Below are 57,671 nucleotides of genomic sequence, written 5' to 3' on the forward strand. Positions count from 1 at the left end.
CGGAGCTGTCGGACCATCCCCGCATGCGCGGGGAGCACGTCGTCGATGGCGGTCGTCATGGGGCATCTCCCGGACCATCCCCGCATGCGCGGGGAGCACGGCCGACATCAAGGCCCGGTTGGCGGAGCTGTCGGACCATCCCCGCATGCGCGGGGAGCACGTCGTCGATGGCGGTCGTCATGGGGCATCTCCCGGACCATCCCCGCATGCGCGGGGAGCACACTTTTTGACCTGCGCCGATGAAGATCGACTTCACCGATTTCATTCACTGACAAGTTGCGGCAGATCGTTCGAGGACCGGTCAGGCGCAGAGACGAGCTTCAGCTTCGGACGATACTAGGGCCTGGCCGGCACGAAGAGCGACGGCCTGGCCGAATCGGTCACACGAACGACCGTTCTCGCCAAGTGCGCATGCACGCGTTTGCCGACGGCTGGAGACGCACTCTCGAGACTCGGGCCGCCGTGACGATCACTGCCCGGTTGAACACCACGGCTAGCAAATCGACGCGAAGGCCATCACCGCGCCGCATGCGATGCCTGTCGATCCGGCGCCGTCAAGGCCGCGGCTCGCGGAACGGGCGGACCATCGCGTCCAGCAGTGAGTGCTGGTCGTCGTCGCCGCCGAGGTGCCACGTGAAGGCGCCGCGCAGGCCGTGCTCGGCGGCGAAGGCCGCGCGCTCCCCGATGGACTCGGCGTCCTCGTAGGAGACGAACGTGCGGGTCTGCGGGTGGTACAGCCACGGCGAGCGGGCCTCCGGGTGCCGGTGGCGTTCCCAGGCCGGATCGGGCAGCAGGTCCCGCGCGATGTCCCGATAGTCGCCGACGTGCACGGCACCGGCCTGCGGCTGGAACAGGCCCGGCGGCTCCGCGCGGAAGCCCCGGCCGTAGAACGGCACGCCCAGCACGAGTTTCTCCCGCGGCACGCCCTGGCTCTCGTAGTGGTCGACGGCGTCGGCCACCTCGGGCAGCGCGGCGTTGAAGGTCGCGATCGGCGAAAAGACGGTGCCGAAGTCGTACGTCATGAGGCACACGAAATCGAGCAGCCCGGCGAACGCCTCGAGCTCGTAGCTCTCCGCCGGGTCGTAGGGGCCCGCGGACTGCAGGCGCCCCGCGGGCAGGGCGGCGGTCAGCAGCCGGTCGGGGCCGAGGCGGTCGCGCAGCTCCCGGGCGAGCAGGGTGGCATTGCGCCGGTCCTCGGGGCGGTGGACGACCTCGGCCGGGCCGCCGGAGACCGGGAACTCCCAGTCCAGGTCCACGCCGTCGAAGCCGGCCGCCAGGGTCAGGCACTCGTCGGCGAACGCCGCCCGCGACGAGGCCGTGAGCGCCGCGTCCGAGAAGCCGTCCGCGGCCCAGCCGCCGACCGAGAGGATGACCTTCAGGTGCGGGTGGGCGCGGCGCAGGTACGCCAGGGTCGCGGGCGCGGCGGGCGGCAGGGTCAGGTGGCCGCGCTCGATGGTGGCGAAGGCGTAGAAGAGGTGCGTCAGGCGGCCGGCGGGGATCGCCTCGATCGGGCCCGAGTAGTAGTAGCCGCCCAGGACGGTACTCGTCGGCATGTGGTGCTCTCCCTGGTAGCGCGGGGTTTCCGTACGCCGACAGCGTACGGAAACCCGCGCCAGCTCAGTTGACGGCGAAGACGGTCAGGACGGCGGCGTGGTCGGACGGCCAGGCGTTGCCCGCCGGGTTCGACTGGGACGGGGTGCCCTCCCACAGCGCGTCCGAGGACAGCACGGTCAGCGGCCCGCGGTAGTGGACGAAGTCGATGCGGTCCTGCGGCTCGGGCTCGCCGGTGTGGGAGTCGTAGCCGTAGCCGCCGGCGAACGTCTTGTCCACCGGCGACCAGGTGTTGCCGGGGCTCTGGGCGGGGTTCGGGTGCGCCTGGCGGTACGAGTCGGTCATCCCGGCGCCGGCCGGGGCGGTCGACGTGGGCCACGGCACGTTGCCGTAGCCGCAGCGGGAGTTCCCGGCCGTCCAGTCCAGGTGGGACGGTGCGTTGAAGTCGCCGGTGAGCAGCACCGGGGTGGTCGCGGACGCGGCCAGGTCGGAGGCCATCGCGGAGATGACGCCGTTGATCTGGCCGGTGCGGCCGGAGGATGCCTCGCGGTCGAGGAGCTGTTGCACCGTGAGGTGGCCGAAGCAGGCGTCGTAGGGGCCGTACGGGGTGTAGCCGAGGTGCGCGTTCCACAGCCGCAGCGAGCGGGCACCGAGGTCGACGCGGGCCGCGACCGCCACGCCGGCGGTGGTGGGGGTCGTGGCGGTGATCGGGTAGCGGCTCAGCACCGCGACGTCGGCGTTCTGGTACGCCGACCAGCCGAGCGCGTTGGCGATCGACTGGGCCACGCCGTCCTGGTTCTCCTGGATGCCGACGACGTCGACGTCGCGTTCGAGCAGGAACTTCATGACCTTCTCGGGCCCGTTGTCCACGACGGTGGCGCCGTGCCACAGGTTCCAGCTCAGCACGCGCACCTGCGGGACGAGGGCGCCGGACTGCACCCGGATGGTGACGGTCGCGTTCGCGGTGCCGCCGCTGGTCGTGGCGCGGATGCCGACGGTCGCGGTGCCGGCCGCGGTCGGGGTGCCGGTGACCGCGCCCGTGCCGGAGACGTTCACCCAGGCCGGCCCGGAGGTCTTGGCGAAGGTCAGGCCCGCGGTGTTGCCCAGCACCAGCCCGCCGACGGTGGCCGAGTACGCGGTGCCGACCTTGGCGTTGCGCAGCGTGAACGCCGCGGTCGGGAAGTGCGGGGTGCCCGTGCCGGAGATGCGCAGCGGGACCGGTTGGGCGAGCCAGGTGTACCCGTCGTTGTAGAGGTAGTACACGATGTAGTCACCGGGCAGGAGTCCGGTCGTGGGCAGCGATGCGGTGCCGCTCGCGCCGGCCGTGTAGGTCCACTGCTCACTCTGGCCGACGAAGACCTGGTTGACCGGGCCGTTGCCGGGGTTGTGATAGAGGCCGATCCAGTTCTTCGCGTTCGGTTTCGTGGTGGCGTACGACACCTGGATCGGACTTCCCGCGGGCACTGTCGTCGAGGCGAGTGTGAGGGATCCGGTGAGCTGGAGTTTGACGGGCTGGGCGAGCCAGGTGTACCCGTCGTTGTAGAGGAAGTACAGGACGTACGCGCCGGGGGCGAGTCCCGCGGTGGGCAGGGTGCCCGAGCCGCTGGCCGACGGGGCGTAGGCCCACTTCGTCGACTGCCCGACGTAGACCTGGTTGACCGGCCCGTTGCCGGGGTCGGAGTAGAGGCCGACCCAGTTCTTCGCGTTCGGGGTGGGCGTCGAGTACGTGAACCGGATGTCCTGGCCGGCCGGGACGGAGGCGGCGGCGAGGGTCCCGTCGGCCGCGGCGAACGCGGCGGACGGGACGGGCACGACGGCGGCGAGCACCGCGAGCACGACGAGGAGGAGTCTTCGCACAGGATCTCCCGGGGATAGACGTTCGGCGATCACTTTGATCCTCGATGCCGTCTCGCCGCGGGCGCAATGCATGGCCAGCCAGACTGTCGATGAACTCTTCATGGGCGCGGCCGGTTGCCTACTGTCGGTTGATCGACTTCGAGCGGATCGCCGGGGCTTCGACCGACATCATGGTCGGCCATGTGGTTGTTGATTTCCCTCGGGGCGGTCGTGATCGGCACGATCGTCACCGTCAGTGGCATAAAGCGCATCAAGAGTTCCCGGAAGTTCCGCGCCCGGGCGGTCCGCGTCAACGGCATGGTGGTCGACAACATGTGGCGGCAGGTCGACGGCAGCGACGTCGCGATGCCGGTGTACGACTACCACACCCGCGAGGGGCACCCGATGCGCGCGACCGAGCAGGTCGGCACCAACCCGCCCCGCTACCGGCCCGGCACCCCGGTCGTCGTGCTCTACGACCCGGCCGAGCCGTACCGGGCCCAGCTGGAGGGCATGGCCGGCGCCACGAATGTGCTGCACGGCGTGTTCGTCGTGATCGGCCCGCTGGTCGCCATCGTCGGCGTGGCCTCCCTGGCCATCAACCTGATGCTGTAGCCCCTCCGGCTCCGGCAGTCCCGGCGGGCGACCCGCCGGGACTGCCGACCGGCCGCACCTCGGGACCGTAGCGCCGCACGCAGAAGTCCGAGATGCGGGTCGCGAACCTCCCCAGTTCCCGCGCGGCGTGGTGCACGGGATTCCATGCCGCGAACAGGTGTATCCGCAGCAGCCCGGCACCGGAGCGCACCCGCAACGGGACCAGGTCGAACCGCGGGTCGTCCGAGACGATCGCGACGCCGCGGCCCGCGGCGGCCAGGGCCTGCGCCACCTGCGCGTTCGTGCACTCCAGCACGGCGCCGTAGGTCAGGCCAGCCTCGTCGACGGCGCGGTCGAGGATGATGCGCGGGCGGTACTGCTCGGTCATCAGGACGAGCTGCCGGTCGACGAGCCGGTGCAGCGGGACCTCGGCCTGAGCCGTCCACGGGTCGTCGCCGCGCACGTACGCCCAGATCGGCAGCACCGCGAGCGGGATGCTCGCCAGCCCCCGCGGCGGCCGGTTGGTCACGATCGCGAGGTCCGCACCGGACTGCAGCGCGGCCAGGGCGCCGCGCGGGTCCAGCTCACGCACGATCGGTACGGGATCGTGGTGCTCCAACGTCGCCAGAAACGGGGCGAGCACGTCGGTCAGCGTCGTCGTCGGCACGGCCAGGCGCAGCACGTCGAGCCCTCCGGCCGCCAGGTGCGCGGCGGCGCGCTCGACCTCGTCCGCCTGCACGAGCAGGCCGCGCGCCCTGGCCAGGAACTCCTCACCGGCCGGGGTCAGCCGAAGTCGCCGGCCGGCGCGTTCGAACAGCGACAGCCCGATCCGCCGCTCCAGCTCGCGCAGCTGCCGGGAGAGCACGGGCTGGGTGAGGTGGAGCGCCTGGGCCGCCTTCGTGACCGACCCCTGGTCGACGGTGGCGACCAGGTAGGTCAGCAGGCGCAGATCTATGCTCACCAGACATGATTCTAGTGCCGAACAGGTGTTGGACGGCATGGTTGGTGGCAGCCCATTATCAAGACCATGGGCGATCTTGAGCGAACCGGCGTGACCACCGCCTCCACCGACGATGTCACCGCCTACATCGAGATGCTGAACCCGGCCGCCGCCGGCGGTGGCGTTTTCGCCGTGGAGAACCCCGCGACCACGAAGACCATCGCCCATGTCGCGGACGGCACCGCCGTCGAGGCCGCCGCCGCCGCGCACACCGCCGCGGCCCGCTTCCCGGCCTGGGCAGCGCTTCCGCCTCGCACCCGCGGTGAGCTGCTGAGCCGGACCCGTGAGCTGATGCTCCGCGACGCCGAGCAGCTGACCGCGCTGATCTGCGCCGAGAACGGCAAATCACACGCCGACGCGCGAGCAGAGGTCGAATACGCGGCGGAGTTCTTCCGCTGGTACGCCGAGGAGGCGGTCCGCTCCGGTGGGGACTACGGGCCGTCGCCGGCCGGTGGCACCCGCACGATCGTCACCCACAAGCCGGTCGGCGTCGCCGCGCTGGTCACGCCCTGGAACTTCCCGGCCGCCATGGCCGCGCGCAAGATCGCCCCCGCACTCGCCGCGGGCTGCACGGTGGTGCTGAAGCCTGCCGCCGAGACACCGCTCACCGCCCTGGCGATCGCACGGCTGCTCGAGGAGGCCGGCGTGCCCGCCGGTGTCGTCAACGTCGTCGCGGGCCTGGACGCCGCCGGGATCGTGACCACCTGGCTCCGGCATCCCGACGTCCGCAAGCTCTCCTTCACCGGGTCGACCGGCGTCGGGCGGACCCTGCTGCGGCAGGCGGCGGACCGGGTGCTGAACACATCGATGGAGCTCGGCGGCAACGCACCGTTCATCGTCACCGCGACCGCCGATGTCGCGGCCGCGGTCGACGGAGCGATGATCGCCAAGTTCCGCAACGGCGGTCAAGCGTGCACGGCGGCGAACCGGTTCTACGTGCACGAGAGCGTCGCGGAGCAGTTCACCGCCGACCTCGGGGCGCGGGTGGAGGCGCTCACCGTCGGCCCCGCACAGTCAGGCGCCGACGTCGGGCCGCTGATCTCGAAGCGAGCCCTTGCCGGGGTCACCGACCTGGTGGAGCAGGCTCTCGCCGCCGGGGCACGGCTGGCGTACCGGTCGCGGCCGGCGACCGCCGAGGGATACTTCTACAGCCCGGCCGTCGTCACCGATGTCCCGGCCGACTCCCCGCTCGTGCGCGAAGAGATCTTCGGGCCGGTCGCCGCGATCGTGACCTGGAGCGATCCCGAGCAGCTCCTGGCGATGGTCAACGACACCGAGTACGGGCTCGCCGCCTACGTGTACGGCGAACTCGGCGATGCGCTGCGGCTCGCGGAGCGTATCGACGCCGGAATGGTCGGCATCAACCGTGGCCTCGTCTCCGATCCCGCGGCGCCGTTCGGCGGTGTCAAGCAGAGTGGCATCGGACGCGAAGGGGCCCGGGCCGGCATCGAGGAGTACCTGGAAACCCGGTACTTCACCATCGCCTGGTAAAGCCCGAGGACCTCGCGCTCTTCCCGGCGCCGGGTCACGGGCTGGGCTCGACGCCGGCGATCGCGATGCGCAGCAGCCGGGCGGCCAGTTCCGGGTCGCCCTCGGCCTGGATGGCGATGCCGTTGGCCAGGGCGAGCAGGTCGTCGACGGCGATCCCGGGGCGCAGCCGTCCGGCCCCGGCCGCGACCGTCGCGAGCTCGGCGGCCACGTCCGCGAGGACGCCGTGGCAGCCGCTGGTCGCGGCCCCGGCCGGCCGCAGCGACACGGCGAGCCCGCGAGTGGTGGCGGTGTAGCGGGTCAGCTCCTCCAGCCAGGCGGTCAGCCCGTCGCCGCCCGCGGTCGCGCCGAGTTCCCGGCCGCGGGCCGCCAGCCGCTCGACGCCCTCGATGAAGACCTCGGTCAGCAGGGCCTCGCGGGATCGGAAGTGCCGGTGCAGGGTGGCCGAGCCGACGCCGGCCCGGCGGGCGAGCGGTGGGGCGCCTTCCCGGCCCACTACTGGCGCAGCAAGATCGAGGCCGAACGGGTGGTTCGCGAGGCCAGCTTCGATGCTTGGACCATCCTGCGGCCGGCCGGCTTCATGGAGAACCTGCGGCCGCCGTCGCTGTGGTTCGCGGGCTTCACGTCGAACCGGCTGACGGTCGTCAACGACCTCGACGCGATCCGCCCGTGGGTCGCGGTCCGGGACATCGGCGCGGCCGCGCTCGCGGCGCTCGCGGACCCGGGGCGCTTCCACGAGGTCGTGCTGGAGCTCGCGGGCGACGAGGTGTCCCTGCGCCGCGCGGTCGAGATCCTCAACGCCGTCCGGGCGGAGCCGATCGAGCTGCCGGACAGTCCGGAGCAGGCGATCGCCTGGGGTGTCCCGCCGGAGCTGGCGAAGTCGCAGCGGCGGATGGACACCTACCCGGCCCCGGCCCGCCCGGCGATGGCCGCGGCGTTCGGCATCGCGACGACGACCTTCGAGCGGTGGGCTCGCTCGCACTAGAGATCCCAGCGAACACCCAGCTCGTGGTCGTACCGTCAGGTCGCATACATCCGGCGTTCATGTGAATGGAGCGGAGCATGGCAGGTACGGCAACGGAGCAGACCTGGATCACCGACGACGACACCTCGCCCGTGGCACGACTGCGCCGGGCCGAGCTCCGCGTCGCCCACCTGGAGGGCCAGGTCGAGGCGCTGCAGGCCCAGATCGCCGCGCTGGAGGCGGCCGACGAGCACCACCGGGCCGAGCTGACCACCGCGCACACCGAGGCCGCCGAGGCGACGGCCACGGCCCGCGAGGCCCAGGCCCGCGCCGAGGAGCGCCGCCTGCTCATCGACGAGCTCCGGCGGCAGCTCGCCGCCGCTCAGGCGAGCGAGGCGCCCGTCGCCCCGGACGCCAAGGGGAGCTGGCTGAGCCGCCGACGCTGAGATCCGCCGCGCAGGCAACGCGGACGCGCCCGGGACACGTCAATCGTCGTGAGAGGAATGGAGGGCCGATGCGGAGCGATGCCGAGCCTGATCCGCCGGACGACGATGGCGGCCCGGGCGCGACGGAGGAGCTGGAGCAGTGGGCGCGGCGCCTGCTCGCCACCTGCGATGCGGTGACGCTGCTGCGGTGCCTCGCCGAGGTCGACCCCGATCCGTTCGCCCGGGGTCCGCTCGTCAAGGTCCGCACCGTCCGGCGGGTGATCACCATGCCGGGCGGCCGCCTCGTGGCACTGGAGTTCCCGGCGATCCGCCGCCGGCGCGGGTAGGCGGCCCCTACTCGCGTCCGGGGCAGCCGAATCGGCCGTCCCGGGCGCGAGTGGCTGCCCAACCCGCGACGGCCGGCGCTGTACCGTCGGCGGCGTTGATCACCAGTCGCGCCATTCACCGGCCGCCTCGTCGACGCCGCGGCGTTCCAGCAGCGCCTCGACGTCGATGCCGGCCCCGGCGAGGACGTCTTCGATGTACTCGCTCAACTCCTCCCGGGTCATGGTCTCGATGTGTTCACCGAACGCCAGGTCGACGTCGTTGAGCGCTACCACGACCCGTTCGACCGCGGCCCACACCGCCTCGTCCGTCGGCGGATTCAGGCTCGCGACCTCCTGCTCGTACGCCTCCAGGGCCGCGTCCACCGCAGCGACGAACGGCGGCGGGAAGAACGTCAGCGCGTATGCCTCTTCTCGCGGCATCGTCCCGGCGGCGACCGCCGCTTCCTGCTCCGCCGTCTCCCGCCGCCACCGATGGGTCAAACGCTCGATCATGGCGACAGCGTAGGCGGCGACGACGATCCCACGGCCGCCGACCGTGGCTACTACGAACGGCCGCGGAACCAGCGCCGCAAGCTCAGCGTGACGAGCAGGCCCGCGGTGAGCCAGCCGAGGGGGCGTTCGGGTTGGGCGATGGCGAGCACGGCCGACACGAGAGCGAGCAGCGTCAGCGCAATGGTGGCCAGGGTGCTCGCCGTGCGGCCGCGGTACATGGTCAATCGATCCAGGCGTGCGCGGGCCGGCACGGCGAGCCGGCGGCCCCGGGCGCGTAGGCCGGCGGCACGGTTCGGGCGGGGAACCGCGTCCGGGGCGCGGGCCGGGAGGTCGATCAGCACTTCCGGCGGCAGGGCCGCGTCGATGCGGGCCGCCGCATCGCTCGGCAGACGGAACAGGGTGGGCTCGATCTGCACGGCGATGGCGTCCGGGCCGATCAGGTGGCGTGCCCCGTCGGGAAAGCGCAGGGCGGCAACGCATTCGGTGAACAGCACGGTGCTCGGGGCGTGCGGGCGGACGACGCTCACGCCGTCGGCGCCGAGGACGAGGACGGTGTTCGGGTCGGTGCGTGAGCGGTGCCGGGTGCCGGTGACGGCGAAGCGCGAGTACGACGGTGCGGCCTCGAATCCGGCGGGCGGTCGTCGCACCCCCGTTCTCGGCACCATGAGCAGCGCCGAGCGCTCGGCGTCGGCGGCCACCTCACGCACGTCTGCGGCGGTGAGTGAGCGGAAGCCCTCGACCAGCTCGGCGGTGGTGGCGGCGTCGAATCCGCACAACAGGTCGGCGGCACGACGTGGCAGCAGGTTCGCGTCGGCATCGGCGCTGTCCAGCACAGCGAGCTCGCGGGCGCGGACCGTCTCGAGCTCCGCCGGGTCGACCTCGGTGGTGGCCAGCCGGTGGACCTCGGCGAGGAAGCCGTCGAGGACCTCGCCGAGCTGGGCGGGGCGACCGTCGGCAACGGCGGTGACGTAGGCGTGTGGCCGGCCGTCGGTGGTGTACGCGGCGGCGGCCGTGTACGACAGGCCGCCTTCCTGCCGCAGCTGCCGGAACAGGGCCCGATCCAGCAGCCGGGCGTAGGCGGCCGCGGCGCGGGTTCGCGGTACCGGCGCGTTCATGACCACCGCGGGCGCGGCGCCGGTGAACCAGGCGGGCGTCACCGGCAGCGCCGACGACTCGGGCGGCGGCGGCCACCGGTCGCCGTCGGGCAGGTCGAGCCGCAAGCCCGGCGGGATGTCGTCGCCTGCGATCCACAGCGCGGCGTTGGCGCGGTTGAACCTCGTCCGCGCCCATTCGGCCACCTGCTCGGCGGTAAGGGAGTGGATGCCCCACTCGGGCAGACCGGCGAGGCCGTAGTCGCGCGCGCCGTAGCGGTACACCGCCAGCGGCAGGCCGACAGGGTCGGCGCGGTTGTCCGCCTCGGTACCCAGGATCCGCTGCTCCACCCCGAGACGCTCCAGCGGCAGCTCGCGCAGGCCGGCGCACACCTCGTGCAGGAAGGCGGCCACCGACTCCGGGGTACCCTGCGTGACGAACTGGGTGGTCGTCATGCCGGTCATGCCGTTGGCGTCGTGCCCCAGGCCGCCCTGGCGATGCAGGGCGAGGTGCTCGACGAGGTGCGTGATGCCACCGGTGGCCGCGGTCTCGTCGGCGCGGCCGACGCGGAACACCAGCCCGGCCCGCGTCGGGCCACCGCCCCCGGGCGCGAGCAGCACCGGCACGCCGTCGATCTCGGTGTGTTGGGTCGCGTGCATGGCTACCGCCCCGACCGGGGCATCGCGCGCCGGGCGGCGCGCACGATCGGCTTCCACTGCGGCGCGACGAGCTCCCAGCCGTACGGCGAGATCCGGTCGCCCAGCGCGGCGAAGTGATCCGACGCCGATCCGAGGTGACCGCCGTAGTACAGCGCGAAGGCGAACGTGGAGTGTGCGGTGACCCAGCCGTGCACCGGGCGGAAGTCCGGGTGCAGGACGGTGTGCTCGGCGGCGCTCTCCACGGCCCGGCGCGGACCGCTCTGGCCGAGGTACCGGTGCATCGCGGACAGCGTTTCGCCGTCGAGCGCGTGCTCGATGTGGGCGTCGGCCACGACCGCGCCGCTGAGCGAGCCGGGGGCGCCGTCCCGCCGGCACTGCTCGGCGAACGCGTCGACCTGCGCGAACGTGCCGCCCCACTTCGGGCAGAGGTTCTGCACCAGCTGCGCCTGGGCGCGGTACGGCGCATCGCAGTGCTCGGCGGCCCGCTCGTACCGCCGGCGCGCCTCGTCCAGGCCCAGGCTCATGGCCCGGGCGGTGGTGATCCGCTCCGTCCAGGCCGCCGCGTCGGTGGGGTCGATCGCGGTGGCGTCGGCGAGCAGCCGCTCGGCGCGGCCGATGTAGTCGTGGAACACCCGCCACTGCGCCTGGGTGACGTACTTGGCGCGGGCGCTGGTGCGCGCCGCCCACCCGATGACGATGCACCGGGCGCCGAGCAGCGTACGGGGCAGCGCCGCGTCCCGCTCGGCGTCCACCGCCGCCTGCAGGAACCGCTCGGCGCCGGACGAGGTCGCGACCAGCCGGAGGGCCACCGAGTGGTCGGAGCGGGGCGCGAGGGCCGCGAAGTACGCCGAGACACCGCCCCAGTCGCCCGCGCGTACCGCCCGGCGCAGCGGCGCCAGGTCCGGATAGTGCGCGACGGGGTCGGTGCGCACGGGGCCGAGGCCCAAAGCTCGCAAGATCACGCGCGCGATCGTACGGCCCGGCGCCGATTTGTGTGGCCCGCCGAACGGGCCCTTTCCAATGCGGGCCCTCGGTCGCCGAGCACGAGCAGGTCCGCGCGTTCGGTGTCCCATCGGGCGATCGTCGCGGTGCTGTACGGGCTCTCGCCGGGCCGCAGGCCGTGGGTGTCGCGGACGTGCGCGATCGCGTCGGCGAGGATGTCGGCGAGCGGTGTGCCGTGGCCGGGCAGGCGTCCGGTGAGGGCCTGGCCGAGGGTGCGGGCGTACCAGCCGCCGTCCCGGGGATCCGGCCCGTCGTACGTGTGCAGCCAGGAGGTCGCGCCGTCGAGGACCGCGGCGGCGCCGTCGACCACGATGAGCTGGTCCTGGTTGGTGGCGCGGTCTCCGCGCAGGGTCGCCGCGGATGCGATCCAGGTCATGCGCGGGCGGCGAAGTCGTCGAGGATGGTCTCGGTGGCGGTCGCGCCGAAGCGGGTGGCGCCGGCCTCGTGCAGGGTCAGCAGCGTGTCGAGGGTGCGGACGCCGCCGGCGGCCTTGACCTCGATGGACGGGGACACCGCGGCCCGCATGAGCCGGATGTCGGCCAGGGTCGCGCCGCCGGGGGCGAAGCCGGTGCTGGTCTTCACGAAGTGGGCGCCGGCACGCTCGGCGAGGCGGCAGCCGGTGACCTTCTCCGCGTCGGTGAGGTACGCGTTCTCGAGGATGACCTTCACGATCCGGCCCTGGGCGGCGGCGACGACCGCGGCGATGTCGTCGTGGACGTAGCCGGTGTCGCCGTCGCGGAGCCGGCCGATGTGCAGGACCATGTCGATCTCGTCGGCGCCGGCCTCGACGAGCGCCCGGGTCTCGGCCGCCTTGACGGCGGTCGTGGTGTCGCCGTGCGGGAAGCCGGCCACGGTGCCGACGAGCACGCCGGTGCCGGCGAGGGCGGTCACGGCGAGCGGGACGTCCGACGGGCGGACGCAGACCGAGGCGACCTCGCGGCGGGCCGCGATCTCGCAGCCGTGCCGGACGTCGGCGGTGGTCAGCTCGGGGCGCAGCAGCGAGTGGTCGATCATCTTGGCGACGTTCATGCGGGTGCCTGCACGTCGAACGTGACCCGCAGGGCATAGCGGGAGCCGACATAACGGCTGATCGTGTACTCCAGCGGCGCCGCCTCCTGGTCGACGATGAGCCTGGTCTCGACGAGCAGTGGCTCGTCCTCGGGCACCTGGAGCCGGCCGCCGTCGGGGCCGGCCGGCTGGGCCGTCAGGGTCGAGGAGCCCAGCGTCGGGCGCAGCCCGAGACCGTGCAGCGTGCGGTGCAGGGACCCGCCCTCGAGGTCGGCGTCGAGCAGCGCGGTCAGGTGGGCGGGGAAGCAGGCGTACTCCACCGCGAGCGGCGTCCCGTCGGCCATCCGCACGCGGACGATCGAGACCACGCGGGGCGCGGACGCGGTGAGCCCCAGCGCCGCCGCCTCCTCGCCGGACGCGGCCCGGACCTCGGCCTCGACCAGCCGCGACGAGGGTGTGCGGCCCCAGCTGCGGACCTGGTCCTGGAAGCTCATGAGGGTGCCGGCGGCGCGGGGTGCGGGCCGCTGCCGCACGAACGTCCCCCGGCCCTGGATTCGCTCGATCAGCCCGTCGGCCTCGAGCGCGTTGAGCGCGGCCCGCATGGTCATGCGCGCGACGCCGAACTCCGCCGCGAGCACTGCTTCGGCCGGCAGCGCGTCACCGGGCCGGGCTCCGGCGAGGCGCATGCGCAGTTCCCGCTCGATCCGCACGTACAGTGGCGCTTTCACCACACGTCCTCCAAGTCATCTAGACAACCTAGATGTTGGCACGGTCGTGCGGGGGATGTCCAGGGTTCCGGTGCCGCCGCGGGGTCAGGAGGCCGCCGGCGAGCGGTACGAGACGCCGTGCGAGTCCTCGCAGTGGGGGCCGTCGAGGCTCGCCTCGCGGCCGGTGAACACGGTGGGACCGGTGCCGGCATGGTCGACCTGGAGCGTGCTGTGCGTGATGCGGTACTCCTGCCGCAGCATGGTCTCGATGGCGGCGCGCACGGCGTGGCAGTCGCGGCCCGCCGTGACGAGCACGTGGGCGGACAGGGCCGGCTCGCCGGAGGTGATCTCCCAGACGTGCAGGTCGTGGACCTCGACCACGCCGCTGACCGCTGCCAGCCGCGCCCCCAGCGCGGGCGGGTCGATGCCGGTCGGGGCCGCCTCGAGGAAGATACGCCCGGACGCGCGGATGAGCCCGATCCCGGCCTTGAACATCAGCACCACGACGACGAGGGTGGCGATTGGGTCGGCCCGGGTGAAGCCGGTCAGCACCATGACGAGGCCGGCGGCCGCGGTGGCGATGAACGCGAACAGGTCGTTGAGGATGTGCTGGAACGCGCCCTCGACGTTGAGGCTGGACCGGTTCGCCCGCGACATCGCCCACGCCGCGGCGAGGTTGACCACGATCCCGGCGAGCGCCGTGACCAGCACGAGCCCGCCGGCGACCTCGGGCGGGTGCATGAGCCGGCGGATCGCCTCGAAGCCGAGCCAGCCGCCAAGGATGATCATGGTGAGCCCGTTGGCCTGCGCCGAGAGGATCTCGGCCCGTTTCAAGCCGAAGGTGTACCCCCCTTTCGGCGGCCGCGCCGCCAGCCGCATGGCCACGAGCGCGAGCACGATGGCGCCCGCGTCGGTCAGCATGTGCGCGGCATCGGAGAGCAGCGCAAGGGAGCGGGCGAGGAGCCCGACGACGACCTCGCCGGCCATGAAGACGCCGATCAGGCCGAGCGCGAGGGTGAGCCAGCGCCGGTCGGCATCCGCGGCCACTCCGTGAGCGTGACCACCGTGCCCATGGTCATCGTGCTCATGACCATCGTGCTGCTGACCACCATGCTCGTGGTCACCGACGTGCTCGTGGTCATGACGCTCGGTGTCGCTGCTGCTCATGACAAGCGGCCTCTCGTGACCCGGAACCTCGACGTATGCGGGATGCCGCATATGTCACCACCGTACTCTCCCATCGCAACGCACGCTGGAGGGAATGGCGACACCCCCGGGAGGCGGCTGACCGAAAGGCGTCTCCGGCTCGAACTTCGAGTGACGGTAGTAGTACGGTACCGGGGCTCGATTCTGAATCTTGAGGAGTTGCCGTCATGGCGAACGGTGGCCCGCGGCGCCTGGCCGCGTACAGCGCGGCGATCGCGGCCGGCCTGATGGCCACCCTGCTGCCGGCCGCCCCCGCGTCCGCGCACGTGAAGGTCAGCGCGGACAAGCCGCACGCGAGCGCCCGGAACGTGACGATCACGTTCACCAGCGAGGGTGAATCCTCGCGGGCCGGCATCAGCGCCGAACGGGTCGCGCTGCCGGAGGGCATCGAGATGGGCGACGTGGAGCTGGTCGACGCCCCGCAGGGGTGGTCGTTCAGCGCCGGGACGGAGGGCTACACGATCTCCGGCCCCGCGCTGAAGCCGCGGGCCGACGCGGTGCACAAGATCCGCATCGCACAGTTGCCGGCGACGGCCCGCATGCTGGCCTTCAAGACGCTGGAGACGTACAGCGACGGCAGTGTCACCCGCTGGATCGACCTGCCGGAGGCGGGCAACCCGGAGCCCGAGCATCCGGCCCCGGTGCTCATGCTGCAACCGGCGGCCTCCACTCCCGGCACCGCCCACAGCGCCGCCCCGAGCGTCGCGGCCACCGAGCCCGCGGCCGCGAGCCCGACGCCGGTCGCCGCGAACCAGGACACGAGCCAGAACACCGCGGGCACGGTGACGGCGATCGCGCTCATGACCGTGGCCCTGCTGGTCGTCGCCGGCGTCCTGCTCCTCGTCGTCCGCACCCGCCGGCGCCGCACCACCCCGTAGCGGCGCTACGGCACGTCGGAGGCGCAGCGGAAGCCGCAGTGTCCGGTCGAGCTGTCCGGGGTGCTCCCCGTGCGGGCGGCGACCCGGTAGCGGTTGCAGTAGCTGACGTGGCACAGGTATGAGCCGCCGCGCATCGCACGGGCCGCGCCCGACGGCGGGCCCTTCGGGTCGATGCGGGTCTGGCGGGTCGCTTCCCGGTGCCAGTCGGCGCTGAACCAGTCGGCGCACCACTCCCAGACGTTGCCGGAGGTGTTGTACAGGCCGAATCCGTTGGCCTCGAACGCGCCGACCGGTGCGGTGCCGGCGTAGCCGTCCTCGGCGGTGTCCAACCGGGGGAACGTGCCCTGCCAGGTGTTGCACCGGTGCACCCCGCCGGGTGCCAGCTCGTCGCCCCAGGGGAAGCGGGCTCGTTCGCGCCCGCCGCGGGCGGCCATCTCCCACTCGGCCTCGGTCGGCAGCCGTTTGCCCGCCCAGGCGGCGAAGGCGACGGCGTCGTGCCACGACACGTGTACCACCGGGTGGTCGGAGCGGTCGGTGATGTCCGAGCCGGGCCCGTCGGGGCGGCGCCAGTCAGCGCCCTCGACCGCGAGCCACCACGGCGCCCCGGGCACGGTCGCGTCCATGACGTGCGGCCGTGCCGCCGGGTGCAGCAGCCGATGGAATACGAAGGACCAGCCGAACTGCTCGGCCTCGGTACGGTGTCCGGTCGCCGCGACGAAGGCCGCGAACCGTGCGTTGCTCACGGCCGTCGTATCGATCCGGAACGCCGAAAGCGTCACCTCGCGGATCGGGCCCTCCCCGTCGGCGGGGAACGCGTCGGGGTCGTCGCCACCCATGAGGAAGGTCCCGGCGGGCACCGTCACCATCGCGGCGTCGTCGGTGCCGCGGCCGGCGGACGGGGCGGCGGGTCGGCCGGTGGACGGTTCGGCGGCGCCGGGTGGCGGTACCCGCCCGGGAGAGCAGCAGCTGTTGGTCATCCTTGCCCTTTCGGCACGGTGTCGGTCACGGCTGGTGCGCCAGGAGGTCCAGCAGGAACAGCACACCGAAGAGGGCGTTGCCGGCGGCCACGGTGACCAGGGGCCGCGCCGACACCGGCCCGGGCCGCTCGGGCCGGGTCAGGGTGCGCCGGCGCCGGCGGGCGGTCACGAACGTCACGGCGGCGAGCGCGAACGCCATCGCGACGAGCAACAGGACCGCCAGGTCGGTCCGGTCGCGCAGGTAGCGCGGGATGAACAGCACCCCGTTCGCCAGGCAGCACGCGGCGGTGCGGGTCCACGCGATCGCGGTACGTTCGGCCTGCAGGCCGGGGTCGAGGCGCGCCATTCACGGCCCGGCCAGCATCATGACGCACACGCCGAGCCCGGCGGCGGCCAGCCCGGCCGCCACCACCCAGACGGCCGCCGAGCCGGGCAGCGGCCGGCCGCGGCGCATCGCACGCTGCACGGTACGCCAGCGCAGCACAGCGGCGATCGCGACGACGACGCTGAGGACGGTGAAGCCCAGTCCGGTCGCCTCCCGCACGGCCGGGCGGCCGAGCAGCGGCACGAACTGCACGACGGCGACGCCCGCGGCCATGAGCGCGAGTGAGGTGCGCAGCCAGGCCAGCACCGTTCGCTCGTTGGCGAGCGTGAAGCGGTAGTCGGGCTCGCGCTCGACCTCCGGCGCGGCGGTGGTCTCGACGGCCTCCGCGTCCTCGCCCCGCCTGCCCGGGGCGGCCCTGAAGACCGATTCGGCCGGCACGGCGCTCAGTCCATCGCCAGCGGCCGGTCGGCGGCCGGGTGCGGTTCGGTCACCGTCGGGCCGAGGTCGATGAGCACCTCGTGCAGGGTGCCGGCGAAGGTGAACGGCGGTTCGTAGTGCGGGCTCACCGGCGACGGCGAGTTGTGCCCGCACTGCAGCGACAGGCAGCCGAGGCCGGCCGGCAGTACGGCGGGAACGGGAGCCCGGTGCACTTCCACGCCGTCGACGGTGAACGCGGCCTCGGCCCCGCTGTGGTCGCCCGCGAGCGTCAGGGCGACGGCCGCCGGTCCCAGGGCCAGCGGCTCGGGTGCGGTCACGACGGTGTGCCGACCGGCGAGGTTGAGGTCGAGGCTCAGCCGGCCGTCGGCGACGAAGAAGCTGAACCCCGCGGCCCGCCGCCCGTAGGCGAGCAGGACGCCGTCGTCGCCGGGCCGGTGCCGTTCGAGGCGTGCGGTGACGGTGAAGTGGCGCCCCGCGAAGTCCGGGCCGGCCGGTCCGTTGGCCAGCCGCGCGCCCGGCAGCAGCCGGTACCGGGTCCTCGCCCATGCCGGGTCCTTGACCGCGACCCGGCTCTGCATCCGGTCGTCGAGCGGCAGGACGCCGTAGGCCCGTGCGTCGTCCCACCAGGCTGTCACGAGGTCCGCGACGATCGCCGGATGTTCGGCGGCGAGGTCGTGCAGTTCGGCGAAGTCCTCGTCGAGGCGGTACAGCTCGAACCGGTCGGTGTCGAACGGGGTGCCGGGCAGGTGGGTGGTGACGGCCTTCCAGCCGTCGCGGTAGATGCCGCGGTGCCCGGCCGTCTCGAAGTACTGCTGCCTGCGCCGACCGGTGGTGCCGGGCTCGTCCAGCGTGTAGAGCATCGACGTGCCGTGCACGGGAAGCTGCGGCACGCCCCGGTAGGAGGCGGGGGCCTGCACTCCGGCCGCCTGCAGCACCGTCGGCAGGACGTCGATGACGTGGTGGAACTGGGTGCGCACCGTGCCGGGCGCGGCGATCCTGCCGGGCCAGTGCACGATGAGCGGCGCGCGCACGCCGCCGCCGAACGTGTGCTTCTTGTACAGCTTCAGCGGGGTGTTGCCGGCCTGGGCCCATCCGGACGGGTAGTGGTTGTGGGTTGCCGGGCCGCCGAGTTCGTCGATCTGCTCCAGCGCGTCCTCGAACCGGTCGGCGAGGCCGAGGAAGTAGCGGTACTCGTTGGCCGAGCCGTCGGCGCCGCCCTCGCCGCTGGCGCCGTTGTCGGACAGCACGACGAGCAGGGTGTTGTCGAGCTCGCCGATGCCGCGCAGGTATTCGACGAGCCGGCCGATCTGCGCGTCGGTGTGCTCCATGAACCCGGCGAACACCTCCTGCATCCGGGCGTAGAGACGGTGCTGGTCGCCGTCCAGGTCGGCCCAGTTCGCCACGCCCTCGTTCGGCGGTGGCAGGGTCGTGCCCGGCGGTACGACGCCGAGCGCGATCTGGCGCTGCAGGGTGTGCTCGCGCTCGACGTCCCAGCCGTGGTCGAAGCGGCCGCGGTAGCGCTCGAGGTATTCACGGGGCGCCTGGTGCGGCGCGTGGCAGGCGCCGAACGCCAGGTAGAGGAAGAAGGGCCGGTCGGGGGCGGCGCTGACGTGGTCGGCGACGTAGCGCTGGGCCCGGTCGACGAGGTCCTCGCTGAGGTGGTAGCCGTCGCGGCGGGGCGGCTCGACGTGGTGCTGGTCCTGCCACAGGTCGGGCGCCCACTGGTCGTCCTCGCCCCAGAGGAAACCGTAGTAGCGGTCGAAGCCGCGGCCGGTCGGCCACTGGTGGAACGGCCCGGCCGGGGTCATGTGCGCGGGCGGGGTCAGGTGCCACTTGCCGACGGCGTAGGTGCCGTAGCCGCCGTCGCGCAGCATCTCGGCGAGGGTCGCCGCGCGCGGGGTGACCGCGCCGCGGTAGCCGGGGAAACCGGTGTCGAAGTCGGCCAGGAACCCGACCCCGACCGCGTGGTGGTTGCGCCCGGTCAGCAGGCTCGACCGGGTGGTCGAGCACAGGCCGGTCACGTGGAAGTTGGCGAACCGGGCACCGTCCGCGGCGAGGGCGTTCATGGCCGGCGTGTGGGTCGCCGCGCCGTAGCAGCCGATCTGGCCGTATCCGACATCGTCGAGGACGATCATCACGATGTTCGGCGCGCCGTCGCCGGGCCGGACGGCCGGGGCCCACCAGGGGGTCGATTCGGCGACGGTGTCGGCGACGACACCGCCGAAGGGCGCCGGCTCCAGCCGCGGGTCGGGGTGCTGCATGTCGGATCCGTTCAGCTCGGTGGGCATGTCAGTCGTTCACCTCGTGGCCGCGGCCGGGGCCGCCGTCGAGCAGCTCGATCACGACCTGCCGGAGCGTGCCGGTGAACGGGAACGGCCCGTCGCCGCCCGCGCGTACCGGGGACAGCCGGTCGCCGCCGACGTCGAGCCCCTGGAAGGCCACGAAATGCTCGAAGGTTTCGGCCAGGTGGGAGGAGGCTGCCGGCTCCGCGTCGACGAGCAGGGTCACGTCGCAGGCCGTCCCCCGCCCGGTCGGTTCGACCCGGACCGCCACCGCGCTATCTCCGGCCGGCAGCGGCTGAGGCGTGCGGGTGATGTGATGCGTGCCGTAGTGGTTGAAGTCGAATTCCAGGTGCCCGTCGCGCACCAGCAGGGCGAAGCCGCTGTTGACGCTGCCGAAGGCGAGCAGGACGCCGTCGCCGACGCCGGCGGGACGCTCGATCGCGGCGCTGATCTCGAACGGGTGACCGGCCACGACGGGGGCGGCGCCCGTGCCGATGTGATGCATGCCGTTGTGGAAGACGAACCGGCTGCGGTTGCGTGGCGAGTCGGGCCGGATGTTGACCGTCGCCCGCTCGGCGAAGCCGCGGTCGTCCAGCGGCAGCACCTTGTTGCGTCCGGCCTCGGCCCACCACGCGTCGACGAGTTCGGCAAGCTTGTCCGGCATCTGGGCGGCCAGGTCGGTGCTCTCGGAGAAGTCCTGCTCCAGGTGGTAGAGCTCCCAGCGGTCCTCGTCGTAGTCCGCGCCGCGTTGGTGGAACGCGACGGCCTTCCATCCGTTCTTCCAGATGGCCCGGTGACCGAGGGTCTCGAAGTACTGCGCGCGAGGGTCGATCGCGGCCGTGGGGTCGGTGAGGGTACGGCGCATGCTCACCCCGTCGATCGGCAGCTGCGGCAGGCCGCCGAGCGCGGCGGGCGGCTCGATGCCGATCAGGTCCAGCACGGTGGGGACGATGTCGGTGACGTGGTGGAACTGGTCGCGGATGCCCCCGCGAGGCAGGTCGGCCAGGGCGCGGGGCGGCCGCACGATCATCGCGGTGCGGATGCCCCCGGCGTGGGTGTTCTGCTTGTACCGCTTGAGCGGCGTGTTGCCCGCCTGCGCCCAGCCGAGCGGGTAGTTGACATGCGCGGTGCGTCCGTCGATCTCGTCGAGGCGGGCCAGGTTCTCGGCCAGGGACGGGAAGCGGCCGTTCTCGTAGGACGTGGTGTCGAGCACGCCGTGCGGGCCGCCCTCCTGGCTGGCGCCGTTGTCCGACACCACCACGACGATGGTGTCCTCGAGCCGGCCGATCTCCTCGAGGTAGGCCACCAGCCGGCCGAGTTCGTGATCGGTGTGGTCCAGGAACCCGGCGTACACCTCCTGGAAGCGGGCGTAGAGCCGCTGCGCCTGCGGGTCGAGGTCCGCCCAGGCGGGCACCCCTTCGTTGGCCGGCGGCAGCTCGGTGCCGGCCGGGATGACGCCGGTCTCGAGCTGCCGCTCGTAGCGGCGGCGGCGGATGACGTCCCAGCCTTCGTCGTAGCGCCCGTGGTACTTGGCCACGAAGTCGGCGGGTGCCTGGAACGGGGTGTGGGTGGCGCCGAAGGCGAGGTACAGGAAGAAGGGCTTCTCGGGTGTCATCGAGGTCTGGTCGCGGATGAGCCCGATGGATCGGTCGATGAGGTCGGTGGTGAGGTGGTAGTCCTCGTCGCGGGTGTCCGGCGGGGGTACCGGCGAGTTGTCGCTGTACAGCTCGGGGAAGTAGTGGTCGGTCAGGCCTTCCAGAAACCCGTAGTAGCGTTCGAAGCCGCGGCCGAGCGGCCACTGGTCGTAGGGTCCGGCGGCGGTCGTCTCGTCCATCGGGGTGAGGTGCCACTTGCCGACGGCGAAGGTGTTGTAGCCGTGTTCGCGCACCATCTCGGCGAGTGTGGCGGCCCGGTGGGTGATCCGTCCGCGGTAGCCCGGGTAGCCGTCATCGACGTGGGACAGGTAGGCCATCCCGACGGCGTGGTGGTTGCGCCCGGTCAGCAGGCTCGCGCGGGTCGGGGAGCACAGCGCCGTCGCGTGGAAGTTGGTGAACTGCACACCCTCGGCGGCGAGCCGGTCCATCACCGGTGTGTCGATCTCCGAGCCGTAGCAGCCGAGGCTGCCGAAACCCATGTCGTCGAGGACGACGAACACGACGTTGGGCCGCCCGGTCGACGTCGGCCGGCTCGGCCACGACGGCACGGAGTCGCGGTAGGTGCGTCCGATGCGGCCGGCGAAGGGCTCCTGGACGGTGTCCGACACGTCGGTGTTCCTCTCGAGTCAGTGGATCGATCTACTTCAGTGCCGACGGCGGCTGCGGCGGTGGGCTGAAGGGGGTGCGGTCAGGCGGCCGGGCAGCCGCACGAGCGGCGCACGACGAGGTCGGGCTGCAGCAGGACGACCTCGGGCTCGGCCAGAGGGTCGTCCATCAGGCGCAGCAGCGCGGTGGCGGTGCGCCGGCCGACCTCGCGGCCGTTGGCGGCCACGGACGAGATCGGCGGCTCCCACAGCGCGGCCTCGTCGACGTCGTCGAACGCGACGACCCGGACCCGATCGACCAGGTCGGGCGCGACATCGCGCAAGGCGCGGTAGACGCCGAACGCGACGGGGTCGTTGTGACACACGATCGCGTCCGGTATCGGGCCCTCGGCGAGCAGCCGGGCGGCCGCCTCGCTGGCCCAGCGGCCCAGCGCGGGCCCGGTGCGGTGCGCGATCAGCCGCGCGCCGGGCACCCGGGCCAGGGCCGCATTGAGGCCCGTCATCCGGTCCTGCCGCGGACGCAGGCCGACCAGGCCGCCCAGGTAGACGAACTGCCGGCAACCGTGGGCGAGCAGGTGCTCCCCGGCCAGCTCGCCACCGCGGACGTTGTCGATGCCGACGTAGGTGGTGCGATGGGCCGCCTCCGCCCGGATCGTGACCACGGTGGGGATGCCGGTCGCGGCGAGCCGGTCGGCGAACGCCTCGTCGGTGCCGAGCGCGGGCAGCACCACGAGGCCGTCGACGCGGTTCTCGATGAGCGCCCGCAGCAGCCGGTCCTGGCGCTGCGGGTCCTCGAACGCATTGGCCGTGAGCAGCAGCAGGCCGCGCTCGGCCAGTGCCGACTCGAGACTGATCGCCATCTCGCCCATGAATGCGTACGCCGGGTCCGGCAGGATCAGCCCGACGGTCTTGGTCTGGCTGGCCCGCAGCGACGCCGCGCCACGGTGGTAGACGTAGCCGAGCGCCCGCATCGAGGACCGCACCCGCTCGCGGGTGCTGTCGCTGAGGTTCCCGGCGTCGCGGATCACCAGCGACGCGGTGGCGCGCGAGACCCCGGCGTGGGCGGCCACGTCGGCCAGGGTGACGCGCTTGTTCACGATGGACGCTCCAATCTCGCGCGGCATCTTACATCGGCAACGGTCGGTGTGCTGGCCCCTCGGCCGCCCGTGCGAGGGGCCGTGGCGTGGGCCGTCGGGCGGGTCACGGCGCACCCGCACGGCGGCCGGCGTCCTCCTGCACCGCGGCCAGGCGGTGCACCGCGGCGCGGGTGGCCGGGTACAGGCCGTCGTAGATCTCGGCCAGCTCGGCGTAGACCGCGTGGTTGGATGGATCGGGGATCACGCGGCGCCCTTCGACCGCCCAGTCGGCGTCGGCCGGGGCCAGCCCGGCGGCGATCGCGGCGAGCTGGGCATCGCCGTAGCTGGCGCCGATCGCCTGGGCCGGGACTATCTGTTCGCGCCCGCTCACGTCGCTGACGATCTGGGTCCACAGTCCGCCCTGCGTGCCCCCGCCGACGGCGACCGTGCGCCCGGCCGGGCCGGCGGTCGCGTCGAGCAGGTCCAGGATCTGCCGGATGCCGTACGCGATGCCCTCGTAGGCGGCCCGGAACAGGTGCCCCGGGCCGTGGTTGAGGGTGAGCCCGGCCACGACGCCCCGGGCGCGCGGGTCGAAGATCGGCGTCCGTTCGCCCGCGAAGTAGGGCAGCAGCACGAGCCCGTCGGAGCCGGGCGGCACGTTGCGGGCCGCCGTCACCAGCTCCTCGAAGGGTGCGCCGCCGGTCAGCCGGCGCACCCAGTCGGTCAGCGTGCCGGAGGTGCTCATGCCGGCAGCGGTGCTCCACGTGCCGGGGTACACCCCGGCGGTGTTCCACATGCCCGGATGCGCGGCCGGCGTGGCGAGCATGTGGACGAAGAACATCGTCGAGCCGTACATCAGCATGCGGTCCCCGGGCCGGCGCACTCCGGCGCTGAGCGCCTCGGCCCAGGCGTCGACGGTGCCGGCGCAGACCGGGGTGCCCGGGGCCAGGCCGGTAGCCGCCGCGGCGGCCGGCAGGACGTGTCCGACGACCTCGCCGGGCCACGCCAGCCGCGGCGCGGGCAGGCCCGGGGCCACCTCGGCGAGCCAGTCGTCCGCCCACTGCGCGCGGTGCATGTCGTAGAGCGGGTCGCACTGGCTGGCGGTGTGGTGGTCCAGCACGTACGCGCCGGTGAGCTTCGCCACCACGTAGGAGTTGGAGCTGAACCAGCGCCGGGCGCGCTGCCAGGCCTCCGGCTCGTGCCGGCGCACCCATGCCAGCTTGGGGCCGACGGCCTGGGTGGTCAGCTCGGTCATCCCGCGGGCGAGGATCGCCTCGGCGCCGAAGTGCTCGGTCAGCTGCTCGATCTCCGCGGTGGCGCGCATGTCGATGCCGTAGAGGATGGCCGGGCGGACCGGGCGCAGCTCGGCGTCGGTGAGCAGCAGGCACGGGCCGACCCCGCTGACGCAGACGGCGGCCACCGGCCGGTCCCCGGCGGCCTCGGTCAGCTCACGGGTGACCGCCACGACGTCGCCCCACCACACCGCTTCGGCGTCCATCTCGGCCCAGCCCGGCCGGGGCATCGACATGCCGTGCGCGCGGGTGGCGGTGGCCAGCACGTCGCCGTCCGGGGTCACGAGCACGCCCTTGGTGCTGGACGTGCCGATGTCCACACCGATCACGAGCATGGCTGATCCTTCCCGGCCGTCCAGGCCACGTCGGCGCCGGGTTCGGCGACCTGGCCGCCGAGGAAGTACCCGGCGAGGTCGCTGAACGGCTCCGGCTGCGGGTTCGGCGGTGGCACGAGCCCGCCCACCTCGGCGATCCACGACAGCAGCCGGGCCCGCAGCGCCGCGGCCACGTCGGGGTGCGACGCGGCGAGATCGCGGTGTTCGCCGGGGTCGGCGGCGATGTCGAACAGCGTGTCGGGGTCGCCCTCGAACTCGTGGACGAGCTTCCACCGGCCCTCGCGGACGGCTGCCGCGGGCCGGCCGCCCTGGTTGCTGTAGTGCGGGTAGTGCCAGTAGACGGGGCCGCGTTCGAACGGCTCGCCGCGCAGCAGCGGCGTGACGTCGGCGCCGTCGACGTGCTGGGCCGGCAGCGGCGGCAGGCCGGCCGCGGTCAGCAAAGTGGGATAGAAGTCGGGGCTGGTGACCGGTGCGGCGATACGCCGGCCCGGCTCGACGACGCCGGGCCAGCGCACGATCAGCGGCTCGCGGACGCCGCCCTCCGAGACCCAGCCCTTGCCCTCCGACAGCGGCAGATTGCTTGTCGGTGAGCCCTCCGCGGTGGACAGGCCGCCGTTGTCGGAGGTGAACACCACGATCGTGTTGTCGGCCTTGCCCGCCGCCTCCAGCGCGTCGAGCAGCCGGCCGATGTTGGTGTCGAGGTTCTCCACCATCGCCGCATATGCGGGATCGGACTGCACGACCCGCCGGCGGACCCGGGCGGCGCGCTGGTGCCAGGCCGGGAACCGCTCCCCGGGCTCGAACGGGTCCAGCGTGTCCAGACCCAGATCCGCGGCCTTGCGCTCGTACTTGGCGATCAGCTCGGCCGGGGCGTGGATCGGCACGTGCACCGCGTAATGCCACAGGTTGAGGAAGAACGGCTCGTCGCCGGCGGTCTCGATGAGCCGGATCGCCTCGTCGGTGAGCCGGTCGGTGAGGTACTCCCCGTCGGGGCCGTCGGGAAGCGTCGGGTTGCCGTACGGGCTGAACCAGTTCCTCGGATGCCCCCACTCGCAACCGCCGATATTGACGTCGAAGCCATGCTGGTCGGGCCACGTCCGCCGCGGCCCCAGGTGCCACTTGCCGACATGCCAGGTCCGGTACCCACCCGCCCGCAGCGCCCGGGCCAGCGACAGCTCGTTGGTGGGCAGGAACTGGTGGTACGGCACGTCGGCGAGCTTGCCCACACCGTGGCCGCCGATGTACTGCGTGACCCCGACCCGCGCCGGGTACCGGCCGGTGAGGATGCTCGCGCGGGTCGGCGAACACACCGGCGCGGCCGCGTACGCGTCGGTGAACAACGCGCCCTGCGCGGCGAGCCGGTCCAGCCGCGGCGTCTCGTAGAACGAGCTGCCGTAACAGCCGAGGTCGGCCCAGCCCATGTCGTCGATGAGGACGAACACGATGTTCGGCTTCACTGCGATGCCACCTCCGCGAGCCAGTCGGTGTCGCGGGTGTCGACTGACCGCGGCTGCAGCTCGACGTCGACGTGCAGCAGGTCGCCCGCGTAGCGGAACGGCCCGGTGTAGTCGTCGGTGACCGCCGACGGGGCGTTGTGCCCGCACTGCAGCGACAGGGTGCCCATCCCGCCGGGCAGCAGCCGGGGCAGTGCTCCGCGGATCACCGCGACGCCGTCGGCGCTGAGCTCGGCGTGCACTCCGGCGGGCCCGTCCTGCACCAGCAGGCCGATCCGGCGCGCGTGGGCCGGCAGCGGGTCCGCCGAGCGCACGACGGTACGGTCCCCGGCCAGGTTCAGCGCGAACACCGGCCGGCCGTCGCGTACGTAGAACGAGAACCCGTGGGCCCGCCGGCCGTAGGCCAGCAGCACCCCGTCGGCCGGCGGCCCGGTCAGGACCGCGTCGATGCGAAACGAGCGCCCGGCGAAGGTGGGTCCCGCCACGCTGTTCATGATCCGGGTGCCCGGCAGCATGCGGTAGTGCAGCCGGTCCGCGGCCGGGTCCATCCCGGCGACCCGGGTACCCATCCGGTCGTCGAGGGGCAGCACGCCGTACCGCTCGGCTTGGCGGTCCCACTCCTCGACCAGCTCACGCAGCAGGCCGGGGTGGCGGGCGGCGAGGTCGTGCGCCTCGGACACGTCGGTGGTCAGGTCGAACAGCTCCCACCGGTCGTCGTCGTAGGCGGTGCCGGGCGTGTGGTCGGCGACGGCCTTCCAGCCGTCGCGGTAGATCCCGCGGAAGCCGGCGGTCTCGAAGTACTGCGTCGTGCGGGTGGACGCGGCCGCCGGGTCGGTGAACGTGTACGCCATCGAGGTGCCGTGCACCGGGATCTGCTCGTGACCACGGTAGCTGGCGGGCATCTCCGCCCCGGCGAGCGCGGTGATCGTCGGCAGGATGTCCACCGCGTGGTGGAACTGCCCGCGCAGCGGCACCCCCGGGTCGATGCCGCGCGGCCAGTGGGCGATGAGCGGCACCCGCACCCCGCCGCCGTAGGTGTGTTTCTTGTAGTAGCGCAGCGGCGTGTTCCCGGCCTGCGCCCAGCCCGACGGATAGTGGTTGTGCGCGGCCGGGCCGCCGAGGTCGTCGATCGCGGCGAGCCCGTCCTCGAGGGAATCGCCGAGGCCGAGGAAGTAGCGGTACTCGTTGGCGGTGCCGTGCCGGCCGCCCTCACCGCTGGCCCCGTTGTCCGACACGACCAGCAGCAGCGTGTCGTCGAGCAGCCCGTGCCGGCCGAGGAAGTCCACCAGCACCCCGATCTGCTCGTCGGTGTGTTCCATGAACCCGGCGAACACCTCCTGCATCCGGGCGTAGAGGCGCCGCTCGTCGCCCGACAGGTCGGCCCAGGCACGCACGTCCGGGTTGCGCGGCGGCAGCTCGGTCTGGGGCGGTACCACGCCCAGCTCGACCTGCCGGGCGAGGACGGCCTCGCGCTCGGCGTCCCAGCCTTGGTCGAACGCCCCCCGGTATCGATCGAGGAACGCCGGCGGCGCCTGGTGCGGCGCGTGGCAGGCACCGAACGCGAGGTACAGGAAGAACGGGTCGTCGGGGCGGCCGGTCACGTGGTCGGCGACGAACCCGGTCGCCTTCGCGACCAGGTCGGCGCTGAGGTGGTAGTCGGGGTCGTCGGGCACGTCGACGCGGTGCTGGTCGGACCACAGCTCCGGCTCGAACTGGTCGTCCTCGCCCCAGAGGAACCCGTAGTAGCGGTCGAACCCGCGCCCGGTCGGCCACTGGTCGAACGGGCCGGCCGCGGTGAGCTGCGTCGGCGGGACCAGGTGCCACTTCCCGGCGGCGTAGGTGCCGTACCCGCTGTCGCGCAGCACCTCTGCGAGGGTGGCCGCCCGCGGCGTCACCTCGGCGCGGTAGCCGGGGAAACCGGTGTCGAACGCCGCCAGGAATCCCATGCCGACCGCGTGGTGGTTGCGGCCGGTGAGCAGGCTCGCCCTCGTCGGCGAGCACAGCGCGGCGACGTGGAAGTTGGTGTAGCGCACGCCGCCGCCGGCCAGGGCGTCCATCCGCGGGGTACGGATGGCCGAGCCGTAGCAGCCGAGCTGCGCGAAACCGACGTCGTCGAGCACGATGAGCACCACGTTGGGCCGCCGTGGCCCGGTGCGCGCCGGGGGCCACCACGGGGTGGCATCGCCGACGGTACGGCCGATCCGGCCGGGGAAGCCGCTCGTGCTCACTGTTCCCTCATCTCGGCGTCGGCGGTCTCGCGCCGCACGGCCGGTGCGGCCCCGGCGGGCAGGCCGGGCAGCACCACCAGTTCGTGCAGCTCACCGGTGAACGGGTTGGGCGGGGTGAACGCGCCGCTGACGGGGGCGCTGGTGACGTGGCCGACGTAGGTGCGGCCCGAGCCGATCGGCACCCGTTTCAGCAGGCGCGACACGCTGCCGCCGCCCACGGCCACGCCGTCGACGGTGAACATGATCCGCGCGGACAGGTCGGCCGCCGCGTCGACGGCCACCTCCAGCCGGTGCCGGCCCGGTGCCACGACGAATGGGGCGGTGACCGTCTCGGTCTGCACCGAGGACTGGGCCACCTCGAAGCGGACCTGCCCGTCCTGCAGGTACCAGCAGTAGCCGCCGTGTCCGCCGCCGACCGCGTAGAGGACCCCGCGCGGCTTCCCGTCGAGTGCCGTCGCGTCGCCGACGGTGACCTCGGCGTACATCCGGAACGACCGGCCCGCCACCCGCGGGGCGACGCCGCGCTCGTAGGGGCCGCCGGGGCCGTGGAAGCGGGCTCGCGCCGGGTCCGACCCCGCCGGGGCCGGCGGATCGGCGGGCCAGCGCTCGGCGCGGGCCCGGTTGTCGACGGGCAGCACGTCGTAGCGGCCGGCCGCGGCCCACCACAGTTCCGTCATGGCTCGCAGCCGGGCCGGTTCACGCTCGGCGAGATCATCACACTCCGACGGGTCGCTGCGGTGGTCGTACAGCTCCCAGCGCAGCTCGTCGAGGGTCGCCGGCGGACGCTGGGGCGGGAAGGCGCCCGCGCCGTCGGGCTGCAGCCGGCACACCGCCATCCAGCCGTCCTGCCAGATCCCGCGGTTGCCCCACATCTCGTAGTGCTGGGTGTGGCGGTGCCCAGGCGCGTCGGCGTCGGCGAAGGAGTACCGCATGCTGACGCCGTGCATCGGCTGCTGGGCGACGCCCCGCACCGTCGCCGGCGGTGCTATCCCGGTGAGGTCCAGCAGGGTCGGGGTGATGTCGATGACGTGGTGGTACTGCCGCCGGATGCCCCCGGCGGGCACACCGCCGCCCGGGTGGCGCACCAGCAGGCCGTTGGTGATCCCGCCGGCGTGCGTGAACTGCTTGTACCACCGGAACGGCGTGTTGCCGGCCTGTGCCCAGCCCCACGGGTAATGGTTGTAGAGGCGAGGCCCGCCGAGCTCGTCGATGTGCGCCAGCCCGTCCTCGGTGCGCTGCGGCCGGTCGTTGAGGTAGAGCCCTTCGTCGACGCTGCCCTCCGGGCCACCCTCGCCGCTGGCGCCGTTGTCGGAGCAGAGCATCACGACCGTGTCGTCGAGATCGCCGGTGGCCTCCAGCGCGTCGAGCAGGCGGCCGATCTGCGCGTCGGTGTAGCTGACGAAGCCGGCGTACACCTCCATCATCCGGCTGGCCAGCCGGCGTTGCTCATCGGTGAGATCGGTCCATGCCGGTACTCCCGGATTGGACGTCCCCAGTCGTGTGCCCGGCGGCATCACACCCAGCTCGATCTGGCGGGCCAGGACCCGGTCCCGTTCGGCGTCCCAGCCGGCGTCGAAGGCGCCGCGGTAGCGCTCGATCCAATCGGCGGGCGCCTGGTGCGGCGCGTGCCCGCAGCCGGTGGCCAGATAGAGCATGAAGGGCCTGTCCGGTGCCACGGCCCGCAGATCGCGGATCTGCCGGATGCTTTCGTCGACCAGGTCGGCGCTGAGGTGGTAGCCCTCCGCGGCGGTGCGCGGCGGGCCGGCCGGCGTGTTGTCCCGCACGAGCTCCGGCGCGTACTGGTCCGTCGAGCCGCCGAGGAAGCCGTAGAACCGGTCGAAGCCGCGGCCCAGCGGCCAGCGCTCGAACGGGCCCTGCGGGCCGGTCTCGTAGGACGGCGTGAGGTGCCACTTGCCGACCGCCCAGGTCGTGTAGCCGTTGCCGCGCAGGATCTCCGCGACCGTCGCGGCGCTGTCCGGCAGCCGCATCGAGTAGCCGGGGTAGCCGGCCAGCCGCTCCGTCACGTGCCCGAACCCGACCGAGTGGCAGTTGCGCCCGGTCAGCAACGACGCCCGCGTGGGTGAGCAGACGGCCGTGGTGTGGAAGTTGACGTAGCGCAGGCCCTCACGCGCCAGGCGGTCGATTGCCGGGGTCTGGATGGTGGAGCCGAAGCAGCCGTACTGCGCGAAGCCGACGTCGTCGAGCAGGATGACCACGACGTTGGGTGAGCCGGCGGCCCGGCTGCCACCGGCCAAGTCCGGCCAGCGCTCCTGCGACTCGGCCGGGGTGCGGCCGATGCGCTGCTGAGTCATGACACCACCTGTTCCCTGGATCCGGGCGATGCGGCCAGCAGCGCCCTGGTGTACTCGTGCTGCGGGTCGGCGAACACCCGCTCGGCCGGTCCCTGCTCGACGATCACCCCGCCCTGCATCACCGCCACGTCCTCGCACAGGTGCCGCACCACGCTCAGGTCGTGGGCGATGACCACATAGGACAGTCCGAGCTCGTCGCGCAGGTCGGCCAGCAGGTTGATGATCTGCGCCTGCACCGACACGTCGAGGGCGGAGACCGGCTCGTCGGCGACGATGAGCCGCGGCTCGACCGCGAGGGCCCGGGCGATGCCGACCCGCTGCCGCTGCCCGCCGGAGAGCTGGTAGGGGTAGCGCTCCAGCAGGCTCTGGGGCAGACCGACCAGCGACATCAGCTCGGCGACCCGGCGTGCCCGGCCGGCCCGCGGCACCAGCTGGTGCACGGTCAGCGGCTCGGTCAGCAGGGTCTCGATCGTCTGCCGCGGGTTGAGGGACTGGTAGGGGTCCTGGAACACCATCTGCACCGTGCGGCGCAGCTCGGCGCGGCGGTCCCGGTCGGTCCACTGCATTCCGTCGATGCTGATCCGCCCGGACAGCAGCGGCACGAGCCCGACGATCGTGCGGGCGAGCGTCGACTTGCCGGAGCCGGACTCGCCGACCAGGCCGAGGGTCCGCCCCGGGTAGGCCTTGAGCGAGACGCCGTCGACGATGATCCGCGGCGGCTTGCGCCGCAGCGGCGACGGCCGCCCGTAGGTGATGCGGGCGTCCGCGACGTCGAGGATCGGTGCGCGCTCGTCGTCGTGCCGGACCTCGCGGACCTGCGCGGTGCTCACCGCCGGCGCGGGCAGCGGCTCGATCGACAGCCAGCACGCGGCGCGGTGCCCGGCGCCGGTGTCCTGCTCGGGCGGCATCTCCTCACGGCACCGGTCGAACGCCAGCGGGCAGCGCGGGTGGAAGGGGCAGCCGCCCGGCCGCCGGGTCACGTCCGGCGGCTGGCCGGGGATGGCCGGCAACCGCCGCAGCACCGGCACGTCGAGACGCGGGGTCGAGCGCATCAGCTCCCGTGTGTACGGGTGGCGGGGGTCGCCGAGCACCGTCTCGGCGGCACCCTGCTCGACGGCGCGGCCGGCGTACATCACCATGATCGAGTCGCAGACGTCCTCGACGACGCCGATGTCGTGGGTGATGAGCAGCAGTGCGGTGCCGAGCTCGGCACGCAGCCGGCCGAGCAGTTCGAGGATGCCGGCCTGCACGGTGACGTCGAGCGCGGTGGTGGGCTCGTCGGCGATGAGCAGGGTCGGGTTGTTGGCGACCGCCATCGCGATGACGACCCGCTGGCGCATGCCACCGGAGAACTGGTGCGGATAGTCCTCGGCGCGCTTGCCCGGGTCGCGCACGCCGACCAGGTCGAGCAACTCCACGGCGCGGGCGGCGGCGGCCTTGCGGCCCATGCCGTGCAGGCGCAGCACCTCGCGGATCTGCGCGCCGACGGTGAGCAGCGGGTTGAGATAGGCCATCGGGTCCTGGAACACCATGCCGATCCGGTCGCCGCGCAGGGCGGTGATCTCCCGCTCGGGCATGGTGAGCAGGTCCTGGCCGAGGTAGCGCACGGCGCCGCTGTCGACGGTGACGGCGGCCGGCAGCATGCGCATGACCGACAGCGCCGTCAGCGACTTGCCGGAGCCGGATTCACCGACGACGCCCAGGATCTGGCCGGGATTGACCTGGAAGCTCACGTCCTTGACAACCGGGACGGCACCGCCGGGCGTACGCAGGCGCAGCGACAGGCCGGACACCTCGAGGACCGGTTGAACCGGGCGGGCCGGTGTCGGCGGGTGGTCGGCTCGGGTCATTTGCGCAGCACCGCCTGGTTCAGAGCGTTGGACAGCAGGGTGTAGCCGACGACCAGCAGCACGACGACCACGACCGGGGCGAGGGCGTAGGCCGGGTGCTCGAGCAGGTATCCGCTGCCCGACTTGATCATTGAGCCGAGGGAGGCATCGGGTGACTGGATGCCCAGGCCGACGACGCTCAGGCCGCCCTCCACCATGATCGCGTGGGACATCTCCACCGCGAAGCGCACGATGATGACGTCGATGATGTTGGGCAGGATGTGCCGCAGCATCACCCGGCGGCGCGGGTAGCCGAGCACCTCGGCGGCGGCGACGTAGTCCAGCGGCAGCTGGCCCAGCAGCGAGCTGCGGGCCTGGCGGCCGAAGACCGGCATGACGACCAGAACGATCGCGATGACGACCGCGGCGGTGCCGGGGGCGACGGCGATGGTGACCGCGACGCCGAGGATGACGGCCGGCACGCCCAGCAGCACGTCGAACACCCGCTGGAAGAACGCGCCCAGCCAGCCGTTGACCACGCTGAGCAGGCCGAGCAGCGTGCCCGCCACCGCCGCGACGGGCACCGCGATGAGCGTGATCAGCAGGTCGAGCCGGGTGCCGGCGACGACGCGGGCGAGCAGGTCACGGCCGACCTCGTCGGTGCCGAGCGGGTGCCCGCCGCCCGGGGACAGCAGGCTGTTCGGTCCCTGCTGGTACGGCCCGTACGGCAGCAACAACGGCATGATCAGGCTGGCCAGCACGATGAGCAGCACCAGGCACATCCCGACGATCCCGCCGGGAGTGCGCAGCGCGGCGAGGTAGCGGCTGCGCCGGACCCTTCCGCCGGCCGGACCCGGGTCTTGCGCGGCGAGGGCATCCGATGTCGGGCCTGGCGTGTCCGTCGGCGTGTCGAGCTGCCCTTGCGGCTCCGGGGATGGGCTCATGCCTTGCCTCCCAACCGGACGCGCGGGTCCATCCGGGCGATGAGCAGCTCCGACAGGAGCTGGATGACGATGGCCGCGGCGATCGCGAGCAGCAGCAGCACCTGGGCGAGGCGGTAGTCGCGTGTCTGTACCGCCTGCACGAGCAGGCTGCCCAGCCCGGCCCGGGCGAAGATCGCCTCGGCGACGACCGCGCCGCCCAGCAGGTGCCCGATGCGGATCGCCAGCTCCAGGACCGCCGGGCCGAGGCTGTTGGGCAGCACGTGCCGCCAGGTGATCCGGCGGCGGCCGGCGCCCTTGGCCAGGGCCGTCAGCACGTACTCCTGATCGAGGTTGCGCCGGATCTCCGTGGCGAGCAGCCGCGCGACGACCGGGATCGCCGGCAGCGCCATCGCGACGGCGGGAAGGATCAACCGGCGGATCGAGCTGGCCGGCGTATCCAGCAGCGACGCGTCGCCGCCGCTGGGTAGCACCCGCCACAGCACCGCGAAGAAGAAGATGAGCACCACCCCGCTGACGAACGGTGGCAGCGCCAGCGACAGCGTCGACAGCTGGTCGATCACCCACCGCAGGACCCGTGACCGGGTGGTGGCCAGCACCACCCCGGTCAACAGGCCGAACACCGTCATCACGAGCGTCGCGGCCACCGTCAGCTGCAGCGTGCCGGGCAGCCGCTGGGCGATCAGGCTGCTGATCGGCTGCCCCAGCGTGTACGAGGTGCCGAGGTGGCCGGTGCACAGCTGGCGCACCCAGTCGAAGTACTGAGCCGTCAGCGACCGGTCCAGTCCCAGGTCGGATCGGATCCGATCTACCGTGGCCTGGTCCGCGTCGGCGCCGGCGATGATGACGGCCGGGTCGCCGGGTGCCAGGTGCAGCAGGCTGAACACCACGACGGACACGACCACCAGCACCGCGAACGCGCCGAACAGCCGGGTGATGACGTACCGGGTCATGCCGACAACTTCGCCTGGGTGAGGTCGATCGCCAGGGTCAGGTCGGCGCTCACGCCGGTGAGGCCCTTGACGCCGACCATCGGCGTCTTGGCCTGGGCGATGCTGTTGTGGAACGCCTGCTGCAGCAGGTAGTCGGTCAGCTTCGTGCTGGTGCCGGCCCGCTGCTCGTCGGTCTGCGCCGAGGTCACGGCCTCCACCAGCGTGGCGTACTCGGGGGCGGCGAAGTTCGAGGTGTTCTTGCCGACCGTCAGCGGGTTGGCGGTCAGCAGCGAGGTGAGCTGGCCCATAGAGGTCAGCGCGACGTCGGTGATCCACAGGCCGGGGAAGTCGCCGGCCTGCACGTGCTGCGGGAACTGGGCGGCGTCGTAGCTGACCGGTTTGACCTTGAAGCCGATCTGGTCGAGCCCGTACTGCACGATGTCCTGGATCGACTTGTAGGTCGGCTCCGCGGCCAGCGCCGAGATCGACACCTCGGTGCCGACCGCCCCCGCCTCCTGCAACAGTGCCTTGGCCTTGGCCACGTCGTAGCCGTAGCTGGCGATCTGCTGCTTGGTGATGCCGGGCGTGCTCTCGTCCCACGGCACGGAACTCGGCGTCGCGAAGCCCTTGTAGACCTGATCGGCGATGCGGGCACGGTCCAGTGAGTAGGCGACCGCCTGCCGGACCCTGATGTCGTCGAACGGCTTGACCTTCACGTTCACGCCGACGTACATCTCGTAGCCCACGGTGCTGCTCACCGTGAACCGGTTGTCGCTCTTGAGCGAGTCGGCGTCGCGGGCGATCATCCGCAGCGCGAGGTCGAGGCTGCCCGAGCGCATCGCGGCCAGCATCGCCTGCGCGTCCGGGATGATGCTGAACGCCAGCGTCTCGAAGTTGGCCTTGCCGCGCCAGCAATTGTCGTAGCGGACCAGATCGAATTTGCTGCCCGGCGTCCACGACTGCCACTTGAACGGCCCGGTGCCGACGACCTGCTTGCCGTCCTTGAGCTGAGCGAAGGTCTCGCTGTCGATGATCGGCAACATGGCCAGTGCGTCGAGGTAGCCGGTGAAGGGCTTGTCGAAGGTCACGGTGACCTCGTGCGGGCCGGTCTTGTTGACGCCGGAGGCCCGCTTGAGCAGCTGCGCGGCCTGCACGCCCGAGCCCTCGGCGGTCGCCTGTTTGATCGAGGCGACCACGTCGTCGGCGCCGAACGCCCGCCCGGTGTGGAAGGTGACGTCTTCGCGCAGCTTCAGCACCAGCGAGGTGTTCTGCGCGTTCCACTCCCACTTCGTCGCCAGCGCGGCGCGGTAGGAACCGTCGGGGTTCTTGTCGACGAGGTAGTCGAAAATGGTCCGGCGCAGCGGCTGATTGTGCGCCTGGAACCGCTGGATGCTGCCGAGCAGCACGTCGCTCGGCGTGCCGATGCGCAAGGTGGTCGCGCCGGTACTGCCGCTGGGGGTAGGGGAATCGCTGCAGGCGGCCAGCAGGCCGGTAGCGGCGGCGAAGGCGCCGCCGAGCAGGGTGCGGCGGGAGATCGGCGCGATAAGGGGACGGTCCATGGAAGCTCCTGGTGAGGGAGAGCGCTCAGGCGGGAAGGAGGGACACCTTGATCGAGGCAGAGCCGTCGGCCACCAGGTCGAGGCCCTCTTGGAAGCGGTCGAGGGGAAGCTGGTGGGTGCAGATGCGCTCCAGCGGCAGGCGGCCCGACTCGATCATGCGGATCGCCGCCGGCCAGCAGTGCGGCCCGAGGTGCGCGCCGAGCACGTTGAGCTCCTTGTCGTCGCTGATGATGCTCCAGTCGACGGTCACGTCGGAGCCGAAGACGCTGTACTCGACGTAGGTGCCGAGCTTGCGCAGCAGGTTGAGGCCCTGCAGCACCGCCGACGGGTGCCCTGTGCCCTCGAGGTAGACGTCGGCGCCGTAGCCGTCGGTGAGCTCGCGGACCGTGCCGAGGACGTCGTCGCGGCTGATGTTGAGCGTGAGGTCGGCGCCACACGCCCGGGCCAGCGCCAGCTTGTCGTCGGCCATGTCCAGCGCGATGACCTTGGCCGGGTTCTTCGCCGCGGCGCCGGCGACCATGCCCAGCCCGATCGGCCCGCACCCGGCGACCACGACGACGTCGTCGAAGGTGATGCCGGCGCGCTCGACCGCGTGCAGGGCGCAGGACAGCGGTTCGGCGAACGCGGCATGCGCGGGCGGGACGCTCGCGGAGATCGGGTGCACCAGCGAGCGGGCCGGCAGGAGAACGTATTCGGCCATCGCGCCCATCGCGGCCCGTTTGAAGCCGAAGATGTCATGCACGGCGCACATCCAGTACTGACCGCGCTCGCAGTAGCGGCATTCCCCACACGGCAGGATCTGCTCGGCGACGACCCGGTCGCCGACGTCGACGCCCCAGCGGGCGCGGGCCTCGTCGTCCAGCGCGACGATGTCGCCGACGAACTCGTGGCCGGGGACCACGTCGGTCTCGGCCCAGGCCGGGCGGCTTTCGTCGCCCCAGAACTTCGCTGCGCCGTGGTAGCACTTGAGGTCGCTGGCGCAGATGCCGACCGCGGCGACGCGCAGCAGTGCTTCACCCGGGCCGGGCCGGGGCACGGGAAGGTCGGTGAGCCTGTAGTCCTCGGGGCCGTACGAGACGACGGCCCGCATCCGCTGGGGGATGTCGGCGCGCTCGCTCTGCTGCATGGGTGCTCCCTTTGTCAGGGGACGGGGAATCGGGCTGGGTGCATGGCTGCGCCGGGGGGTGCGGCGGAGCAGCCCTGGTTGGTGTGGGCCGCGTCCGGCGGGGGCCGTGGGTCGACCAGGGTGGCGGTCGCGGTGCCCCCGGCGGCTGACTAGTAGATCGATCTACTCGCACTACAACAGTGTTTCCAGCACGTGTCAAGAACTTTGTGACAACGTGGTGGGAGCCCGTCCCCGGTGAATACGGTCGACTAGGTCGGGAAGTCGGGCGATGCGGATCGATCTACGGATGCCGCGACGGCCCAGGCCGGACGCCTCGGGCGCCGGCGCGCCTCACACGCATCAGGATCTTGCTCGATGCCCGCAGTTCACGAAGAGTGCAACTGCCTTGCTACGGCACTCCTTGACACGCCAGCGAAACGTTGTTTAGTAGTGACTAGATCGATCCACTTGATCGACGCCGCCATCGATGGCGTGCCGCACACCCGGGGCCGGAACCAACCGCATCCGGTCCTCGTCTGCGCGGCGACCGCAGCGCGCTCGCCGGCCGGACGGCCGGGACCGGGCGGTGCCCGCGGCCGGACCGCACCCACACCGACCACCGCCGGTCATCGCGGCGAGTCGCCGCACCCGAGCCGGCAACCCACCTCACCGCAAGGCCTCGACCTGCCCGCCGACGGCGCGAACGAGCAACCGCACGAACGAGCAACGGCATGAACGAGAAGGGACCAGCATGACCGACAGCGACAACACCGCGGCCGAGACGCACCCGAGCGGGTTGACACGGCGGACACTCCTCGCCGCCAGCGCCACGACGGCTCTGGGCATCGCGGTCGCCACACCCGCCCAGGCGTCCCACCGGCCCGCGCCGAAACTGCCCGAGGGGGCGTTCGCGCTCGGCGTCGCGTCAGGTGATCCGTTGCCCGAGGCAGTCGTGATCTGGACTCGCCTGGCACCCGAGCCGCTGCGGCTTGACGGCACCGGCGGCATGCCGCCCGAAGCGTTCCCGGTGGAGTGGGAAGTCGCGGAGGACGAGCGGTTCCGCAAGATCGTGCACCGCGGGACGCAACTGGCGAGGGCTGAGGACGCGCACACGGTGCACGTGGACGTGCGTGGCCTGCGCGCCGAACGAGAGTACTTCTACCGGTTCCGCGCCGGCGGTCAGATCAGCCCCGTCGGGCGCACCCGCACCGCGCCGGTCCCGGGCTCCCGGTCGGCGCGGGTGAGGTTCGCCGTGGCCTGTTGCCAGCGCTTCACGGACGGCTACTACACGGCCTACCAGGACATGCTGCGCTACGAGCCGGACCTGGTGTTCCATCTCGGCGACTACTTCTACGAGAAGGACAACGGACCCGGGCCGGTCGGACGTCAGCACCTGCCCATCGGCGAGTGCATGGCGCTGCCCGACTATCGCGTGCGTATCGCCCAGGTCCGCATGGACCCGGACATGCGGGCCATCCACGCGAGCGCACCGTTCGTGGTCACGTTCGACGACCACGAGGTCTCAGGCAACTACGCCGGCGACATCCCGGAGACCGGGCAGGGCGCCGACGCGACGGTCGAGGAGTTCCGCCTGCGCAAGGCCGCCGCATACAAGTCCTACTGGGAACACATGCCCCTGCGATCGGCGCAGCGGCCGAACGGGGCGGACATCCAGTTGTACCGCCGGCTGTCCTGGGGGAAGCTGGCCACCTTCAACGTCCTGGACACCCGCCAGTACCGAAGCGACCAGGTCACCGACGCCGGTTCGCCCGAGGCATACGACCCCAGCCGCACAATCCTCGGCTCGCGGCAGGAACGCTGGTTGCTGCAGGATCTGCAGCACTCCAACACCTCCTGGAACGTTCTGGCGCAGCAGGTGCCGTTCTTCGCCGACCCGGACATCGCCCACCCGGAGGACAAGTGGGACGGCTACCGCGCCGCCCGCGAGAACATCCTGCGGGGCATGGCCTCGAACCCGAAGTGCCACCCGGTGGTGCTTTCCGGCGACATCCACAAGAACAGGGCGGCCGATCTCAAGCGGGACTTCTCCAACCCGGCGTCCGAGACCCTCGGGGTCGAGTTCACGACCACGTCGATCACGTCGTCCGGAACGATCGGTGTGGACGAGACGGTGACCGCCAAGTTCGACCCCGTGCCCGCAACGCCTCACCTGCGGTTCGAAGGCAACGGCCGCGGATACGTCACGGTCGAGCTGACGCCGAACCAACTGCGCGCCGACTTCCGGGCCGTGAACACGATCCTGTCCACCTCGTCGCCCGCATCGACGGTGGCTTCATATCTCAGCGACCCGGATCGGCCTGGCCTGCGGCGGGCCTGACCCGTCGGACGCGGACGACGACTCGGACTGCGATGCCGACGCGAAGGCGCGGCCATCGCACGTCCGAGCGTCAATCGCGTGGCCCCCGCGCCCGGCAAGTCGGTCGTCGCCCCGGCCGCTGCCGGGACCGGAGCGCGCCGCCGCGCTTGTCGCGGTCCTGGCCGGGTGAGCGGCCGACGTCAGAAGAGGGTCGGCTGGCTCGGCCCGGGCTCGGGGCGGCGCTTGCCGAGCAGCGCGAACTTGTCCTCGGTGGTGTCGTCGGGGATCGGCAGGCCGTGGCGGCGCAGGGCCCGGTCCACGCGGGCGCGGACGGCGTCGCGATAGGCGCGCGGGAGACGGGATCCGGAGTCGTACAGCTCCGCGTAGGCGGGCACCTGCTCCGGGTACCACCGCCGAAGCCAGGTGAAGAACAGCTCCTTCACGCCCCGGATGAGATAGAGCGGAGTCGGCAGGACGTGCGCCGCGCCGGCCTCGGCGAGCGCGCCGATCGTGGTGTCGAGCTGCTCCTGGCCGTCGGTGAGGTGCGGCAGGATCGGCGCGAGGAACACGGTCGGGGCGAAGCCGGCGGCGCGCATGGCCCGCAGGGTGTCCAGCCGCGCGGCCGTCGACGGGGCGCCGGGCTCGAGGGTGCGCTGCAGCGTCTCGTCCACGAACGGGATCGACAGGCCCAGCTCTACGTTCACGTGCCGGGCCGCGGCGGCGAGGCGGGCGAGGTCGCGGCGGATCACGGTGCCCTTGGTGAGGATCGAGAACGGCACCCGGGCGCCGGTGAGCGCGTCGATGACCGGGGGCATCAGCGCGTACCGGCCCTCGGCGCGCTGGTACGGGTCGGTGTTGGTGCCGAACGCGACCCGGTCGGGCAGGACCCGCTTGGTCGCGAGCTCGCGCCGCAGGACCTCGGCGAGGTTCACCTTGACGACGATCTGGCGGTCGAAGTCGGCGCCGAGGTCGAGGCCGAGGTGTTCGTGGCTGGGGCGGGCGAAGCAGTACGCGCAGGCGTGGGTGCAGCCGCGGTACGGGTTGATCGTCCACTCCCCCGGCAGCATCGCGCTCGTCGCCGGGACGTGGTTGAGGGCGCTCTTGGTCAGCACCTCGTGGAACGTGACGCCCTCGAACTCGGGGGTGCGCACGCTGCGGACGAGGTTGCTCAGGCGGGCGAGGCCGGGCAGGCTCCCGGGCGCGATCGCGTCGACCCGCTGGCCGGCCCAGCGCAGTTCGTGCTCGGCGGTGGTCACGCCGTCAAGCCTGCCACGGGCGGGCGTCGACCTCGGGCGCGTCGGCCGCGGCGGCGACCTCCCGCGGCACCGGCCGGGCGCTGATCAGCAGCAGGCAGCCCGCGGCGCTGATCATCGCGCACAGCAGCAGCGCCGCCCGGTATCCGAGCGCCTGCGCGGCCGCGCCCGCGACGAGCCCGGAGATCAGCGACGCGGTGATGAACGCGTTGCCGAACAGCGCGGTCGCGCGGCCGGTGGCCTCGGGCATCAGGTCCTGGATGTACGTGATGCCGAGCGCGTTGACCGCGGCGATGGCCACGCCCCGGGCCACCTGGGCGGCGAGCAGCAGCGGCAGGCCGGAGCTGACGGGGACCAGGGCGAAGTACAGCACGAACAGCAGCATGCCCAGCAGGAGTACCCGCTGCTGACGCACCCGGGCCGGCAGCAGCATCAGGCCCAGCGCCGCCGGGATCTCCGCCAGGGCGCACACGCTGGCCAGCAGCCCCACGTCCTGATCGGGCCGGGCCAGGGTGCGCGTGATGTACAGCGGCAGCGCGACCGAGCCGGCGCACATCGCGGTGTTGAACAGCGCGAAACTCGCCGCCACCAACAGCACCGGCCGCCGCAACCGCGATGAAGCCCGCGACTGCGGCTCGGTCCGGGGTGTGACCGGCGTCGGGCCCAGCAGCAGCAGTGGGGCCGCGATCACCGCGAACGCCAGGGATGTCAGCAGCAGCAGCCCGCCGTACCCCCGCCACGCCAGCGCCGCCGCCCCGAGGATCGGGCCGACGGCCCAGGCCAGCGAGAACGCCGAGCGCAGCGCCAGGGTCCCGCGGCGCGACGCGTCGCCGGAGGCCCGGTCCAGGTGGGTGCGGGCCAGCGCGAACACCTGCGAGAAGGCGGCCAGGCCGGCGCCGAGCAGTCCCGCGCCGATGAGCAGCAACAGGGCGTACCTGGTGGTCGTGCTCAGCGCGAGGTACCCGGCGGCCGGCGCCAGCACGGCGACCACCGCCGGCCACCGGCCGGCACCGCGGTCGTACCGGCGACCGAGCCACGACGTCACGAACAGCCCGCTGACGGCGATGACGGAGAGGAACACGCCGACCTGGAGCGGGGACAGGCGCGCCCGGTCGGCGCCGAACAGCACCAGGTACGGCCCGATCATGGAGTCGGCGATGCCCAGCAGCAGGACGCAGAGCAGCAGGTGCGGCAGCTTCGCCTCGATTACGCGCCTCGCGCCGATGACCATCTGCATCCACATCCCTGGATCGCGACGGCAGCACTACCCGCCGCGGACGCTACCGGCCCGCCGAGGTCCCGTCACCGCATCCCGGCGCCGCGCGATGACCGCGCCGGCAAGTCGGCCGGTCACCGGCGAGCAGCACGCCCGCGAACGCTGCAAGTTTCTCGGCCGCGGCCGTGGTCAAGGCCGTGGTCAAGGTTGCCGGATGAGGTCGGTGCCCGCGAGGTACTCGGTGCGCTGCCGGATCAGGGTTCGCAGCTCGTCGGCGTCGGCGTCGGTCTTCTGCCGGTCGTAGCCGCCGGCGGTGCCCAGCACCCCGCTGATGGCGTCCACGGCGGCCAGGGCGGCGCCGCTGCCGTACATCTTCTGGTAGAGCTCGCGGTAGGCCTTCTGGTACACCGGCTTGAAGGCGGCGCTGGCCAGGAAGCGCTCCTTGAGCTTGTTGCCGCCGAGTCCGCCGAAGCCGCCGCCGCCCTGGGGCCGCATCCCGGCCGGCGGCTGGAAGCCGTCCGGGGGCTGGAATCCCGCCGGTGGCATGCCGTCGGCGCCGCCGGCGAACATGCCGCCCATGCTGACCGACGCGGCCGGGTCCTGGTCGGCGCGGCCGGAGAACGCGAGGTTGTAGTCCCAGCCGATGACCGTGAACCGCTTGGTCCGCAGGTCGTACCACAGGTAGTAGTTGCGGCCCGGCCCGGCCATGTCGTCGGAGTTGAGCAGCAGGTTCTGCGCCGCGGTGTACCGGGCGAAGGACTCCACGTCGAGGCGGTCGCCGAGCTTCGCGTCGAACTGCTGGTCGTCGGCGGTGTTGACCCAGCGCACGAGGTCGATGACGGGCTGGAGGTCCTGGCTGCCCTTCTTGGTGATCTGCTTGAAGTCGTCGGCGTAGCTGGTCGGGTCGCCGCCCTGGTCGGTGAACTGGCTGGTGGCCAGGCTCTTGTAGAGCACACCGGAGCCGCCGACCGCCTCGGCGAAGTGCTCGTCGGGATGCTCCACGACGAGCCGCGCCGTGGTCGGGCGGTCGTTGACGGTGAAGCTGGTGTACGCGTACCGCTGCGCGGTCTGCCCGGCGCCGGCCAGCAGGCTGAGCGATACCGCCTCGTTGAGCACGGTGGTGCCGCCGCCCATGCCGCCCACGCGCACGGCGATCTCGCGGTGTCCCTGGTAGCGGCGCCCCGACACGAACTCGTCGAACCGGATCAGCCACGGCAGCGTCTCGGGCTCCTCGGCCTTGAGCGCCGCGCCGAAGCCGCCCCGGCCGCCGCCGCCCGGACCTCCGCCGCCCGGACCTCCGCCGCCGCCGCCCGGACCTCCGCCGCCCGGACCTCCGCCGCCCGGACCGAAGCCTCCCAGCCCGCCACCAGCCGGACCTCCACCAGCCGGACCTCCACCGCCCGGGCCGACGCCGCCTGGGTCGCCGCCACCCAGTGCCTGGCCGCCAGGCCCACGGCCGCCGGCCCCGAATCCGCCGGGCCGGGATGCTCCGCCGCGCGTCAGCCCGGCCAGCGTGGAGTTGCCCTTGAGCCGGATGCCGACGCCGGCGACGACGGTGCCGTCGATGGTCAGGTCGGCCTCGAGGAACTCCTTCTCGCCCTCGTTCCAGAAGGAGTCGAGCAGCCGCTGGTAGTCGGCGTCGCGGAAGGTGATCGTCATGCTGTGGGCCAGGGTGGCGTCGAACAGGTCCCGGGTGCCGCGCACGTTCTGGGTGACCTGGTCACCGTTCTCGTCGCTGGTGCTCGTGACCAGCGGCGCCACCCGCACGGTGCTGAGCACCGTGGCGAGGACGGCGACGACCGCGGCGCAGACGGCCAGGAGCTTCCAGTAGTGGCGCACCCGCACCGGGATGCGGTACCGCAGCCGTCGCAGCATCACAGGTCCGTCTGGTCGTAGCCGGTCAGCACCGTCACCCGCTGCCCGCCGGTGCGTTCGCCGAGCGCCGCGATGAGCTGCCCCGGTTCGTGGCCCTTTTTCAGGCGCACGGTGTACATCAGCTCGGTGAGGGCGCCGCCGCGGATCGACTCGATGCTGACCAGCTCGAACTCGCTGGTGTGGGCGATGAGCACGTCCTGGATGGCCTCGGTGGAGTTGCCGCCGGCGCCGAAGTCCGGCGGGATCTGGACCTTGACGATCTGCCGCTGGACGCTGGCGGCGAACCAGCTGAAGCGGTACATCACCAGGATCACGAGGCTGATCGCGACCGCGGCGACGACGGCCAGCGTGTAGAAGCGGGTGCCGGCCGCCATGCCGATGCCCATGACGAGGAAGATGAACCCGACGTCGCGGGTCTCCTTGACGGCATTGCGGAAGCGCACCACCGACAGCGCCCCGACCAGCGCGAACGCGCGGGCGATGTTGGAGCCGACGATGAGCATGATGAGCGCGACGAGCATGCCGAGGATGACGAGGGTCTGCACGTAGGACTGGCTGTAGGACACGTTGCGGTGGGTGAACCGGTAGACCCAGCCGATCATGGCGCTGAGCACGAACGACAGCGACAGGGCGATGGCGATGTCGCCGACGCTGAAGGTGCCGGAAAGGTCCTGAACGTTGAACGGCATCGGGGCTACACCTTCAGGTCGTCGGGGTGTTCGGCGGGGATTCGTCGGGGATGTGGAAGATGGAGCGGGGTGCGCGGCCGAAGGCCTCGACGGCCTGGCAGTACTTGGAGACCCGCACCACCGACAGGTTCAGCTCGGCGGCGAGGTCGGTGAGCCAGTACGGGACGCGCTCGTCGGCCTTGAACTCGACGACCGACAGCCCGGCCGGCACGACGAGCCGGTTCTCGGCGTCGGCGGCGAAGTGGAAGTCACGGTCGCGGCCGCGGACGCGGTGGTCCATGGTGACGCGCAGCCCCGTGTCGGCGTCGCGGCCGACGAACGCCTCCCGCTGGTAGCCGGTCATCGCCACCGCTCGCAGGTCCAGCCGCGAGAGCAGCTCGAGCACCTCCTCCAGGAAGGCCCGCTGCGCCGGGGCGTGCTCGACCGGCTGCCGCCGGTCGCAGAGGTCGCGGGCGAGCCGGTACGGCAGCGCGACCCGCCGCTTCTGGGTGACCCGGTTGACCCGCTGTTTGATCTCGATGTGCACGGGGGTGTCGCCGTCGACGCTGAACCGGTCGCCGTAGTGGCGCACCCGCAGCTTGCGCCGGAACCGCAGCCCCTCGATCTTCTCCCAGTAGAACCGCAGGTCACGACTGTCGTAGTAGACACTCCAGACCCCGTAGGAGCCGTCGGTGCCGTGACTGTCGTGGTCCAGCCGGGCCGCCAGTTCCCGCCGCAGCCGCGGGATCCGCGAGCTCGGCACCAGATACTTGATCTCGTAGCGGTTGAACGCGTGCAGCCTCGTCGGCGCCCGCAGCGCGTGGCCGTCGTGATCGTCGTTGCGGTGACCGTCGTCCGGGGCGGCGCGGACGGGAGCGGGTTGCGGTGGCGCGGCACCACGCCGGAACGGCAGTCGCATGGCAGAACCATCCGCGGGGAACGAAACATGAACGGGAGGTGTACGGTGCAGGCATCACCATCGCCCGCCCGGACCACCCGCCGCGTCCTCCAAGCGCAGACATCGGCTCGCCGCCGCTACTGCATCCGTGGTATTTCCGGGCAGAAGCGGTGCAAGGACGTGAATCGGCCGATTCCGGGAGACGAGGATTGCTATCGTGCTACCGCGTCCGCAGTAAGCCGCGGCGATCCGCTACCGCCGGTAGACGACGCCCGGCTCCCGGGCCGGCACCTACCGTCGAGACCATGGACTCCACCGTCGTGCAGCGGCAACTGCGCCGGGCCGCCCTACGGCATCCGCAGCTGCTCGACCTGCTCCTCGGCGTGCTGCTGGTCGGCCCGCCGCTGGTCGCGACGGCGAGCCACGGCGACCGTCACCTGGCGGGTCCGGTCGCGCCGGCGGGCGTCGCCGCCGCGGTCCTCGCCTGCCTCGCGATCACCTTCCGGCGGGTGTGGCCGCTGCCGGTGCTGCTCGCCACCGCCGTCGCCACGCTCGCGTTCACGGTCGCGTCCGGACCGCAGCCGCCGGTCCCGATGATCGCCCTGGTGATCGCCGTATACACCGTGGCGTCGCGCCTCGAGCGCCGGCGGACGTGGCTGATCTCCGCCGCCATCGCCCTGTCGCTCTACCTCGCCACCGTCCTGACCTCGGCGGGCAGCTGGTGGGCGCCGCAGAACATCGGCGTCCTCGCCTGGATCGGCATGGCCACCGCGGTCGGCGACGCCACCGGCAGCCGCCGCGCCTACGTCACCGCCGTCGAGGAGCGCGCCCGCCGGGCCGAGCAGACCCGCGAGGACGAGGCCCGCCGCCGCGTCGTCGAGGAGCGCATGCGGATCGCCCGCGAGCTGCACGACGTGGTCAGCCACCACATCGCCGTCATCAACGTCCAGGCCGGTGCCGCCCGCCACGTCCTGCATCGGCAGCCCGGCGCCGCCGACAGCGCGCTCGAGCACATCCGGCACGCCTCCGACACGGTGATGCGGGAGCTCTCCTCGATCGTCGGCGTGCTGCGCGACCCCGGCGACACGCCCGGCAGCACCGAGCCGGCCCGCGGCCTCGCCCGGCTGACCGCGCTGCTCGACACCGTCGCCGTCGCCGGCCTGCACATCGAGCACCGGCAGCACGGCGAGGCCCGGGAACTGCCCGCAGTCGTGGACCTCGCGGCGTACCGGATCCTGCAGGAGGCCCTCACCAACGCCCACAAGCACGGCACCGGCTCGGCGTGCCTCACCGTCACCTACGCTCCCGACAAGGTCGTCCTGGAGGTCGACAACCCGACCGGCCCGGACCGGCCCGGGAGTGGCTACGGGCTGCTCGGCATGCGCGAACGCGCCTCCGCGGCCGGCGGCACGCTCACGGCGCGGCACGAACCGACCGGCCGGTTCCGGGTGCGTGCCGAACTGCCCGCCGCGAAGACGAGGCCGCAGCCGTGACGATCCGTGTGGTGCTCGCCGACGACCAGGCCCTCATCCGCGGCGGGTTCCGGCTCATCCTCGACGGCGACCCCGGCATCGACGTCGTCGGCGAGGCGACCAACGGCATCGAGGCCGTCGATCTCGCCCGAACCACCCGGGCCGACGTGGTGCTCATGGACATCCGCATGCCCGAGATGGACGGGCTCGAGGCCACCCGGCGCATCGCCGGCGACCATCAGCTGTCCGGCGTCCGGATCCTGATCCTCACCACGTTCGAGAACGAGGAGAACGTCGTGCGTGCGCTCCGGCTCGGCGCCAGCGGCTTCCTCGGCAAGAACGTCGAGCCCGACGACCTCGTCCGCGCCGTGCGTACCGTCGCCGCGGGCGAGGCCCTCCTCTCCCCCATCGCCACGCAGTCGCTGATCACACGGTTCCTGCGCCACCCCGACCTTCCGCCGCTGCCGCCCGCCGGGCCCATCGACGTGCTCACCGACCGCGAACGCGAGGTGCTGGTCCTCGTGGCGCACGGGCTGTCGAACGACGAGATCGCCGACCGGCTCTACCTCTCCCCGCTGACGGCGAAGACCCACGTCAACCGGGCGATGGCCAAGCTCGACGTGCGCGACCGCGCCCAGCTCGTCGTGCTCGCCTATCAGAGCGGTCTCGTCCGCCCCGGTGACGCGCCACCGGCCTGACCGCGACCACCGCCGTCCGGCCGGGCCGCACCTATCGGTACCGCTCGTCCAAGCCGCGCACCTCCGCGTCGATGGCGCGCTGGTCGGCCTCCCGGTCACGCTCGTTCGCGGCCCGTTCCCGCAGGTCGGCCCGCTGCTCCCGCTCGGCGATGCGCCGGCTCCGCTCGTCGAGGTGCCGGTCGCGTTCGTCGGCCAGCGCGCCCCGCCGCTCCAGCTCACCCTCCTGCACCGCGGCCTGGGTGTTCCGGCCTTCGAGCTCGATGTCACGCTGGTCCGCGGCGGCGTCACGCTCGTCGGCGAGCGCCTCGCGTTCGTCGGCTACTCTCTCCCGCGCCGTGACGAGGTCCTCGCGGCGGGCCAGGTCAGCGTCCTTTTCGCCCGGTCCCACAACCCAAAGTCTAGGCGCCGCCGACGGCCGTGGCCATCACCGGACGGCCGCGCGGATCAGCAGCCCAGCTGCAGGCGAGCCTTGAACCGCAGCGTGCCCGCGGGCACGTCCTCGTCGCACCGCACGGTGCGTGAGGCATGCGCGAACCATGCACGCCGGGCGACTCCGGACGCTCAGACGGTGCAGGTGTTCGGTATCTTGGGTCGCCGCGGACGGGCCGGAAGGCCGACCGTGGCACGAGCTCGAACGGCCTGTCCGGGAGGATCGATGTACGCCAGGCGCCATCTCATTGAGGCGTACCTCGGCGCTCAGGCGCGGGGCTTCGGTGGGTACCTGCCCGAGTCGTCGGCCTTCAACGCCGCCCTCAAGGCGTATCACGCCGGCATGCTCGACGGGCTCGGGCAGCTGTTCGGGCTGCACTTGGATTCGCAGCAGATGGATACCTTCAACAACCGCGTGTATTTCAGGCTGTTCGTCTCGACGGCCGACTCGCTGCTCGCCCTGAGGACCCCATGGTCAGGCTTCCTCGAAGCGGGCCTGCTGGTGAGGAAGGTGGAACAGGCAGGGCCCGACGGACAGCGCGTGATGACGGCCAGCAGCCGCATCGGAGCCGTCGTCGAGGAGTCACGGCAGCAGCATCTGGAAATGCTCGATGCCTTGGCCGCCATCATGCTCGGCGACCGTGCGGCGCTCACCTTCAGCCGGGCGGACCTGCGGGCGATCGGCGTCGATGACACCGCGCCCAACCCGGCGGACTACCCGATCTACGACGATTGAGCGCCAGTTCGGCGCCGCGCCGACGCGGAGCTTCTCGACGAGGCCGCCGGGAGGGTGGGCCGCCCTGCCATGGCACGGCCCGCCCTCCCGGCGGCAGCGGGCGTCAAGCGGATGCCGACGCCGCCGGCTGATACGCGCAGTCAAGCGCGCGTGCGATGTACAGGCCGTCGTTCAGGTAAGCCAGAAACGCGTCCACGGTCCCGTTGTCGAGCGCTTCCTGCGCGGCCGCCTGCACGTGCGAGCCAGCGTTCGGCATCGTCCGGTTCACCGCAATCCGCAGATCCGTCGACCAGACCCCCCACAGGCTCGTCTTGAGAAACGCCCGCAGATCGCCCGCGGAACCGTCCAACCGCGCCTGCATCCTGCCCGGCAACGTGGTCAACGCATCAGCGACCGCCGCCGCCATGATCCGGTTCGCCAGCACCCGCACATCGATGTCCGAGGCGGTATCGAGATCGATCGTGACAAGCTCGCGGATGTCCGCGTAGAAAACCGCCTGGCAGGATGTCGCGGGCGATTCGGCTTGAGCCGCCGCCGGTGTCGCCGGGATCAGCAAGGCGACTGCCAGCAGGAGGGCAGCCGGGATCTTCCATCGCATGTGAACTTCTCCCCGTGTGAGTCCAACGCGCGCGATCGTCGATGCGAAGTATACAAGATCTTCGACGTCCGCCGGGGCCGACAAAGCCCGCGCGGCGCCACCGCCGAGTGTGTCGACGGTGCCGCCGGCCGGTGCGGTCGGGTCAGGGGGTCAGCGGCGGGAGGCCGGTCCGCGTGCGGGTCGGGGTCGGGGTGCTCTGCACCGGCACCATCAGGGCGGTGATGTCCGGGCTCGTGCCGGCCCAGATGCCACCTCGAGGTGGCCGGACTGGTCGGCCGCGACGGCCGGGCTCGTGTGCGGCGCCATGCCCAGGCCGTTGCCGAGCAGGGTGACGGCGCCATTCGCGGCCATAGCGTAGAGCATCCGGTCCGAGCCCGCGAAGATGATCTCGTAGCTGCCGGTCGACAGGCCGATGATGCCCAGGCCGCTGTCCGGGTCGAGAATCCACGGCGTCTGCACCTGGGGCCGGCCGAGTCGACGATCCACAGGTTGTTGTCAGCGCCCTGCAGCGCGACCTCCCAGCCGCCGCTGCGGTCGGCGGCGATGACGGGGGTCGTGCCGGCGCGACGCCGAGGCCGTTGCCGACGTAGCGCTCGTTCAGCCCGTCGCTGATGTACGCGGCGCCAACCCGGCCGCCACCTAGACCATCATCGCCCGGTGCGCGCGGCTGCCGCTCGCCCTGGCGGTCGTGGCGGCGCGCGCCGCGGCCCGCCCGTCGTTCCCGCTCGCCGTGTTCGCCGCCGAGCTGTCCACCCCGGACGTCCTGGACGCCCTGTACTCCCTGGGCGGTGGCGACCCGGTGCTCGACCCGCGGGCCGTGTTCTCCTGGAGCTACCGCAAGCTCGGCGCCGATGCCGCGCGCCTCTTCCGCCTCCTCTCCGTGCACCCGGGGCTCGACGTCACGGTGCCCGCCGCGGCCTCGCTCGCCGCCCTGCCCCGCGCCCGGACCGCCCGGCTGCTGGCCGAGCTGGCCGACGCGCAGCTGCTGACCGAACGCGCCCCCGGCCGGTACACCGGCCACTGCCTGCTGCGCGCGTACGCCGCCGAGCGCGCCGAGCGGTGTGCCGCCCTGGGCCGGGTGCTCGGCCACTACCTGCACAGCGCGCTCGGGGCCGCCTCGCGCCTGCCGACGTTCGTGCGCGTTCCGATCGTGCCCGCGCCACCGGCCGAAGGCGTGCTGGTGGAAGAGCGCCTGGGTGCGGAGTGGTTCGCCGCCGAGCGGGAGGTGCTCCTCGCCGCGATCGAGCGGGCCGCCGGCTTCCCGGCCGTGGCGTGGCAGCTGGCGCACGCGCTCGGCGTGTACCAGAACCTGCTCGGCGACTGGGCCGGCCGGGCGGCCACCCACCGGCGCGCGCTCGAGGTCGCCACCGACCCGCTCGGCCTCGGCGTGGCCGAGGACGGCATCGCGTTCGAGCACTTCCGGTGCGACCGCTTCGACGAGGCCGAGACGCACTTCCGCCGGGCCCTCGACCACTTCGCGGCGGCCGGCTCCGTCGAGGGCATGCACCCCCCGCCCACCGCCGCCTGGCCAACCTGTCGGTGGAGTGCGACGACCCGAACTGCGCGCTCGACCATGCCCGGCGGGCGCACGCGCTGGTGGCCGACCTCGGCGACCCGATCGGTACCGCCCGCTCGCAGAACAACCTGGGCTGGTGCCTGACCCTGCGCGGCGACCACGCCGAGGCCCTCGGCCTGTGCGTGGACGCGCTGGCCGCGATGCGCCGCCTCCGGGACCGCTTCGGCGAGGCCACCACCCTGGACACCATCGGCCACGCCTGCCTGCGGCTCGGCCGGACCCACGACGCGATCGCCTGCTACCGGGACTCCCACGCGCTGTTCCACGAGCTCGGGGACCGCTTCCCGCAGGCCGACGTGCTGGTCCACCTCGGCGACGCGCACGAGACGCTGGGCGAGACGGACGAGGCCCGATCCTCACCAAGCTCGAGCACTCCCTCGGCGACCGCGTCCGCGACAGACTCCTCGCGGCCTAAAGCCGACCGGTGTCACCGCTGGCGATCGCCGTCACGCTCCGTGGCCGACGTCGACCCGCGCGCAGGGGTCGCGTCGTCACCGCCCGCGTCTGTGTCTGAACACCAGCAGTTCTGCGTGGTGGACTGCCACCGCGGCATCTTCACTTTGCTTCCGCCGGGCTGCATCGACCTCAGTGTCGGTGGCGTAGTACAGGAATTCGTCGCCACCGCCGGCGCTTGCGAGTGCGACAATGTGGAGTACGTGTTGCAGGCCTGCGGACTGGGCGGCGGGCAGGAGCGCACGGATGTCCTCGGCGAGCGTGCCGCCGGGCTTGCCTGGTGTCGCCGGCCGCAATGCCACGATGGTGTACGCGCCGGCCGTCATCATCGGGTGGCACATAGCGAGCACCTCGGCAATGCCCGCGATCGCGGTGGCGTGTGGGAGCGGCCAGCGCAGCAGGATGAGACCGACCGGGGCGGTGACCATGTCCTGCCTGGCGAGTGAGCTGGTGTCTGCGCTCGCCAGGCACGGCCGGGATGTGTGGATCCCAGCGTGCTCGACGTGCGGGTCGTGGGTGAGGTCCACGGTCGTGTCGCCGTGGTCGGCGTAGACGTGGATGAGGCGGCTGGTGAGCCGTGCCGCGAAGCGGTTGTCCGTGGTGGTCGCTGCGGCCGGGTCGTCACGGTCGTCCAGTCGCCAGATGGCGGTTGGGACGTCATCTTCATCGCAGCCCTTCATCCGCACCCTGGCCATCGACACCGCCGTCGCGGGATTCACCGCGGGCGCGGTCACCGTGGGGTGAGCGGCGGCACCGCCGCGCAGCCTCCCGGCGCCGGGCCGACGTATCAGGTCGCCGCGACAGCCGCTATCCGGGACCGGTCGCTGAACCGTCACGGTCCGCGACGAAGGTGTGTGTCAGAGTGCGGGCGAGCAATTGACCGGCTTCGTCCGCGGTTCTGCGTCCGACCAGCACTTCCTCGTTGGCCGCGCGGCCGAGCCCATGGATCATCGCGTACATCCACTCGGGCGTGAGATCGGTGTGGAGCTCACCCCGCTCGGCGGACTTGGTCAGCCATATGAGCAGCGGCTCATCGGCGGCGGGGTGGCGCAGCGGCGCGTCGGTGACGCTGCCGGAACGGTTGTCCAGGAACCGGTAGCGTTCTCCGACCCGGATGATCCCCGGGCCGAGCCGGCCGAAGACTTCGGTCGCCGTGGCGTCCGGCGTGATCGCGGTCGTGACGACGGCCCGTTCCTCCTCCACGACGAGGTCGATGAGCGCCCGGATGAGGTGTTCACGCGTCGGAAAGTGCCGATAGACGGTGATCCGCGCCACGCCGGACTCCGCGGCGATCTGCCGCATGCTCGCCTCCGGGTCGGCCGCGAGTATCCGAATCGCCGCGGCGATCACCGCATCCCGGTTGCGCCGGGCGTCCTGCCGCAGTGCCTGTTCGGTCGCATCAAGATGACTGGCGTCGCCCACGAGTAAATGATACAACATGTCACAACTGATACAGCATGTTTCATTTGGAGGGCGCGTGGGCGCGATCGAAGCAACGGGCATCAACCGCACCCGCCCGTCGAGGCGGAAGCAAAGGATGACCCTCGTCGCGGTGGCGTTGGGCGTGGTGATGGTCAGCTTGGACGGAACCGTCGTCCACATCGCCAACCCGACGATCGCCCGCAGCCTCGGCTCGTCGATGACCGGTCTGCAGTGGGTGACCAACGGCTACCTTCTCGCCCTAGCGGTGACGTTGATCGTCGGCGGCAAGCTCGGCGACAGGTTTGGCCGGCGCAGGATCTTCGTGATCGGCGTCGCCGGTTTCGCGCTCGCGTCCCTCGGGTGCGCTCTGTCCCCGTCGACCGCGGCACTGATCGCCTTCCGCGTGCTGCAGGGACTCGCCGGAGCGATGCTGGTACCGAACACCCTCGCGATCCTGAAGTCGACGTTCCCAGCGTCGGAGTTGCACCGTGCCATTGGGATGTGGGGTGCCGCGTCGGCGTCCGCCGCCGCCGCTGGACCGATCATCGGCGGACTGCTGGTGGAGTACCTGTCCTGGCCGGCGATCTTCGTGTTGAACGTCCCGATCGGGTTGGCCGCCGCCGCGTCGGCGCTGCGGTGGGCCGGCGAGAGTCGCGCCCCGGGCCGTGCCGACCGGTTCGACATCGTCGGCGCCGGTGTGCTGGCCGGGGCGATGTTCGTCCTGGTGTGGTCGTTGACCGGCGCAACCGGCCGCGAATGGTGGTACTGGGCCGCGGGCGTGCTCGCGGCGCTGGTCCTCCTCGCCGGGTTCGTGATCCGGCAGCGACGGTTCCCCGCGCCGATCCTCCCGCTGTCGCTGTTTCGTTCCCGGGCGTTGTCGGTGGGTGTCGTCCTGCTCGTGACCGGAAACATTGCGTTGTACGGAGTGCTGTTCTCCATCGGTCTGTACATGCAGAACGTGAACGGCTGCACGCCGCTGGAGACCGGCGTTCGCCTGCTGCCGCTGATGGGGATGTTCATGGTCGGCTCGCCGCTGGGCGGACGCTTGACCGGGCGGCTGGGTTCGCGTTGGCCGCTCGCCCTCGGAATGGCGCTGCTCGCGGCGAGCTTCGTCGGGCTGGTCGGCCTGGCCGCGGGCTCCCCCTACGGCCGGCAGTGGCCGTGGCTGGTCCTGCTGGGCCTCGGCATGGGAATGGTCGTGGTCGCCGGGACCGAGGCCGTCGTCGGAACGGCTCCCGTACAGCACGGCGGAGTCGCCGGGGGCCTGCAGACCACCGCGAATCAACTCGGCGGCGTGCTCGGCACAACGGTGTTCGGGACGGTGATCGCGACGCTCGTCGCGCGGACGCTGCCGGCAGAACTGCGCACCGCCGGCGTCCCCGACGCGATCGCGGAACAGGTCGCCATCCACAAGGGCCTGGCCGAACAGGGAATCGCTCCGCTCGGCGCACGGCTGAACCTCACCGGGCAGTTCGACGACGTGGCCGCGGCGGCCATCACTCGTGCGACGGAACGCGCCTTCATGTCCGGCCTGCACACCGTCATGTGGATCGGCGCCGGCATCGCGCTCCTCAGCGCGCTACTGGCGCTGCTGATCCCGGCCCGCAACGCTCCGCCGCATGCATCCGGTCGGTAGACGAGGATGCGGGGACGGGACTGCGGAGATAGGCAAGGGCCTCCATGATCGACGGTGCTAAGCAACGATGACCATGGAGGCCACGTGCACGTCGATCTGGAGACCCTTGCCATCGCACCGTACGTCAAGATCGACGATGAGATGCGCGCCAGTCCCGAGCTGCTCACCATGTCGGTCATGCAGGCCCTGCTCGGCTACCGCTCAGAACGCCGCTGGCTGCGTCACCTCGACAAACACCTGCGCCACCTGTTCCCCTACCAACCCACCCAGTCCGGCTACAACCGCCGGCTCCGGGCCGCCCTGCCGCTGGTCAAGCACTTCATCCGCACCCTGGCCATCGACACCGACTTCTGGTTCGACAACCACTGGATCCTCGACTCCACCCCGGTCGAGTGCGGCCGGTCCCGCCCGACCGTGCAATGCTCCAACGCCGCCGGCTGGGCAGTCTACGGCTACTGCGCCTCCCACAGCCGATTCTTCTGGGGACTGCGGCTCTACTTGACTTGATCTGCACCCCGACCGGCATGCCGATCCTCTGGGCACTGGCCGATGCCAAGCTCGGCGAACGCGAGGTGGTCGAGGCGATGCTCGACCGCGAACCGCAGCTGCTCGCCGACCGTCCCGGCCTACCGCTGATCACCGACAAGGGCTTCGCCTCCAAACGGTTCGAGACCGACCTGGCCGAACGCGGGGGCCACGCTGCTGCGCCCGGCACGCAAGAAGGAACAGCCCCGGGCAGGGCAGACACTGCTCAAGGCGGTCCGGCAGCTGATCGAGTCGGTCAACGACACACTCAAAGGCCAGCTCGATCTGGAAATGCACGGCGGGCGTACCTTCGCCGGCATCGCTGTCCGGGTCGCGCAACGTCTGCTGGCCATGACGGCCGCAATCTGGCACAACCACAAGACGGGACAACCGGTGACTCGCAGCCTGATCGCCTTTGATCACTGATGGGCAGATAGCTCCCCGCATCACTCGTCTAGCAGGAGTGCCACCGACCTCGCCGCGCGCCCTCGCAGTGAAGCCCAGATAAAGGAGATCACGGCGCTACTCTCTCGCAATACATTGTTACAATGCAAGATGCGGGTACAGTCCTGGTATGCCGATCCACCACGCGGTGCTCTCACTGCTGGCCCACGGGCCCAGCTACGGATACGAGCTCAAGAGCGCCTCCGAAGCGGCAGTCGGCCCGCAGTGAGGCCGCTGAACACCGGCCACCTGTACCAGATCCTCGACCGTCTGTGCCGCGACGGCATGGTGAGCTCCGAACGACGGGTCCCAGGCGGTGAAAACCGGACCGCGTGATCTACGAGACCACCGAAGCTGGAGCAGTCGAGCTGCGGCGCTGGCTCTCCGAAGCAAGCCCCCGTAGCGGCGGCTTCCGGGACGACCTATGCCTGAAAGTGACAGCGGCCGCACGAACAGGCGATTCGGATACGGTGCAGATGGTGCTCGGCCGGCCGCGCACTCATCTGCTAAGGGAACTTCGCAACCTCGACGGCCTGCGGCCGCGCGGCGACAGACCCGGTGGTCGGCCTGTTGCTGTCGTCCGCACCCCGGCACGTGCAGGCGGACCTGTCCTTCATCGACGAGGAAGTCGTCGTCACGGAGCTCCGCGACCTTGAACCACTCGCCGAGCAGCATCGACGCCACCCGGCGGGCCTGCGCCGGGCCTCTGCGGTTCCGGGTGCCGGGGCCGGTGACCGTCGTGGCGGATGCCGGCGAGGCGGTGGTGGTCCTGTGCGCGAAGCTGCGACTACTGCTCGCAACACGGCCATCGCGCACACGATCAGACCGTCATGGTCCTGGCTAGGAAGGCGACCACCTCCTCGCGCAGTTCCGCCGCCCCGACGATCGCCGTGCTCACCAGAGCCCAACGACGGCCGGTCCGAGTTTGGCCAGCGCCTTGTCGCGGTAGCTCGGGGTGGGGAATCGCAGTATCTCATCCGCCGATTCCGAAGCGGGGTCCAGGCGGCGGACAGCAGCCAGCCCACCGACCCACCGGTTCGACCGCCGCGTGCAACGCCTCGCATATGGTCGGCAGCGACTTCAGCCAGCCCGCGCGCTGCGGCTGCCGCACAAGCGGACTCGATATGTCAATCCTTCGACGTCGTCGGGTACAGCCTGGTCATTGCCCGGAGCGTAGTGGTGATGCGTGCGACCAGCTCGGGAGGGGCGAGCGCCTGCGCGTCCGCGCCGAGCCGGAGCAAGCTGGCAGCGGCGTGGTCCACGTTTTCCAGCGGGATGGTGACGCGTCGCCATCCGGCCGGGTCGGCGGGTGTGAGGGTGCGCGCTGCCAGCCGGCCGGCCCTCGGGCCAAGGATGTCAGGTAGCGCGGCGATCCCGGCGGGCGACAGGCGTACCACGGCAACCTCGGCCGTTTCGGCCCGCTCGTATCGTTCGACGTGTGCGTGCCAGAACGTGATCAGGTCGAAGCCGTCCGGGCGGGTGAACAGCTCCGGCAGCTGCCGGAGCTCGACGATGGCGGAGACCCGGTAGGTGCGCGGCTCACCGCTCCCGGCGGCGATCAGATACCAGACTCCCGCCTTGAGGACGAGTCCGAGCGGGTGCAGCCGCCGGCCGACCACGCCCGGCCGAGGGGCCCAGCGACGGTACCGGACCTCGATGACCTGGTCCTGCCAGAGCGCCTCCGCGACGGCGAGCAGGTGCGGCACCGCGTCCGGCTCCCGGTACCAGCCCGGCGCGTCGAGGTGGAAGCGCTGCCGGATCCGTCTCGACGCCTCCCGGTACGGGGTGGGCAACGCGGCCATCAGTTTGAGTTCGGCGGCGGCTACCTGGGCACCGAGTCCCAGCTCGGCGGCCGGCTGCGGCATGCCGGTCAGGAACAGCGACTCGGCCTCGTCAGCGGTCAGCCCGGTCAACCGGGTGCGGTAGCCGTCCATCAGCTGGTAACCGCCGGTGGGTCCCTGCTCGGCGTAGATCGGCACGCCTGCCGCGGCCAGCGCCTCGACGTCGCGGTAGACGGTCCGGGCGGTGACGCCGAGCTCCGCGGCGAGCTGTGCGGCGCTCATCCGCCCACGGTTCTGCAGCAACAGCAGCAGGGACAACAACCGGCTGGCACGCACCACGACAGTCTTCCAGACCACTGACAGAAGATGTCAGGGGTAGCGCCCCATGATCGTCGGCATGAACGACTTCGACTTCATCATCGGCTCGTGGAACGTGGCCAACCGGCGCCTCAGGACGCTCTTCGCCGGCAGCGAGGAGTGGGACCACTTCCCGAGCACGGTGACCAGCCAGAGCATCTTCGACGGTGCCGGCAACACCGAGGAGATCGTCTTCCCGACGCTCGGCAGCCGCGGCTTCTCGCTGCGACTGTTCGACGTCGAACGCAAGGAGTGGTCGATCCACTGGGCGAGCAGCACCACCGGCCTGCTCTACCCGCCGGTGGTGGGCACCTTCACCGACGGCCGCGGCGACTTCTACGGCGACGACACCCACGACGGAAGGCCGATCAAGGCGCACTTCATCTGGTCAGACATCACCTCCACCTCGGCACGCTGGGAGCAAGAGTTCTCCGCCGACGGTGGACACACGTGGGAATCCAACTGGGTCATGGAATTCTCCCGCGCCTGACCAGCGGCCGGCGACACGGCTCCCCTGACTTCGGGACGGTCGGCGCCACCACAGTGGATGGTCGACGAACCCAGTTCCTCATCACCGGCAACTCCACCACGCAGGCGGTCCGGCAAGCCTGCACACCGTATCGGAGGTCGCCCTGTGCGACGCGAACCGACCGTGAGAGCTTCCAGCGCACGGCCGTGTTCGAGGCCGACTTGGCCCGTTGCTGCACCAATTCGACAGGGCGG

Annotated in this window: 51 protein-coding genes and 1 pseudogene; 15 read left to right on the forward strand and 37 right to left on the reverse strand. The window is 72.0% G+C overall.

The window, feature by feature from the left end; all coding sequences use genetic code 11:
* Positions 1-554: 554 nt before the first annotated feature.
* Positions 555-1,553: a glycoside hydrolase family 18 protein gene (locus ABT369_RS47395; RefSeq protein ID WP_350623389.1), complete on the reverse strand. Its 999-nt coding sequence runs from the start codon at positions 1,551-1,553 to the stop codon at positions 555-557.
* Positions 1,554-1,617: 64 nt separating this feature from the next.
* Positions 1,618-3,408 (reverse strand): endonuclease/exonuclease/phosphatase family protein, encoded by a 1,791-nt coding sequence (locus tag ABT369_RS47400; RefSeq protein WP_350623391.1) that lies wholly within the window; start codon positions 3,406-3,408, stop codon positions 1,618-1,620.
* Positions 3,409-3,588: 180 nt separating this feature from the next.
* Here ABT369_RS47400 and ABT369_RS47405 point away from each other — a divergent pair, with 180 nt between their 5' ends.
* Complete coding sequence (locus ABT369_RS47405; RefSeq protein WP_350623393.1) at positions 3,589-4,002, forward strand: DUF3592 domain-containing protein; 414 nt, start codon at positions 3,589-3,591, stop codon at positions 4,000-4,002.
* Here the strand turns inward: ABT369_RS47405 and ABT369_RS47410 are convergent.
* Positions 3,986-4,942 (reverse strand): LysR family transcriptional regulator, encoded by a 957-nt coding sequence (locus ABT369_RS47410; RefSeq protein ID WP_350623395.1) that lies wholly within the window; start codon positions 4,940-4,942, stop codon positions 3,986-3,988. The genes ABT369_RS47405 and ABT369_RS47410 overlap by 17 nt on opposite strands.
* A gap of 66 nt (positions 4,943-5,008) precedes the next feature.
* Between ABT369_RS47410 and ABT369_RS47415 the strand changes: the two genes are divergently transcribed.
* A complete protein-coding gene (locus ABT369_RS47415) occupies positions 5,009-6,472 on the forward strand; it encodes an NAD-dependent succinate-semialdehyde dehydrogenase (RefSeq protein WP_350623397.1) in 1,464 nt (487 codons plus the stop codon).
* 34 nt (positions 6,473-6,506) lie between these two features.
* Here the strand turns inward: ABT369_RS47415 and ABT369_RS47420 are convergent, their stop codons facing one another.
* Complete coding sequence (locus tag ABT369_RS47420; protein WP_350623399.1) at positions 6,507-6,965, reverse strand: TetR/AcrR family transcriptional regulator; 459 nt, start codon at positions 6,963-6,965, stop codon at positions 6,507-6,509.
* 30 nt (positions 6,966-6,995) lie between these two features.
* Here ABT369_RS47420 and ABT369_RS47425 point away from each other — a divergent pair, with 30 nt between their 5' ends.
* From ABT369_RS47425 to ABT369_RS47435, 3 genes are all read left to right on the forward strand, one after another.
* Positions 6,996-7,454, forward strand: a complete 459-nt coding sequence (locus ABT369_RS47425; RefSeq protein ID WP_350623401.1) for a Rossmann-fold NAD(P)-binding domain-containing protein — start codon at positions 6,996-6,998, stop codon at positions 7,452-7,454.
* 77 nt (positions 7,455-7,531) lie between these two features.
* A complete protein-coding gene (locus ABT369_RS47430; RefSeq protein ID WP_350623403.1) occupies positions 7,532-7,879 on the forward strand; it encodes a hypothetical protein in 348 nt (115 codons plus the stop codon).
* 68 nt (positions 7,880-7,947) lie between these two features.
* Positions 7,948-8,205 (forward strand): hypothetical protein, encoded by a 258-nt coding sequence (locus tag ABT369_RS47435; RefSeq protein WP_350623405.1) that lies wholly within the window; start codon positions 7,948-7,950, stop codon positions 8,203-8,205.
* A 99-nt stretch (positions 8,206-8,304) separates the two neighbouring features.
* Here ABT369_RS47435 and ABT369_RS47440 read toward each other — a convergent pair whose 3' ends face one another.
* From ABT369_RS47440 to ABT369_RS47475, 8 genes are all read right to left on the reverse strand, one after another.
* Positions 8,305-8,697, reverse strand: a complete 393-nt coding sequence (locus ABT369_RS47440; RefSeq protein WP_350623407.1) for a DUF5713 family protein — start codon at positions 8,695-8,697, stop codon at positions 8,305-8,307.
* 50 nt (positions 8,698-8,747) lie between these two features.
* Positions 8,748-10,448 carry a M16 family metallopeptidase gene (locus ABT369_RS47445; RefSeq protein WP_350623408.1) on the reverse strand — a complete coding sequence of 567 codons (1,701 nt, stop codon included), beginning with the start codon at positions 10,446-10,448 and terminating at the stop codon, positions 8,748-8,750.
* Positions 10,449-10,450: 2 nt separating this feature from the next.
* Entirely contained in the window at positions 10,451-11,410 is a 960-nt protein-coding gene (locus tag ABT369_RS47450; RefSeq protein ID WP_350623410.1) for a hypothetical protein, read from the reverse strand.
* The gene (locus tag ABT369_RS47455; RefSeq protein WP_350623412.1) at positions 11,407-11,826 is read right to left on the reverse strand and encodes a hypothetical protein; all 420 of its coding nucleotides are present in this window, start codon (positions 11,824-11,826) and stop codon (positions 11,407-11,409) included. The genes ABT369_RS47450 and ABT369_RS47455 overlap by 4 nt, the downstream gene beginning before the upstream one ends.
* The gene (gene deoC, locus ABT369_RS47460; RefSeq protein ID WP_350623414.1) at positions 11,823-12,479 is read right to left on the reverse strand and encodes a deoxyribose-phosphate aldolase; all 657 of its coding nucleotides are present in this window, start codon (positions 12,477-12,479) and stop codon (positions 11,823-11,825) included. The genes ABT369_RS47455 and deoC overlap by 4 nt, the downstream gene beginning before the upstream one ends.
* Positions 12,476-13,186, reverse strand: coding sequence for a GntR family transcriptional regulator (locus tag ABT369_RS47465; protein WP_350623416.1), 711 nt, complete (start codon positions 13,184-13,186; stop codon positions 12,476-12,478). Before ABT369_RS47465 ends, deoC begins: the two co-directional genes overlap by 4 nt.
* Positions 13,187-13,270: 84 nt before the next feature.
* Positions 13,271-14,212 carry a cation diffusion facilitator family transporter gene (locus ABT369_RS47470; protein ID WP_350623418.1) on the reverse strand — a complete coding sequence of 314 codons (942 nt, stop codon included), beginning with the start codon at positions 14,210-14,212 and terminating at the stop codon, positions 13,271-13,273.
* On the reverse strand, positions 14,164-14,307 hold the full coding sequence (locus tag ABT369_RS47475) for a hypothetical protein (RefSeq protein ID WP_350623420.1): 144 nt from the start codon (positions 14,305-14,307) through the stop codon (positions 14,164-14,166). The genes ABT369_RS47470 and ABT369_RS47475 overlap by 49 nt, the downstream gene beginning before the upstream one ends.
* A 231-nt stretch (positions 14,308-14,538) precedes the next feature.
* Here ABT369_RS47475 and ABT369_RS47480 point away from each other — a divergent pair, with 231 nt between their 5' ends.
* Positions 14,539-15,249: a DUF1775 domain-containing protein gene (locus tag ABT369_RS47480; protein ID WP_350623422.1), complete on the forward strand. Its 711-nt coding sequence runs from the start codon at positions 14,539-14,541 to the stop codon at positions 15,247-15,249.
* Between the two features lie 5 nt (positions 15,250-15,254).
* Here ABT369_RS47480 and ABT369_RS47485 read toward each other — a convergent pair whose 3' ends face one another.
* From ABT369_RS47485 to ABT369_RS47555, 15 genes are all read right to left on the reverse strand, one after another.
* Positions 15,255-16,226, reverse strand: a complete 972-nt coding sequence (locus ABT369_RS47485; RefSeq protein WP_502891919.1) for a formylglycine-generating enzyme family protein — start codon at positions 16,224-16,226, stop codon at positions 15,255-15,257.
* Between the two features lie 25 nt (positions 16,227-16,251).
* Positions 16,252-16,572: a DUF202 domain-containing protein gene (locus tag ABT369_RS47490; RefSeq protein WP_350623424.1), complete on the reverse strand. Its 321-nt coding sequence runs from the start codon at positions 16,570-16,572 to the stop codon at positions 16,252-16,254.
* A complete protein-coding gene (locus ABT369_RS47495; RefSeq protein WP_350623426.1) occupies positions 16,573-16,989 on the reverse strand; it encodes a YidH family protein in 417 nt (138 codons plus the stop codon). It abuts the gene before it with no gap.
* Between the two features lie 5 nt (positions 16,990-16,994).
* Positions 16,995-19,277 carry an arylsulfatase gene (locus ABT369_RS47500; protein ID WP_350623428.1) on the reverse strand — a complete coding sequence of 761 codons (2,283 nt, stop codon included), beginning with the start codon at positions 19,275-19,277 and terminating at the stop codon, positions 16,995-16,997.
* A 1-nt stretch (position 19,278) separates the two neighbouring features.
* Positions 19,279-21,534: an arylsulfatase gene (locus ABT369_RS47505; protein ID WP_350623430.1), complete on the reverse strand. Its 2,256-nt coding sequence runs from the start codon at positions 21,532-21,534 to the stop codon at positions 19,279-19,281.
* A gap of 80 nt (positions 21,535-21,614) precedes the next feature.
* Positions 21,615-22,628, reverse strand: coding sequence for a LacI family DNA-binding transcriptional regulator (locus tag ABT369_RS47510; RefSeq protein ID WP_350623432.1), 1,014 nt, complete (start codon positions 22,626-22,628; stop codon positions 21,615-21,617).
* A gap of 103 nt (positions 22,629-22,731) precedes the next feature.
* The gene (locus ABT369_RS47515) at positions 22,732-24,234 is read right to left on the reverse strand and encodes an FGGY-family carbohydrate kinase (protein WP_350623434.1); all 1,503 of its coding nucleotides are present in this window, start codon (positions 24,232-24,234) and stop codon (positions 22,732-22,734) included.
* Entirely contained in the window at positions 24,225-25,691 is a 1,467-nt protein-coding gene (locus ABT369_RS47520; RefSeq protein WP_350623436.1) for a sulfatase, read from the reverse strand. The genes ABT369_RS47515 and ABT369_RS47520 overlap by 10 nt, the downstream gene beginning before the upstream one ends.
* Complete coding sequence (locus ABT369_RS47525) at positions 25,688-27,916, reverse strand: arylsulfatase (RefSeq protein WP_350623438.1); 2,229 nt, start codon at positions 27,914-27,916, stop codon at positions 25,688-25,690. The genes ABT369_RS47520 and ABT369_RS47525 overlap by 4 nt, the downstream gene beginning before the upstream one ends.
* Positions 27,913-30,228: a sulfatase-like hydrolase/transferase gene (locus ABT369_RS47530; RefSeq protein WP_350623440.1), complete on the reverse strand. Its 2,316-nt coding sequence runs from the start codon at positions 30,226-30,228 to the stop codon at positions 27,913-27,915. The genes ABT369_RS47525 and ABT369_RS47530 overlap by 4 nt, the downstream gene beginning before the upstream one ends.
* A complete protein-coding gene (locus tag ABT369_RS47535; protein ID WP_350623442.1) occupies positions 30,225-32,078 on the reverse strand; it encodes a dipeptide ABC transporter ATP-binding protein in 1,854 nt (617 codons plus the stop codon). Before ABT369_RS47535 ends, ABT369_RS47530 begins: the two co-directional genes overlap by 4 nt.
* Complete coding sequence (locus ABT369_RS47540) at positions 32,075-33,001, reverse strand: ABC transporter permease (protein ID WP_350623444.1); 927 nt, start codon at positions 32,999-33,001, stop codon at positions 32,075-32,077. Before ABT369_RS47540 ends, ABT369_RS47535 begins: the two co-directional genes overlap by 4 nt.
* Positions 32,998-33,951, reverse strand: a complete 954-nt coding sequence (locus ABT369_RS47545; RefSeq protein WP_350623447.1) for an ABC transporter permease — start codon at positions 33,949-33,951, stop codon at positions 32,998-33,000. The genes ABT369_RS47540 and ABT369_RS47545 overlap by 4 nt, the downstream gene beginning before the upstream one ends.
* Positions 33,948-35,489 (reverse strand): ABC transporter substrate-binding protein, encoded by a 1,542-nt coding sequence (locus ABT369_RS47550; protein WP_350623449.1) that lies wholly within the window; start codon positions 35,487-35,489, stop codon positions 33,948-33,950. The genes ABT369_RS47545 and ABT369_RS47550 overlap by 4 nt, the downstream gene beginning before the upstream one ends.
* A 25-nt stretch (positions 35,490-35,514) precedes the next feature.
* The gene (locus tag ABT369_RS47555; RefSeq protein WP_350623451.1) at positions 35,515-36,615 is read right to left on the reverse strand and encodes an alcohol dehydrogenase catalytic domain-containing protein; all 1,101 of its coding nucleotides are present in this window, start codon (positions 36,613-36,615) and stop codon (positions 35,515-35,517) included.
* A 730-nt stretch (positions 36,616-37,345) separates the two neighbouring features.
* Here ABT369_RS47555 and ABT369_RS47560 point away from each other — a divergent pair.
* Positions 37,346-38,932 carry an alkaline phosphatase D family protein gene (locus ABT369_RS47560; protein ID WP_350623453.1) on the forward strand — a complete coding sequence of 529 codons (1,587 nt, stop codon included), beginning with the start codon at positions 37,346-37,348 and terminating at the stop codon, positions 38,930-38,932.
* Positions 38,933-39,111: 179 nt separating this feature from the next.
* Here ABT369_RS47560 and ABT369_RS47565 read toward each other — a convergent pair whose 3' ends face one another.
* The 5 genes from ABT369_RS47565 to ABT369_RS47585 form a co-directional block, all read right to left on the reverse strand.
* Entirely contained in the window at positions 39,112-40,167 is a 1,056-nt protein-coding gene (locus ABT369_RS47565; RefSeq protein WP_350623455.1) for a radical SAM protein, read from the reverse strand.
* Between the two features lie 4 nt (positions 40,168-40,171).
* A complete protein-coding gene (locus ABT369_RS47570) occupies positions 40,172-41,401 on the reverse strand; it encodes an MFS transporter (RefSeq protein WP_350623457.1) in 1,230 nt (409 codons plus the stop codon).
* A gap of 180 nt (positions 41,402-41,581) precedes the next feature.
* Positions 41,582-43,255, reverse strand: a complete 1,674-nt coding sequence (locus ABT369_RS47575; RefSeq protein ID WP_350623459.1) for a CotH kinase family protein — start codon at positions 43,253-43,255, stop codon at positions 41,582-41,584.
* A complete protein-coding gene (locus tag ABT369_RS47580) occupies positions 43,255-43,944 on the reverse strand; it encodes a DUF4956 domain-containing protein (RefSeq protein ID WP_350623461.1) in 690 nt (229 codons plus the stop codon). Before ABT369_RS47580 ends, ABT369_RS47575 begins: the two co-directional genes overlap by 1 nt.
* 13 nt (positions 43,945-43,957) lie before the next feature.
* Positions 43,958-44,842: a polyphosphate polymerase domain-containing protein gene (locus ABT369_RS47585; RefSeq protein WP_350623463.1), complete on the reverse strand. Its 885-nt coding sequence runs from the start codon at positions 44,840-44,842 to the stop codon at positions 43,958-43,960.
* A 284-nt stretch (positions 44,843-45,126) separates the two neighbouring features.
* Here ABT369_RS47585 and ABT369_RS47590 point away from each other — a divergent pair, with 284 nt between their 5' ends.
* Complete coding sequence (locus ABT369_RS47590; RefSeq protein WP_350623465.1) at positions 45,127-46,314, forward strand: sensor histidine kinase; 1,188 nt, start codon at positions 45,127-45,129, stop codon at positions 46,312-46,314.
* The gene (locus ABT369_RS47595; protein WP_350623467.1) at positions 46,311-46,991 is read left to right on the forward strand and encodes a response regulator; all 681 of its coding nucleotides are present in this window, start codon (positions 46,311-46,313) and stop codon (positions 46,989-46,991) included. Before ABT369_RS47590 ends, ABT369_RS47595 begins: the two co-directional genes overlap by 4 nt.
* Positions 46,992-47,022: 31 nt before the next feature.
* Here ABT369_RS47595 and ABT369_RS47600 read toward each other — a convergent pair whose 3' ends face one another.
* Positions 47,023-47,379, reverse strand: a complete 357-nt coding sequence (locus ABT369_RS47600; RefSeq protein ID WP_350623469.1) for a hypothetical protein — start codon at positions 47,377-47,379, stop codon at positions 47,023-47,025.
* 267 nt (positions 47,380-47,646) lie between these two features.
* On the opposite strand from ABT369_RS47600, the gene ABT369_RS47605 reads away from it, so the two are divergent.
* Positions 47,647-48,156, forward strand: coding sequence for a hypothetical protein (locus ABT369_RS47605; protein WP_350623471.1), 510 nt, complete (start codon positions 47,647-47,649; stop codon positions 48,154-48,156).
* Between the two features lie 103 nt (positions 48,157-48,259).
* Here the strand turns inward: ABT369_RS47605 and ABT369_RS47610 are convergent, their stop codons facing one another.
* Positions 48,260-48,754, reverse strand: coding sequence for a cell wall protein (locus ABT369_RS47610; RefSeq protein ID WP_350623473.1), 495 nt, complete (start codon positions 48,752-48,754; stop codon positions 48,260-48,262).
* Positions 48,755-48,964: 210 nt separating this feature from the next.
* Entirely contained in the window at positions 48,965-49,240 is a 276-nt protein-coding gene (locus tag ABT369_RS47615) for a hypothetical protein (RefSeq protein WP_350623475.1), read from the reverse strand.
* 202 nt (positions 49,241-49,442) lie between these two features.
* Between ABT369_RS47615 and ABT369_RS47620 the strand changes: the two genes are divergently transcribed.
* Positions 49,443-50,414, forward strand: a complete 972-nt coding sequence (locus ABT369_RS47620) for a hypothetical protein (RefSeq protein WP_350623477.1) — start codon at positions 49,443-49,445, stop codon at positions 50,412-50,414.
* Positions 50,351-51,229 (forward strand): tetratricopeptide repeat protein, encoded by an 879-nt coding sequence (locus ABT369_RS47625; protein ID WP_350623479.1) that lies wholly within the window; start codon positions 50,351-50,353, stop codon positions 51,227-51,229. The genes ABT369_RS47620 and ABT369_RS47625 overlap by 64 nt, the downstream gene beginning before the upstream one ends.
* 361 nt (positions 51,230-51,590) lie before the next feature.
* On the opposite strand, the gene ABT369_RS47630 is transcribed toward ABT369_RS47625, so the two are convergent.
* Positions 51,591-52,205: a TetR/AcrR family transcriptional regulator gene (locus tag ABT369_RS47630; protein ID WP_350623480.1), complete on the reverse strand. Its 615-nt coding sequence runs from the start codon at positions 52,203-52,205 to the stop codon at positions 51,591-51,593.
* A 55-nt stretch (positions 52,206-52,260) separates the two neighbouring features.
* Between ABT369_RS47630 and ABT369_RS47635 the strand changes: the two genes are divergently transcribed.
* Positions 52,261-53,841, forward strand: a complete 1,581-nt coding sequence (locus ABT369_RS47635; protein ID WP_350623482.1) for an MFS transporter — start codon at positions 52,261-52,263, stop codon at positions 53,839-53,841.
* Positions 53,842-53,925: 84 nt separating this feature from the next.
* Positions 53,926-54,792: pseudogene (locus ABT369_RS58070) on the forward strand (IS982 family transposase).
* A gap of 1,145 nt (positions 54,793-55,937) precedes the next feature.
* On the opposite strand, the gene ABT369_RS47650 reads toward ABT369_RS58070, so the two are convergent.
* Positions 55,938-56,948, reverse strand: coding sequence for a helix-turn-helix transcriptional regulator (locus tag ABT369_RS47650; RefSeq protein ID WP_350623486.1), 1,011 nt, complete (start codon positions 56,946-56,948; stop codon positions 55,938-55,940).
* 40 nt (positions 56,949-56,988) lie between these two features.
* Between ABT369_RS47650 and ABT369_RS47655 the strand changes: the two genes are divergently transcribed.
* A complete protein-coding gene (locus tag ABT369_RS47655; protein ID WP_344507128.1) occupies positions 56,989-57,438 on the forward strand; it encodes a hypothetical protein in 450 nt (149 codons plus the stop codon).
* The last annotated feature ends 233 nt before the right edge of the window (positions 57,439-57,671 follow it).

It is taken from the genome of Dactylosporangium sp. NPDC000244, from assembly GCF_040300725.1.
Taxonomy (GTDB): domain Bacteria; phylum Actinomycetota; class Actinomycetes; order Mycobacteriales; family Micromonosporaceae; genus Dactylosporangium.

Excerpts from the sequence above, each read along its gene's own strand:
- ABT369_RS47610 (WP_350623473.1), bottom strand. The coding sequence starts at position 48,754 with ATGCGATGGAAGATCCCGGCTGCCCTCCTGCTGGCAGTCGCCTTGCTG.
- ABT369_RS47570 (WP_350623457.1), bottom strand. The coding sequence starts at position 41,401 with ATGCAGATGGTCATCGGCGCGAGGCGCGTAATCGAGGCGAAGCTGCCG.
- ABT369_RS47545 (WP_350623447.1), bottom strand. The coding sequence starts at position 33,951 with ATGACCCGGTACGTCATCACCCGGCTGTTCGGCGCGTTCGCGGTGCTG.
- ABT369_RS47515 (WP_350623434.1), bottom strand. The coding sequence starts at position 24,234 with ATGCTCGTGATCGGTGTGGACATCGGCACGTCCAGCACCAAGGGCGTG.
- ABT369_RS47445 (WP_350623408.1), bottom strand. The coding sequence starts at position 10,448 with ATGCACGCGACCCAACACACCGAGATCGACGGCGTGCCGGTGCTGCTC.
- ABT369_RS47555 (WP_350623451.1), bottom strand. The coding sequence starts at position 36,615 with ATGCAGCAGAGCGAGCGCGCCGACATCCCCCAGCGGATGCGGGCCGTC.
- ABT369_RS47580 (WP_350623461.1), bottom strand. The coding sequence starts at position 43,944 with ATGCCGTTCAACGTTCAGGACCTTTCCGGCACCTTCAGCGTCGGCGAC.
- ABT369_RS47415 (WP_350623397.1), top strand. The coding sequence starts at position 5,009 with ATGGGCGATCTTGAGCGAACCGGCGTGACCACCGCCTCCACCGACGAT.
- ABT369_RS47575 (WP_350623459.1), bottom strand. The coding sequence starts at position 43,255 with ATGCTGCGACGGCTGCGGTACCGCATCCCGGTGCGGGTGCGCCACTAC.
- ABT369_RS47500 (WP_350623428.1), bottom strand. The coding sequence starts at position 19,277 with ATGCCCACCGAGCTGAACGGATCCGACATGCAGCACCCCGACCCGCGG.
- ABT369_RS47535 (WP_350623442.1), bottom strand. The coding sequence starts at position 32,078 with ATGACCCGAGCCGACCACCCGCCGACACCGGCCCGCCCGGTTCAACCG.
- ABT369_RS47480 (WP_350623422.1), top strand. The coding sequence starts at position 14,539 with ATGGCGAACGGTGGCCCGCGGCGCCTGGCCGCGTACAGCGCGGCGATC.
- ABT369_RS47485 (WP_502891919.1), bottom strand. The coding sequence starts at position 16,226 with ATGACCAACAGCTGCTGCTCTCCCGGGCGGGTACCGCCACCCGGCGCC.
- ABT369_RS47490 (WP_350623424.1), bottom strand. The coding sequence starts at position 16,572 with ATGGCGCGCCTCGACCCCGGCCTGCAGGCCGAACGTACCGCGATCGCG.
- ABT369_RS47530 (WP_350623440.1), bottom strand. The coding sequence starts at position 30,228 with ATGACTCAGCAGCGCATCGGCCGCACCCCGGCCGAGTCGCAGGAGCGC.
- ABT369_RS47655 (WP_344507128.1), top strand. The coding sequence starts at position 56,989 with ATGAACGACTTCGACTTCATCATCGGCTCGTGGAACGTGGCCAACCGG.
- ABT369_RS47455 (WP_350623412.1), bottom strand. The coding sequence starts at position 11,826 with ATGACCTGGATCGCATCCGCGGCGACCCTGCGCGGAGACCGCGCCACC.
- ABT369_RS47440 (WP_350623407.1), bottom strand. The coding sequence starts at position 8,697 with ATGATCGAGCGTTTGACCCATCGGTGGCGGCGGGAGACGGCGGAGCAG.
- ABT369_RS47550 (WP_350623449.1), bottom strand. The coding sequence starts at position 35,489 with ATGGACCGTCCCCTTATCGCGCCGATCTCCCGCCGCACCCTGCTCGGC.
- ABT369_RS47405 (WP_350623393.1), top strand. The coding sequence starts at position 3,589 with ATGTGGTTGTTGATTTCCCTCGGGGCGGTCGTGATCGGCACGATCGTC.
- ABT369_RS47430 (WP_350623403.1), top strand. The coding sequence starts at position 7,532 with ATGGCAGGTACGGCAACGGAGCAGACCTGGATCACCGACGACGACACC.
- ABT369_RS47540 (WP_350623444.1), bottom strand. The coding sequence starts at position 33,001 with ATGAGCCCATCCCCGGAGCCGCAAGGGCAGCTCGACACGCCGACGGAC.
- ABT369_RS47395 (WP_350623389.1), bottom strand. The coding sequence starts at position 1,553 with ATGCCGACGAGTACCGTCCTGGGCGGCTACTACTACTCGGGCCCGATC.
- ABT369_RS47475 (WP_350623420.1), bottom strand. The coding sequence starts at position 14,307 with ATGACCACGAGCACGTCGGTGACCACGAGCATGGTGGTCAGCAGCACG.
- ABT369_RS47590 (WP_350623465.1), top strand. The coding sequence starts at position 45,127 with ATGGACTCCACCGTCGTGCAGCGGCAACTGCGCCGGGCCGCCCTACGG.
- ABT369_RS47435 (WP_350623405.1), top strand. The coding sequence starts at position 7,948 with ATGCGGAGCGATGCCGAGCCTGATCCGCCGGACGACGATGGCGGCCCG.
- deoC (WP_350623414.1), bottom strand. The coding sequence starts at position 12,479 with ATGAACGTCGCCAAGATGATCGACCACTCGCTGCTGCGCCCCGAGCTG.
- ABT369_RS47585 (WP_350623463.1), bottom strand. The coding sequence starts at position 44,842 with ATGCGACTGCCGTTCCGGCGTGGTGCCGCGCCACCGCAACCCGCTCCC.
- ABT369_RS47560 (WP_350623453.1), top strand. The coding sequence starts at position 37,346 with ATGACCGACAGCGACAACACCGCGGCCGAGACGCACCCGAGCGGGTTG.
- ABT369_RS47605 (WP_350623471.1), top strand. The coding sequence starts at position 47,647 with ATGTACGCCAGGCGCCATCTCATTGAGGCGTACCTCGGCGCTCAGGCG.